The following is a 56362-nucleotide window of genomic DNA, read 5'->3' on the forward strand; positions in this document are numbered from 1 at the left end:
GTCTCCTCGGCGAGCATCAGCCGGTTGTCCGCGTAGTTCTCCTCCATCGGGCGCTCCGGGAGGAGCACCGCCATGGTGGCGTACCCCTGCCGGCCGTGGACCACCTTGAGCGCTGCCTCCGGGTCCAGGCCCTGGCGCAGCGCCCAGCGCCGCCAGCAGCGCTCCACGACGGCGTCGGAGTTCACCAGCGTTCCGTCCATGTCGAGGAGGAGTGCGTGGGCGGTGAGGACGGTGGCCGGCATGGGCGGGCTCCAGAGCGGGGGGAAGCGAACGCCGCGGAGGGGCGGGCGGCGCGGGAAAGAGAACAAGTGGCCCCCGCTCGCCGGTCAGGGTGTGCGCGCGCAGGCCACTTTGTTCCACGACGATACAAAAACGGGGCCGGGAAAGCGAATCCCGGCCCGGACGTGGCCTCCCGTGCCGGTCAGTGGCGCCCCCGCCCCGTCGTGGCGCCTTCCAGCGCGCGCCGGGTGTTCGTGCCGTAGACCCCGTCCGGGTCGCCCTCGACGTTCCACCAGATCTGGAAGTCGTGCACGGCCTTCTCGACCCGCTCCGAGTAGTCGTCGTCGATGGGCCCCTGGGCGAGTACCCAGACCTCCTGGAGCCGGCGCTGCAGCTCGTCCACCTCCGGGCCGTCGTCGCCGCGCTGCAGCGTCGGGTTGTCCTGCGACTGGGCGGGCGGCGCGATCGCTGCGGGGTCGCTGCTCTCCGCCGTGGCCGTCGGTGACGAGGCCACGGTCGACTGTGACGGGGACGCCGACGCGGAGCGGGACGCCGAGGCGGACGGGGAAGGCGACGTGGACGCGGAGGCGGAGGCCGAGGCCGTGGCGGAGGGCGAGCCGGACGCGGGGCGCGACACCGACGGGGAGGCGGACGCCGAAGCGGAGGCGGACGGCTCGACGCTGTCCTCGGGGAGGCTGGCCACCGTGGAGGGCAGCGCCTGGTCCAGGTCGGCCTCCTGGGTGTCCCCGTGGAACAGCCCGCCCACGAAGGCCGCCGTGCCGACCACCGTGACGACGGCCGCGCCCGCGACCAGCGCCGCGAAGGGCCGCCGGCGGCGCGGCTGCACGGGGTCCGGGCCGACCGTCAGGAGCGCGGTGCCGGTGAGGTCGTCCGCACCGCCCGGGCTCATCCCGTCCGGATGCGGGTCCGCCCCCGCCGGATCCAGGAACAGCGGCATCGTCGTGGCGGCGTCACCCGGCTGCCCGCCCGGTGAGTGCTCCCGGGCGGGCCCGGAGGCGGCCGCCGTCGCGTCCTCGCCGCCCAGTGTCACGTACGGCCGGATGCGCAGCGGGTCGAAGTCCTCCGCCGCCGCCATCTCCGCCGACCGCTCGGCGTGGTGCTGCTCCGTGATGCGCTGCTGCTCGGCGATCCGCCCCCGGTCGTCGAGATGCCCGGCGGCCGGCTCCGTGAAGGCGGCGTCGTGCCCGGCCCGCCCCTGCCCGGTCACGCCGTACTGCCCGGCGTGGTCCCGCGGTCCGGCGTCGCCGTGGGCCGCGCGTGGAGCGCAGGCGCAGTGCGGGCCGGTGCCCGGTCTGTTGTCCGTACCGCACTCCGGGCATATATGTCCGGTCATTGTGGGTCCCCTCCCCTTGAACTGCCTGCGATTATGCAGCCCGCCGCCGGGAAGCCCAATCATGGCGTTCCTCGGCAGGCCATAACGGTGCATAACAGACAGGATGGGGGTGTAGCGGATCCGAGGAGATGTTCTATGGCCCAGCAGTTGAGCCCACCGGCCCCGGCCCCCGGCACCGACCAGTCCAAGCGGTCGGTCCTGGTGGCCATCGGCGCACTGCTTCTCGGCATGCTCCTGGCCGCACTCGACCAGACCATCGTCTCCACCGCGCTGCCGACCATCGTCAGCGATCTCGGTGGTCTGGAGCACCTGTCATGGGTGGTCACGGCCTATCTGCTGGCGTCGACCGCCGCGACTCCGCTCTGGGGCAAGCTCGGCGACCAGTACGGGCGCAAAAGGCTCTTCCAGATCGCCATCGTCATCTTCCTGATCGGCTCGGCCCTCTGCGGCATCGCGCAGAACATGCCGCAGCTGATCGGCTTCCGCGCCCTCCAGGGGCTCGGCGGCGGCGGGCTGATGGTGCTGTCGATGGCGATCGTCGGCGACATCGTCTCCCCGCGTGAACGGGGCAAGTACCAGGGCCTGTTCGGAGCGGTCTTCGGTGCGACGAGCGTCCTCGGTCCCCTTCTCGGCGGTCTCTTCACCGAGCACCTCAGCTGGCGCTGGGTGTTCTACATCAATCTCCCCATCGGGGTCGTCGCCCTGGCCGTGATCGCCGCCGTGCTGCACATCCCGGTCCGCCGGACGAAGCACACCATCGACTACCTCGGCACCTTCCTCATCGCCTCGGTCGCCACCTGCCTGGTCCTCGTCGCCTCGCTCGGCGGCACCACCTGGGCCTGGGGATCGGCGCAGATCATCGGCCTCGCCGTCCTCGCCGTGGTGCTGCTGATCGCCTTCGTGTACGTGGAGCGGCGCGCGGCCGAGCCCGTCCTGCCGCTGAAACTGTTCCGGATCAGGACGTTCAGCCTCGTCGCGGTGATCAGTTTCGTCGTCGGCTTCGCGATGTTCGGCGCGATGACCTATCTGCCGACGTTCCTCCAGGTGGTGCACGGCATCACGCCGACGATGTCCGGCGTCCACATGCTCCCCATGGTGTTCGGTCTGCTCATCACCTCGACCGCGTCCGGCCAGATCGTCAGCCGTACGGGCCGCTGGAAGGTCTTTCCGGTCGTCGGCACCGGTCTCACCGCGATCGGCCTGCTGCTGCTGCACCGGCTGACGGAGACCAGCCCCACCTGGGAGATGAGCATCTACTTCTTCGTCTTCGGTGCGGGGCTCGGACTGGTGATGCAGGTCCTGGTCCTGGTCGTGCAGAACGCCGTCTCGTACCAGGATCTCGGCGTCGCCACCTCGGGCGCGACCTTCTTCCGCTCCATCGGGGCCTCGTTCGGCGTCGCGATCTTCGGCACCATCTTCACCAACCGGCTCACCGACAAGCTCGGCTCCGCCCTCGCCGGCCGGCCGCTGCCGCCCGGGGTCAGCGCCGAGGGACTGGCCGCCGACCCGCGCGCCATCGGCCAGCTGCCGCCCTCGCTCCAGCAGCCCGTGCTCAACGCCTATTCGACGTCGATCACCGATGTGTTCCTGTACGCAGCCCCCGTCGTCCTGATCGCGTTCGTCTTCGCATGGCTGCTCAAGGAGGACAAGCTGCGCGGCTCGGTGACCGCTCCCGATTCCACCGAGACGCTGGCCTCGAACCCGGTCGAGCGGTCCTCGTACGACGAATGCGCACGCGCCCTCTCGGTCCTCGCCACCCGGGAGGGCCGCCGCGAGGTCTACGAGAAGATCACCGAGCGGGCCGGTTACGACCTGCTGCCTGCCGCCGGCTGGATGCTGCTGCGGATCAAACGGCACGGCACCATCGAACCGGCCCGGCTCGCCGACATCGCCCCCGTACCGCTGCGGGTGATCAGCGACGCCGCCCGGCAGCTGGAGGAACGCGGTCTGGCCCGCCGGGTGGGGGTGCAGATGGTGCTCACCGAACCGGGCGCCGAGGCCGTGGTGAAGCTCGCGCATGCCCGTGAGGAGTCCCTGGCCGAGCTGCTGGGCGACTGGTGGGGTCCGGACCGGCCGACCGACCTGGTCGCGCTGGTGTCGGAACTGACGGCGGAGACCAGCGGGTCGAGCAAGGAGCGCCCGCACAGCCCGGAACCCAAGCGGGACCACTCGGCCGGGCACCCGCACCAGCGGCCCACCTGACGGGCCTCGGCCCCTACAGTTCCTTGGCGAACCAGTGCTCCGCGTACTGGCGGTGGTGGAAGGCCGGCACCTCGCGGTAGCCGTGCTTGGCGTACAGTCCGCGCGCCTCGACGAGGTCGTTGCGGGTGTCGAGCCGGATCTGGCGTACGCCCATGGCCCGCGCCAGCCTCTCGACGGTGGCGAGCAGCAGACCGCCGCCGCCCGTGCCGCGCGCCTCGGGGCGTACGTAGACCCGGGTCAGCTCGGCGATGTCCGCGTCGATCACGATCAGCCCGGCACAGGCCGCCGCACCGTCCCCGAAGCGGCCGACGACGAACGCGCCGGTCGGCGGGACGAGCCGTTCGGCGCCGTCGTCGGTGAGCCCCTCGTCGATCTCCTCCACGGTCGCGGGCCGCCCCCAGTAACGGCTGGCCACCTCGTCGTAGTAGTCCCGGCGCAGCAGGGCGGCATCCGGGGAGTCGAAGCGTTCGGGGTTCACGGTCCAGGTCATCGGAACATTCTGATGTGCGTATGGCTGTTGGGGGAAACGATTTGGGGCCGCCGGTGCACCCCTCTGGGCGCGGACGTCGCGAGGAGCGACGTCCCGCGCCTCACCCGGCGTACGCATGTCCAGGCCGCCGACCCGGGGGAGGGCCCGTTCTCACCTCAGTGGCGGCGGCACGGTGACCGGCGCCGGCGGTGTCACCGGACGCCTTCCCCGGGCCCGCACCACCAGCAGCAGGGCCCCGGCCACCAGCACCGCTCCACCGAGCAGCGACAGCAGCCAGGCCGGGATGCCGCCCACGGTCAGCATCCTGTCCCGGTAGTACGTGGTCCGGTACGGGGTGTCCGCGGCGGCCGCCCGCAACTCGTGGTCCCCGTCGATCAGCTCCGGCCGCGGGAACGACTGGTCGATCGCGGTGACGAACACCGGCTTCCCGCCCGTCAGCGCGTCCAGCGCCCCGTACGCGCCCTCCAGCCGGCCGGTGTCCACCCGGCCCGCGTACGTCACCACGGGACGCAGGCCGCCGATGGCGTCCCGCGGCTCCATGCGGTGCGCGGCGAGCACGTACAGGCCCAGGGACTGCGGTGTCGCGGCGAGCCGGGACAGGCGCATCGGGTACACCAGCCGGTCGCTGGCGAAACGCAGCCGCAGCGGGTCGAGCGCGCCGCTCAGCGGACGGCCCGACTCCTGGGGAGCGAGGCGCACGGCCACGTACTCCCACTTCTGCTCGACGTAGGGGCGCAGGGCCGTCGCGAGCCGGTCCGGCAGCTCGAAGCCGTTCCCCTTCAGCCAGCCGTCCAGCGCGGCGGGGTCGGTCGCGGCCAGCCGGGCCACGTCGAACGGCCCGAGCCGCTCCCGGCCCACCACCTCGACCGGTGCGGCGGCCGACGGAGCGGCGGCGCCGTCCCCGGACCTGTTGTCCGAACCACCGAACGGCCAGTCCTTCGCGCGAGGCCAGAAGTAGTGGCGCGTGGTGGTCACGGGGGCGGTGAGGGTCTGGAGCTCGGAGAAGAGCGAGGCGTCACCGAGCCCGACCGTGGCCCGGTGCGGCACGGGCATGATCCAGGCGGCATCGGGGGCGTTCCCGCGCACGGTGAGCCGCATCACGATCTGCTCGGTGCTGCCGTCCCAGCCGACGACGGACGTCTCCCGGTCGACCGACACCCGGGTGTCGCGGTCCACGACCATCGCCCCGCAGCCGCACGCGTACGCCGGTGCGACCAGCGAGCCCAGCTGGGCCGCGAACACGAGCACGACCAGGGACAGCGCACGGGACGCCCACCCGCGCGGCCGAAGCCGCGCCTCTCGATTTCTCCCCGCACACTGCATGTCCCGTGTTCCTCCCCGTGGTCACCGATCACGGGCTCAGACGTGCGGGCGGCCGTGCCGGTTCCGGCCGCTCCGGCCTGTCCGTAGGGCACGGCCGAGCATCCTTTCGGACAAAAGCGGGATGACAGTCAGGTGAAGAGGGGGTGATTGTGTCTACGTCATGGGGCAATGCGAAGGTTTCACAGCATGCCGGACAGAAAACCGGCACCGAACGTTGGGAGGGTCGGCGCAACGTGGCGAACGCGGAGCACAGTGTGCGCACAGACGCGGCGACGGGAGCGAGGACCGGGGCTGCCCGTGCCGTGCTCTGGCTGGTGGTCGCGGCCTTGGCCGTGCGGCAGATGGCGGTGGTGCTGCGGCAGCCGCCCGGCGAACGCCTCACCGACCTGGAGACGTGGATCGGTGAGAACGGTGTGCTTCATGTGACGGGCTCGCTGTACGACACCGACCGGTTCACCGGCACCCCCTTCGCCGGCCTGGTGCTCAAGCCTCTGACCCGCACGGCCGAACAGAGCCTCGGTGTCGCCTGGACCTTCGGTTCACTGCTGCTCGTCGCCGCACTCGGCGTCATCGCGGCGCGCGCCCTGCCCGCCCCGGTCAGCCGCCGCACGGCCCTGCTCGCCGCCCCCGTCACCATCAGCCTGCTGATGCTCTCGCTGCCGGTGCGCAACGCCCTCCACCTGGGCCAGACCAGCATCCTGCCGGTCCTGCTGGTCCTCGTCGGCTGCTTCGTGGTCCGCGGCGAACGCGCCTCCGGCGTACTGATCGGGGTCGCGGCCGCGCTCCAGCCGACCGTGCTGCTCTTCGCCGTCCTGCTCTGGCTGACCGGCAGACGCAGAGCCGCGCTGACCGGCGGCGCGGCCTTCGCCCTCTGCACGGCGCTGGCCTGGGCCGCGATGCCGCACGACTCGTGGACGTACTGGGTGCACCATGTCGCGGGGGCGGGGCTCGGCGACCAGGCCGACAGCCTCGCCAACCAGTCGCTGCACGGGGCGTTGCTCCGCCTGGGCCTGGAGGGCCCGCTGGAGATCGCCCTCTTCGTGGTGCTGGCGGCAGCCGTCTGCTTCCTCGGGCTGCGCCGCGCCGCCCGGTACGCGAGCGACGGACAACTGCTGCTCGCCGTGGCCGTCACCGGCTGTGTCTCCGTCGCCGTGGCGCCCACAGCCTGGCAGCACCAGCTGCTGTGGGTGCTGCTCGCCGTGGTCGGCCGGGTCGGCAAGCGGGCGTCCGACCGGCTGGTGTGGCCGGCCGTCGTGATCCTCGTCGTCACCCTGCCGGGCACGATGCTGCTGCCGAACATCGAGGCGATGTTCCCGGTCCGCGACAACGTGCTGCTGATCGCCGCGCTCGCGGCCGCGTGCGCCGCCCCGTTCCTGCCGCGCACCTCGCCGCACTGGCGGCAGCCGGTCCCCACCGACCACGCGTCCCCGGTCGCCGCCCGCTGGGGCAGGGTGCCGCTGCTGCCGTGGTGGCGGCGAGTGCTCAGCCGGCCGAACCTGCTGCTGGAACTCCTGCTGATCAGGGTCGTCTACTCCGCGTACCAGCAGGTCAGGCTGGCCGCGACCGCGGGCCGTGCCACCGCGGAGCACCACGGGCGGCAGGTCCACTCGATCGAGCAGTGGCTGCACATCGACATCGAGCACTGGGTCAACCACTCGGTCGTCCGGGTCGGCTGGCTGCGGGACTTCTTCGACTACTACTACTCGACGTTCCACTTCATCGTGCCGCTGACCATCCTGGGCGTGCTGTACGTACGCCGCCCCGCCGACTACCGCTGGGTCCGCAGCTCCATCGGCTTCGCCACGCTGCTCGCCCTGGTCGGCTTCTGGCTCTACCCGCTGGCCCCGCCGCGCCTGATGCCCGGGCTCGGCTTCATCGACACGGTCCACGGCGTCCAGGACTTCGCGAAGCCCGACTACGGCACGCTGACCGGGGTGACCAACCAGTACGCGGCGATGCCCTCGCTGCACTTCGGCTGGTCCCTGTGGTGCGGTGTGGTGATCGTGATGCTCGCCCCGAAGGTCTGGATGAAGGCGCTGGGGGTGCTGCACCCGCTCTTCACGGTCGCGACGATCGTCGCGACCGGCAACCACTGGGTGCTCGACGCGGTGGGCGGGGCGGCGGTGGTCGCCCTCGGCTTCGGTCTCACGTACGCGCTCAGCGGACCGCGCAGGCTACGGGCACCGGGGGACGGGCCCCCCGAGGCGGGGGCGGGACCGAGGGACGGCGCGGGGGCGAGGGCGCCGGCGGAACAGGCCGGGCGCGTCACCGAGACCGCCTGACGACAAGCGATGGCCGAAGGGGTGCCGGACGCAAAAACGTCCGGCACCCCTTCGGCATGTGGATCGTCGCTCTCCCAGCATCCGCCCGTCCGGCGGGCCCCGCCACTCCAACGGGTCAGCGGGAGGGGCCCAGGGCCCAGGCGGCGAAGGACAGCGTGAGCATCGACACGATCGTGGAGGCCACGACGGAATTGCGGGCGAGGCCGGTGTCCAGGCCGTACTGGCGGGCGTAGATGTAGGCGTTCTGTGCCGTCGGCAGGGCGGAGCAGAGCACCACGGCCAGCACCTGGTGGTCCGGCAGGTGCAGAACGGGTCCGGCGACGACGAAGGCGACCAGGGGCTGGACCAGGGTCTTGAGCGCGACCGCGACACCGAACTCCGCGCGTCCGGTGACGGGGCCGGTCCCGTCGGTCCCGAGGGCCGGGCCGCCGTGCAGGGACAGGCCCAGCGTGATCAGCGCCGTCGGCACGGCCGCGGCGCCGAGCACGTCGCAGGAGTGGGTGACGGCGGCCGGCAGCCGCAGGCCGGTGGCGGAGACGATCACGCCCAGCAGCGAGGCCATGATGACGGGATTGCGCACCGGCATGGTGAGCATCCGCCGCAGTCCGCCACCGGCGGACCCGCCGCCCCGCGTGCCCGAGTCCAGCAGCGTCAGGACCACGGGTGACACGCACAGCACCTGGAACAGGATGACCTGCGCGACGAACGAGGCGTCGCCGAGCACGTGCACCGCCACCGGGATGCCCAGGTTGGCGGAGTTGACGTAGCCGGACGCCATGCCGCTGATCGACGCCTCGGCCCTTTTACGGCCGAAGTACCGCCGGCCCACCGCGTATCCCAGGGCGGTCACGAGAGCCGTGCCCGCGGCGAACGCCACCATCGAGGCATGGGCGAAGGCGGCCGGCCGCGACCCGGACACCATGGTGAACAGGGCGGCGGGCATGGCCACATGGAAGACGAACCGGCCGAGCACCGACTCCGCCTGCTCTCCGAGGAGTCCGCCCCGGCCGGCCGCGTATCCGACGGCGGTCAGGATCCAGATGGGGGCGAAACCGGAGAGCAGCGATTGCATGGCCGCCATGATCCCCGTACCCCTGTCCGGCATACGGACGGGGGTACGGGGGCGACGCTCAGGCCGACGTGCTCACCTGGAGCTGCTTGATGCCGTTGAGCCAGGCCGACCGCAGCCGCCGCGGGTCGCTGACCAGCCGCAGGTCCGGAAGCACGTCCGCGATCGCGTTGAAGATCAGGTTGATCTCCATCACGGCCAGGGACTTGCCCAGGCAGAAGTGCGGACCGCCGCCGCCGAAGCCGAGATGCGGATTCGGGTCCCGGCAGATGTCGAACCGCTCCGGGTTCTCGAACACCTCGGGGTCGTTGTTGGCGGAGGAGTAGAACAGCCCGACCCGGTCCCCCTTCTTGATCTGCTGCCCGCCCAGTTCGAGGTCCTGGGTGGCGGTCCGCTGGAAGGAGACCACGGGCGTCGCCCAGCGGACGATCTCCTCGGCCGCCGTCTCCGGCCGCTCGCGCTTGTAGAGCTCCCACTGCTCGGGGTGGGTCAGGAAGGCGTGCATGCCGTGGCTGATGGCGTTGCGGGTGGTCTCGTTGCCGGCCACGGCGAGCAGGATCACGAAGAAGCCGAACTCGTCGGAGGAGAGGTTGCCCTCGCCCTCGGCGGCGACCAGCGTCGAGACGATGTCCTTGGCCGGGCACTCCTTGCGCGCCGCCGCGAGGTTCATCGAGTAGGAGACGATCTCCATCGCCGCCTCGGCGCCGATCTCCTCGGTGATCGCGTACTCCGGATCGTCGTACGAGGCCATCTTGTTCGACCAGTCGAAGATCCGGGCCCGGTCCTCCTGCGGTACGCCGATGAGCTCGGCGATGGCCTGGAGCGGCAGTTCCACGGCGATGTTGGTGACGAAGTCGAACGAGCCCTTCTCGTCGGCCCCGGCGAGCGCCGTCTCGACGATGGAGCGCGCCCGGTTGCGCAGCGTCTCCTCCAGGGACCGGATGGCGCGGGGGGTGAAGCCGCGCTGGACGATCTGGCGGACCCGGGTGTGCTCGGGCGGGTCCATGTTCAGCATGATCAGCTTCTGGACGTCGATCTGGTCCCGGCTGATCGACTCGTTGAAGCGGATTACCGCCGTGTTGGTGTTCGACGAGAACAGCTCGGGATGGGTCGAGACGTACTTGACGTCCGCGTGCCGGGTGACGACCCAGTAGCCCGAGTCGTCGAAGCCGGAGATACCGGTGGGCTGGGTGCACCACCAGACCGGCGCCGTCTCCCGCATGAGGGCGAACTCCGGGTGCGGTACCCGGGCGTGGAGCAGGTCGGGATCGGTGAAGTCGAACCCTTCGGGCAGATGGGGGCAGGGCATCGGCAGCTCCAGGTCAAGAACTCCAGGTCGGTCCGAGAGCCGTCCGAACAATGTCTGACGACCCATCAGAAGTTGCCCGCAAGGTAGTAACGAGTTCTACAACTGACAAGAGGCATGGCCGGATCTGTTGCGTGAAGCATCCGTGAACCGGTCGTCCCGCGGTGGGTACCGGCGGTGAAGCCTGGGCAAGGTGCGTGCAAGACCCTTGCGTACCGGGGGTAAGCCTCATAAGACTGCTTGCAGAACTAGAACGCGTACTAGTTCCTTCCGTGGGCGCCGGGACGCCTCTGCGGAAGTGCGAGGAGAGGACGAGCTCATGGCCGCGGAACCCGTCATCGTCGAAGCCGTACGCACCCCCATCGGCAAGCGTGGAGGCGCGCTCGCCAATCTGCACCCCGCCTATCTGCTGGGTGAGACCTACCGTGAACTCCTCGGCCGGACCGGCATCCATGCCGACTGCGTCGAACAGATCGTCGGCGGCACCGTTACCCACGCCGGCGAACAGTCCATGAACCCCGCACGCAACGCCTGGCTCACCGTGGGACTTCCGTACGAGACCGCCGCGACGACCGTGGACTGTCAGTGCGGCTCCTCGCAGCAGGCCTCCCACATGGTCGCCAACATGGTCGCGGCGGGGGTGATCGACGTCGGCATCAGCTGCGGCGTCGAGGCCATGTCGCGCGTACCGCTGGGCAGCGGCTCCAAGCACGGGCCGGGCAAGCCCTGGCCCGACGAGTGGAACGTCGACCTGCCCAACCAGTTCGAGGCCGCCGAGCGCATCGCCCGCAAGCGCGGCCTCACCCGGGAGAACGTGGACTCGCTCGGCCTCATCTCGCAGGAGCGGGCCGCCGCCGCCTGGGCCGAGGAGCGTTTCAAACGGGAGACGTACGCGGTCCAGGTGCCCACCACCGAGGCCGAACAGGCCGCCGGCCAGGGCATGTGGCGGCTCGTCGACCGCGACGAGGGGCTCCGCGACACCACGATGGAGGGGCTCGCCCGGCTCAAGCCCGTGATGCCCACCGCCGTCCACACGGCCGGCAACTCGTCGCAGATATCCGACGGCGCCTGCGCGATCATGTGGGCGTCCAAGCGGATGGCGCGGGCCCTCAAGCTCAAGCCGCGGGCCCGGATCGTCGCCCAGGCGCTGGTCGGCTCCGACCCGCACTTCCACCTCGACGGCCCCGTCGACGCGACCCGTGCGGTGCTCGGCAAGGCCGGGATGTCGCTCAAGGACATCGACCTCGTGGAGATCAACGAGGCCTTCGCGTCCGTGGTGCTGAGCTGGACGCAGGTCTTCGACCAGGATCTGGAGAAGGTCAACGTCAATGGCGGCGCCATCGCGCTCGGCCACCCGGTCGGCGCCACCGGCGCCCGGCTGATCACCACCGCGCTGCACGAACTGGAGCGCAGGGACAAGGAGTTCGCACTGATCACCATGTGCGCGGGCGGCGCGCTGGCGACCGGCACGATCATCCAGCGGTTGTAGCGGAACCACGGCGGGCGAGGGCCCCGGCCGGAGGCGTTCTCGTCCGCACCCATGGCGGGGGCCCACGAGGCATGACGAAGACCCCCGGCCGCGCTGCGGTCGGGGGTCTTCGTCGCTACCGGTTCCGGTCCGGGTGGACTCAGTACCAGCTGTTGGCCTGCCAGAACGACCAGGCGCCACACGGGCTGCCGTAGCGGGAGTTCATGTAGTCCATGCCCCACTTGATCTGGGTGGTGGGGTTGGTCTGCCAGTCGGAGCCGGCGGACGCCATCTTCGAACCGGGCAGGGCCTGGACCAGGCCGTAGGCGCCGGAGGAGGCGTTGGTCGCGCTCGGGTTCCAGCCGCTCTCGTGGCTGACGATGTTGCTGAAGCACTGGAACTGCGCGTCGTCACCGATCATCTGCTTCGCCGTGTCCTGGGCACTCGCGGCAGCGGACGTCGGCGCGGCGGTGGTGGCCGCCATGGCCGGGGAGACGCCCAGGGCCACACCGGAGGCACCCAGCAGCACTGCTGCACCGGCGACGGCGGACTTGCGACGGGCGAGGATGTTACGGGCGAACGACACAGGGAACCTAACGTCGGGTACGGGGGAGTCGCGTGCTCCGGTCCGAATCCTGCGTGAACCGGTGCTCGTTGACCGCGGTCCGTTCCGGTGGACGCTGCGGTGCTCGGCGATGTCTCAAGTCTTAGCGACGGCGTCCGGCGCCCGCAACGACCCCCGGTACGACCCCGCCTCGCACCCGGGGCCGAAGGTCCCGAACCCCCTCATACCGCTCGATAGCAGGCCGGAGGGGGTGGAACAGGGTCCCGCGACCGCCCTCCACGCCTCCTAAGCCGCTTCGTACGGGACCAAGGTCCTGTGGGTGCCCTCACTCCTCCGGGGCGCCGAATGTGACCTGGGCCTCGAAGGCGGCACGGCGCGTGGCCCGGCGCAGCGCCTTCAGCAGCGCGGTTCCGACGGTCAGCGTCAGGACGACGGTGAGCACGGCACGGCCCAGGTCCCAGCCGAGCGACGTGGCCGTGCAGTAGGCGAGGAAGCGCACCAGGTTGTCGGCCACCGCGTCACCGGGATGGAAGGAGATGCCCGAGCCGAGCCCCGGCACGATCGTCCACCCGTAGAGGTTCATGACCGTCCCGTACGCGAACGAGGCCACCGCCCCGTAGGCGGCGAGCATCAGCAGCTCCGCGCGCCCGCGCAGCCGGTCCGGTCCGGGCAGCATCCCGGCACCCATCGCGAACCAGCCCATGGACAGCATCTGGAACGGCATCCACGGGCCCACCCCGCCGGTCAGCAGGGCCGAGGCGAACATCGTCACCGAGCCCAGCACGAAACCGAAGCCCGGCCCGAGCACCCGCCCGCTCAGCACCATCAGGAAGAACATCGGCTCCAGACCGGCCGTACCCGCCCCCAGCGGGCGCAGCGCCGCCCCGACCGCGGCCAGCACCCCCAGCATCGCCACCGCCTTCGCGTCGAGCCCGGAGTCCGCGATCATCGCGACCACCACCCCGACCAGCAGCGGCAGCAGCGCGGCGAACAGCCACGGCGCGTCCTGGGAGTGCGCCAGCCCGGAATCCGGCCCGGCCAGCAGCGGCCAGCCGAAGGCCGCCACCCCGATCGCGCTGATCAGCACCAGCGCGGCGACCGCCCGCGGCCCGAGCCGCACCGGCCGCGTCCCCCGGCCGTTCGTGCCGCTCACGCGCCACCCCCCAGCGCCGCCCGGACCTGGGACACGGTGAGCCACTCCTGCGGAGCGAGGATCTTGGTGATCTGCGGGGCGAAGGCCGGCGAGGACACCACGACCTCCGCGGTCGGCCCGTCCGCGACGACCTCCCCGTCGGCGAGGATCACCACCCGGTGGGCGAGCTCGGCGGCCAGCTCCACATCGTGGGTGGCCAGCACGATCGCATGGCCCCCGGCCGCCAGCGTGCGCAGCACCCCGACGAGCCTGGCCTTCGCCGCGTAGTCCAGACCGCGGGTCGGTTCGTCCAGGAGCAGCAGCGGCGGCCGGGCGGTGAGCACGAGCGCCAGCGCCAGGGCGAGCCGCTGCCCCTCGGACAGATCACGGGGATGGGTCGCGTCCGCCACACCCGGCAGCAGCTCCGAGACCAGCGCCCGGCAGCTGCCCGGCGCTGCGCCCGCATCGGCGTCGGCCGCCGCGCACTCGGCGGCGACGGTGTCCGCGTACAGCAGATCGCGCGGTTCCTGCGGTACGAGACCGACGCGGCGCACCATCTCCTGCGGCGGGGTGCGGTGCGGGACGCGGCCGCCGACGAGCACGCTGCCGGAGGCCGGCTCGACCATGCCGACGAGGGCGGAGAGCAGGGTGGACTTGCCCGCGCCGTTGCGCCCCATCAGGGCGACGGTCTCGCCGGGGGCCACGGTGAGCGTCACCCGGCGCAGCGCCTCGACGCGCCCCCGCCGCACGGCGAGGCGTTCGACGCGGGTGGTGGTGTCGGTGACCGGCCCGGGGGCGGCGGTCTCCTGCGGGGTGCGGCCGAACAGCCTGGCCAGAGCGGAGCGCTGGGGCGCGGGGTGGGAGGACGGAGGCGGGAGAGGCTTTCGGGTTTCCGGGCCGCCGACCGGTCCGGGCGTCACGCCCGCCAGCCGCTCCCGCATGCCCGACGCCCGGCGCCGGGCGTCGCGGACCGAGAGCGGCAGCGGTTCCCAGCCCGCCAGCCGCCCCAGCGCCACCACCGGCGGATGCACCGGAGAGACGGCCATCACCTCGGCGGGCGTGCCCTGGACCGGGGCGGCGCCCGGCGAGGGCAGCAGGACGACCTGGTCCGCGTACTGCACCACGCGCTCCAGCCGGTGCTCCGCCATCAGGACCGTGGTCCCCAGATCGTGGACGAGCCGTTGCAGCACCGCGAGCACCTCCTCGGCCGCCGCCGGGTCCAGCGCGGACGTCGGCTCGTCCAGCACCAGGACCCGGGGGTGCGGAGTGAGGACCGACCCGATCGCGACCCGCTGCTGCTGGCCCCCCGACAGGGTGGCGATCGGCCGGTCGCGCAGCCCGGCGAGCCCCAGCAGGTCAAGGATCTCCTCGACCCGCCGCCGCATCACGTCGGGGGCGAGGCCCAGCGACTCCATGCCGTACGCCAGCTCGTCCTCGACCGTGTCCGTCACGAAGTGGGAGAGCGGGTCCTGGCCCACGGTGCCGACCAGGTCGGCCAGCTCACGGGGCTTGTGGGTGCGGGTGTCACGCCCGCCGACGGTCACCCGGCCGGTCAGCCGGCCGCCGGTGAAGTGCGGTACGAGCCCCGACACCGCACCCAGCAGAGTCGACTTACCGACCCCGGACGGCCCGACGAGGAGCACCAGCTCACCCTCCGGAACGGTCAGGTCGACCCCCGACAGCGTGGGGCTCTCAGCCCCCTCGTACTGCACCGAAACATCGTCGAACCGGATCACACCTGCTCCTCGAAGCCTGTGGGGGAAGGCGGGACGGGCGAGCCTGCGGGGGAGGGCGGGACAGGCGCGACGACCGCCGGCAGCAGGCCGACCAGCACCGCGGCGGCCGGCCACAGCGGCAGCACGGGCGCGGCCAGCGGGACGACACCGGGGTGCAGCGCCGCCGGATCCGCGCTGCCCGCCCAGATCATCGCCGCCGCGACCGCCGCACCGGACCCCGCGACCAGCCAGGCCCGCACGCCCCACCGGTCGGGCCGGTAGCGGGTCCGTACCGAGCGGGCGCCGCCGAGCCGCAGCCCGGCCATCGCGGCGACGAGACCGGCGATCAGCAGCGGCAGCCCGTACACCGCACCCTGCGCGGCGAGCAGCCCGTACGTACCGGCACAGACACCGAGCAGCCCGCCGAGCGTGAGGACGTTCGTGGTGTGCCGGACGGCCGCCGGGACCTGGGCGGTACGCCCGTACCCCCGCGCGTCCATCGACGCGGCCACCGCGACGGACCGCTCCAGCGCGCCCTCCAGCACCGGCAGCCCGATCTGGAGCACGGCCCGCACCCCACCGGTCGGCCGGCCGCGCAGCCGCCGGGCGGTACGCAGCCGCACCACGTCGGCCACCATGTTGGGCGCGAACGTCATCGCGACGACGACGGCCACCCCGGCCTCGTACAGCGCACCCGGCAGCGACTTCAGCAGCCGGGCCGGATTGGCGAGCGAGTTCGCCGCGCCGACACAGATCAGCAGCGCCGCCAGCTTCGCCCCGTCGTACAGGGCGAACAACAGCTGCTCGGCGGTGACCCGGCCCCCGATCCGGACGCCCTTCGCCCAGTCGGGCAGCGGCACCTCGGGCAGCTCGAACACGACATGCGTACCCGGGATCGGGGAGCCGAGGAAGGCGGAGAAGAGCAGGCGCACCCCGATGACGAACAGGCCGATCTTGATGAAAGCCCCGTACGACCGGGCCCACGGCGCATCCGTGCGGCGCGCCGCCACCACGTAGCCCGCCACGCCGACCAGCAGGCCGAGCAGCAGCGGATTGGTCGTCCGGGACGCGGCGGTGGCGAGCCCGAGCGCCCACAGCCACCAGGCCCCCGCGGGCAGGGCGTTGCTCCGGGTGGCCGCGGGGGCGCGCCAGGCACGGAACCGGCCCGGCGGGACGTCCGTAGGCGCGGCTGTCGTGCCGGTCATCCGCGGCGGCGGCGGGCCTGCGCGACTGCGGCGATGCCGAGGAGCAGGACGGCGCCCACTCCGGCGAGGACCCCGGCGGACGGCCCGCCGCCGTCCGAACCGCTGTCACCGGCGGCGACACCCGCCGACGTGGGCGCGGAGGCCTCGGCCGTGGCGGTCCTGCCGCCGTTGCCCTCCTCGTTTCCGGACACCTGCTCACCGCAGCCGGAGGCCGGATAGCCGGAGATCGCGCAGAGCAGCGCGTCACTGCCGTAACGCAGCGGCTTGGCCACCGCCGCGAGGGCCTCCGCACTGCTGGCGTCCGGTGCCACCCGCGCACACGCGGTACGCGGCGCGGGCGGCGTCTCCCCGTCGGGGGCGTCGGCGGGCGTACCCGGATCGATCACGAGCGCGACCCGCTTGGTGCCGTCCTCGGCGGGCGTGTCCGCGCAGATCTTCGCGAAGTCGGGGGAGCGGCGCGGCTTGGCCGCGTCCTGGGAGTCCGCACTCACTGCGAACCGGAAGCCCTGCACCGAACCGTCGTCCGGGCGGACCAGCGACGGCCCCTGGGTGGCATACGCCCAGCCTTTGCCGGAGCCCTCCCAGAACGACCAGTAGCGGTAGCCCGCGGCCTGGGCCGTGCCCGTACCGAGCACGGCCAGTACGGCGCCCAGGACCACCAGCAGCGCGGTGGCCCGTCCGGCGCCCCTCACAGCTGCTGGTTCTTGCGGCGGCCGCTGATCAGGAACCCGGCACCCGCGCCGACGGCGAGTCCGATCCCGACGAACCACCAGACACCGCCGATCCCGTCCCCGTCGCCGCTGTCCTTCTTCTCTTCTTCCTGGGTGGCGGCCGCCGTCGGCTTCTTGACGGCGGCGGGCTCGGGCCCGGTCGCGTTCAGCCGGCTGACGAGGTCCGCGCCGCCGAAGTCGTGGACGTCCGCCCCGGTGGCGTGGGCGGCCATGACCAGCTGCGCGTAGGCGGCGGGACCGTTCTCCTTCGCCCATGCCGCGGAGTTCTCCGCCAGCCACTTCGCGGACGCCTCGGCCTTGTCCTTGTGACCGGACGCGGACAGGGCGACGACCGCGTCGGCGGTGTTGCCGAAGTCGGGCTGCGGGGCGCTGTCCTCGGCGCCGGGCATCGGCGGCGAGTCGAGGTGGCCGGTCTTCGCGAGGGCGCCCGCGAGGTAGTAGGCGCCGTTCTGGGCCGCCTGCTCGGGCTTGAGCGCCTTGCCCTTGGTGCAGGTGGGGTCCTTGACCGCGGCGGTGTCCCCGATGACGAAGCCCTTGCCGAGGGAGCCGAGCACGGCGGCGGCGGTGGCGTCGCCGTTGGCGGCGAGCTTGCCGGCCTTGTCGGGCTGGTACGCGAACGCGCCGCCGTCCTTGCCGCCGCAGGGGATGGCGAAGGTGAGCAGGGCGTCGTACGGCGTCCTGCCGCCGTCCGTCGTCACGTCGCCGAGCTTCTGCCCGGCCCGCCCGAGGGTGCCGATGACGATCGAGGTGGAGTTCGCGTCACTGGGGCTGCCGGCGGTGTAACCCCAGCCGCCGTCCTCGTTCTGGACCGACTTCAGCCAGTCGACGCCGGTCGCGACGAGATCCTCGTGGCCGCGGACCTCGTGCAGCGCCTGCACGGCGGCCGCGGTCGCATTGGTGTCGATCATGGTCTTGGCGTCGCAGGGCACGGAGGCGTCGGGGCGGTACGCGGGGAAGGCGCCGCTGTCGCACTGCTGGCCGATCAGCCAGTCGACGGCCTCGGCGGCCGGCGTGACACCCACGGTCCGCTGCGCGATGAACGCCAGCGACTGCCGCCAGACCCCGTCGTACGTCGGGTCCTTCGTGCCGTACAGCCCCGAGGGCAGCGCCACGGACGGGGAGGGGGACGGCGCGGCGACTGCGGCCGGGGCTGCGGCCGCACAGAGCACGGTGGCGGTGGCGGCGAGCGCAGCTGCGCTGCGGCGTACGGTCATGGCGGGCGGGGCCTCTCCTGGGGGAACCGGGCACAGGCACACACAGGCACCAGGCTCCGGCTCCGTATACCTCGACGGTGCCGGCCACCGGGGGTCCGATGGCGCGAGCCGGTCACGACACGGACAGGGCATTCCGGCTTCCGCCACGGCGGCGGTCACGGCTGCGGGTCAGCGCCGGATTCGCACCGGCTTCCCCCTGAACGGGCATGATGACGACCCGCTCACTCTACCGGGAGGCTGCTGAGGGCCCTTGCCCCGGGCGCCGGAGGCCGGGAGGGCGCGGCGACAGGCCTTGCCCGCCCGCAACGCCCGGATAGTCCATGGCCCTTTCGGACGGTGATCGTTAAACTGCAACCCGCTCAGGAATCAGCCGGGTTGAGAGGGTGAACGGGTATGACGACAGGTGCCGGGGGATTCCCCCCGCCCCCTTCCCGGCCGCCCGGCACCCCGCCGCCCCCTCCCCCCGTACCGCCGGCGCCGCCGAGCACGGATCCGCCCCGGTGGGCGTGGTGGGTCGGTGGGATCGCGGTCCCGCTGGTCGGCATCTTGGCCACGGTGATCTTCAACAACGGTTCCGACCGCGATCCCGTCTCGGCACCCGCCCCGGCCCCGGCCCCTGCCTCCAGCAGCCCGCAGTCGGAGCCCTCCGCCCGGTCGAGCCCGGACCACGCTTCGGCGAGGACCGGGTCGCCCCCCGCGACCCCGAAGGTCTCGGCCTCCCCGAGCGCCACGGATCCCTCGGACGTCGACCTCGCGGCGCCGGCCGGGTACGCGGAGGCAGTCAAGACGATGTGGGGGCTGGCACCCGCCCCCTGCAACCAGGACGAACAGCAGCTGGTGGATCTCGACGACGGCATGAGCAAGGTGGAAGCCCTGGTCAAGGGCGACCTGATCGGCGTGGCCAAGGACCCCGGCGGGGCGGAACTCCTGTACTGGCCCGACAGCTGCAACGACAGCAACAACTACAAGCTGCGCGCACTGCCCAACACCCGCGTGGGCCTCCTGCGGGCCGGACTCCCGAAGTCCTTCGAGTCCTGCGAGGCGGCGTCGAGGACCGGCTTCGGCCCCCTGGGGCTGCTCGACAGCTACGAGCGCGAGGGGCGCGGCTTCGCCGAGGGCGCGGCGCTGTGCTCGGTCACGGACCAGGGCGCGGTCTCCATGGCGTTGATCGAGAACATCGACGACTCGTCGGACGAGGCGTCGGTGAGCGGCACGCTGTACGTGTGGCCGAAGAAGTCCTGATCCACGGCTCCGCCCGTGGTGCGGAAAGCCGGCAGGCCGCCCTCTCCGGAGCCTCGTGCCGGAAAAGGAGCTGAAGGGGGAACCCGGCCCGTGGTTGCATGAGCCTCATGGTCTCTGCCGAGCGCTTGCTTGCCTTCGCGGTTATGTCGTTCCTCCTGATTGTGATCCCCGGGCCCAGCGTCCTGTTCGTGATCGGGCGGGCGCTGGCGCAGGGGCGGCGTGCCGCGCTGACCACGGTCGTGGGGAACACCTTGGGTGCCTATGTGCTCATCGTGGCCGTGGCGCTCGGGGTCGGCTCGGTCGTCGAGCGTTCCGTCCTCGTGTTCACGGTGCTGAAACTGGCCGGTGCCGCCTACCTGGTGTACCTGGGCGTCAAGGCGTGGCGCCAACGCGGCTCACTGCAGGCCGCGTTCACCGGTGGCGGGGCCGCGCGCAGCAGTCGGCGCACCTTGTGGGAGGGGTTCGCCGTCGGGGTGGCCAACCCCAAGACCGTCGTGTTCTTCGCTGCCGTGCTGCCGCAGTTCGTCGACCGCGCGCAGGGGCATGTCGTGGTGCAGATGCTGGTGCTCGGACTGGTCTTCAACATGATCGCGGTGACGTCCGACAGCCTGTGGGGGCTGGTCGCGGCGACCGGACGGGACTGGTTCGCCCGATCGCCCCGGCGGCTCTCGATGGTCGGAGGCGTCGGCGGGCTCACGATGGTCGGGCTCGGGCTTTCCATCGCCGTGACGGGGCGCAAGGACTGATCCCGCACCGGAGGCGGGGACAGGGGCGCCTGGCCGAGGCCGCCCCGGGGGTCTCTCGTTGGGCGTTCAGCCCCGTCGGCGGAGATCCAGCATGCAGAAGACCTTGTCGTACCGGGCTTCGCCGACCGCCACGAAATCGGGCAGCCGCCCGTACTCGGTGAAGCCCAGTGACCGGTACAGGCGCAGAGCAGGGGTGTTGTCGCCCCGGGCGTCCAGAGTGAGGACCTCGATGTCCCGCTCCCGGGCGTCGGCGATCAGGGCGGCGGTGAGCGCCCGGCCGACACCGCGACCGTGGGCTGCCCCGTCCACCGCGAGCTTCTCCAGATCCGCGTGCGGCCGATGGGTCGGCCGGCTGTAGCGGAGCCAGTACCCGAACCCGGCGAGAGCCCGGCCCAGGTAGGCCGCCCGCAGGGACGCGTCCCCCGCCCGCACCGCGGACACGACATCGCCGAGCAGTTCCGCCACCTCGTCGCGCGAAGGCGGCTCGACCCAGCCCAGCGCGGCACCACCGGCGACCAGGTCGGCCAGGATCCGGTGGGCCTCCTGCACGAACCGGCCTTCCAGCCGGGGATCGGCCGCCAGTTCCGCGGCGTCCAGGACGACGGGCTCATCGCGGGGCTCTGTGATCATCACGGGGACAACTGTGCCACCGCCCCACGCGAGCCCGGACAGCCGCTCCATGCGAGCTCCGCGTGAGATCCGGCGGCCGCTCCGCGCGGGCTCCGACGGCCGCTCCGCGCGAGCTCCTCGTTCGGGTGAATAGTCGTTCCGGTTTGTCCTCTGTCGTCCGGTACGCATAGATTCCCGTCCATGCTGGCCGCGAACTGTTTTCTCTCAGCTCGCAGTTGAGCGACCACGCGACCCGTCATCATCGGCTGGGAGGGCCCCGCCCTATGTCCGGAACCGTCGACCGGTGGACCACCGCACTGCGCAGAGCCTGGAAGGACGGCACGGCGTGGCCGTGGTGTCTGGCGGTCCTCGCGGCGGCGTGCGGTTACGCCGTGGCCACCGTCTTCCACCCCGGGTACCTCAGCGCGGACAGCAACACCCAGCTGGGCCAGGCACTCGGAGACGAGCCGGTGAACGACTGGCACCCGCCGGTGATGGCGCTCGCCTGGCGGATCCTCATCGCCATCACGGGGGACTTCTCCACCATGGCCGCCCTGCAGGCCGCCGTGCTGTGGGGGACGCTGTGGGTCCTCGCCCGGCTGGTGTGGCGGAGGACCGGCAGCCGCGGGCTCTCCCTCGTGGTGCTGGCGGTCGGCCTCGCGCCGCACATCATGAACCTCACGGGAGTGGTGTGGAAGGACGTGCACCTGGCGTACGCGCTCCTCGCGGTCTTCGCCATCGCGCTGACCGTGCGCGACCTGCCCGAGGGGCGGGTGAGGACCCGCTGGGCCCTGCTCGTGCTGGGCCTGCTGTTCCTCACCTACGCCGCCCTCGTACGCAAGAACGGCATCCCCGCAGCGATCCCGGTCTTCGTCCTGCTGGTCCTCGCCGCGTGGCCCGCCCCCGGCCGGCGTCGCTGGCTGGCCGCCACCGGTGTCTTCGTCGCCGTGGTGACGGGCGGCAGTGCCGCGGTGAACGCGGCCACCGCCCCGTTGGCCACACGCGTGTACGCGGTGATCCCGGTGGACGACCTCGTCCACGTACTCACCCCGGAACAGGTGCGCACCGCCGCCGAACGGGCGGGAGCGGAAACGGACCTGCGGGACCGGATGGTCGCCGCCGCCGTCACCTGCCGGGACCGGAACATCACCTCGGACGGGTACCTCCAGTGCTTCCCGCAGCGCCGGCCGTTCGACGTGACGTATCTGGACCGGCACGCGGACGTCGTCGTGCGGATGTGGACACAGCAGATGCCGAAGCACTGGAAGGGCTACGCCGAGTACCGGGGCCGGGTGTTCACCAAGCTGCTCTTCCGGAGCAACCAGATCTTCTGGAACGGCACCCGCGTCAACGCCGGCGCCCGGCTGCACCCCGAGGTGCGCGCACAGCCGTTGAACGACACCCTGCGGTTCGCGCTGCAGAACTACGTGACCGGATTCGCCCGCGACCTGCCGATGCTCTTCCAGGGCTGGTTCTGGCTGGGCGTCTCCCTGGTGCTGGTGCTGCGACGCCGGTGGGCCGGCCCGTACACCCGGGAGCTCCGGCTCCTCGGGGCGAGCTCCCTCCTCTACGTCCTGGCCTATCTGCCCACGGCGCCGGAGTCCAACTACCGTTACGTGTACTGGCCCGCACTCTCCGGGACCGTCGCGCTCGTCCTCGTCGCGACCGCCTTCGCGGCGCGCCGCCGTACGGCGGCCGCGGGTGCGCCGGACACCCGCCCGGCCGCACTGCCGGCGGGCCGCACCCCCGGGACCGCTCCCGAACCGGCCGCCCCGGCGGGACCGCGCGAGGACACGGGCGCCGCCGTGTGACCGGGGCGGGTGTCCCCGTCACACCGCCACGTACGTCACCGGCTCGCTTCCCGTCACCGCTTCCGCGCGCCCCAGCTTCACCAGGCGGCGCAGGTGCGATTCGGCCTCCGAGACGGCGATGTTCCTCGACCCGTAAGGGATCTGCTCCCAGGGCCGGTTCCACTCCATCCGTTCGGCCAGCTGCCACGGCGTGAGCGGGTCGGCGAGCAGGGAGAGCAGGCCCGTCAGGCGTTCCTCGTGGTGGTCCAGGAGCTCCTGCACGCGGCCTGCCGCGTCCGCGAACGCGTACTGGTGGGCGGGCAGGACCTCGGCGACGCCCAGGCGGCCGATGCGTTCCAGGGAGTCGAGGTAGTCGCCCAGCGGGTCGGTGGCCGTGGCGTCGTCCGGGTCCTCGTACAGGCCGACGTGCGGGCTGATGCCGGGGAGCAGGTGGTCGCCGGAGAAGAGGCGGCCGCGGCCGGGGAGGTTGGCCGGGTGGTCCTCCTCCAGGTGCAGGCAGACGTGGCCCGGGGTGTGGCCGGGGGTCCAGATCGCGCGCAGGGTGCGGCCTGCCAGGTCGAGGAGTTCGCCCGGAACGATCTCGCGGTCCGGGATCGCGGCCCGCAGGCCGGGCAGGGTGCGCATGCGGCCGCCCTTCTCGCGGGCGGCCAGCAGCGGGGCGATGTGGTCGTCGGGTGCGCCGACCGTCGCCAGTTTCGTCGCGAGGTACGTCAGCCAGGTGCCGGGCTCCGACGCGCGGGTGCGGCGGACGATCGCGGTGTCGGCGGCGTGCATCGCGATCCAGGCCCCGGACGCCTCGCGGACCTGCCCGGAAAGGCCGTGGTGGTCGGGGTGGTGGTGGGTGATGACCACGCCGTGGATGTCGGCGATGTCCACGCCGACGGTGGTGAGCCCGGCTGTGAGCGTGTCCCAGGCCTCCGGGTCGTCCCAGCCGGTGTCGATCAGGACCGGTCCCCGGTCCGTGTCGAGGAGGTGGACCAGGGTGTGGCCCAAGGGGTTGTCGGGGATGGGGACTTCGATGCTGTGGACGCCGCCACCGTGGTTGATCACCTGCGTCATGGACTCCCCATCTCCGAGCGGCCTGGGCGGCGTGCGGGGTACGGCCACGACGCGCCGCGTCCACTGTAACGAGAACTTGTTCCAGTGGTAGCCCCGGTCGACCATCCGTATCGGTGGAACGGTCCCGTCATCCGGTCAGGGTGGCCTTCGGCCGCACGACGCAGAACTCGTTCCCCTCCGGGTCCGCGAGCACGGTCCATGACTCGTCCCCGGTCTGGCCGACGTCCGCACGGCGCGCTCCGAGCGCGAGGATGCGCTCGATCTCCGCCTCCCGTTCGTCCGGTCCCGTCGTCAGGTCGAGGTGCAGGCGGTTCTTCGCGGTCTTCGTCCCGGGTGCCGGCATGAAACAGATGCCGACCGGAGAGCCGGCGTCCGGCCCGATCACCACCTCGCGCTCCCGCTCGGACAGGATGCGCCACTTGAGTACCGCGGCCCAGAAGCGGGCCAGTGCCGGCAGGTCGTGGGTGTCGATGACGATGTGGTGCAGGGATGCGGTCATGGGCGCCAGTCTGCAGCGCGAGCCGTGCCGCGGGTGCTGTCCGGGCCGTGGACTCCTGGAACTGGAACTGGTATCAGTTCTGACACGAAGTCAGATGTGAAGCCGGGCAATCGCAGAACAAGTCATCGAGCCAGTCATCGAGCCGGTCATCGGGTCGGTCGGGTCACGTGCCGCGTCGCGGGAGGCAGCAGCCATGAGCGAGCTTGTCGAACACGGAAAACTGTTCATCGGCGGGGAGTTGGTCGATCCGCTCGGGCGGGATGTCATCGAGGTCATCTCCCCGCACACCGAGCAGGTCATCGGCCGTGTGCCGCATGCCGCCGAGGGGGACGTGGACCGGGCCGTCGCCGCAGCCCGGCAGGCGTTCGACCACGGGCCCTGGCCACGGATGCCGCTGGACGAGCGCATCGCCGTCGTCACACGGATCAAGGACGCGTTCGCCGTACGGTACGAGGAGATCGCCCGGGTCATCAGCTCGGAGAACGGCACCCCGTACACCTCCAGCGTCATGGTGCAGGCCCTCGCCGCGATGATGGTGTGGGACGCGGCGATCACCGTCGCCCGCACCTTCCCGTACGAGGAGCGACGCGACGGGGCGCTCGGCCCGCTGCTCGTGCGGCGGGAGCCGGTCGGGGTCGTCGCGGCCGTCGTGCCGTGGAACGTGCCCCAGTTCACCGCCGCCGCCAAGCTCGCGCCCGCGCTGCTCGCCGGGTGCTCGGCCGTCCTCAAGGTGTCGCCCGAATCGCCGCTCGACGCCTACATCCTGGCCGAGATCGCCGCCGAGGCCGGGCTGCCCGAGGGGGTGCTGTCGATCCTGCCCGCCGACCGCGAGGTGAGCGAGTACCTCGTGGGGCACCCGGGCGTCGACAAGGTCTCCTTCACCGGCTCCGTCACCGCGGGACGGCGGGTCATGGAGGTCGCCTCGCGCAACCTCACCCGCGTCACCCTGGAGCTCGGCGGGAAGTCCGCCGCCGTGATCCTCCCCGACGCCGACCTGGACGCCGCCGTCGCCGGCATCGTGCCCTTCGCCTGGATGATCAACGGGCAGGCGTGCGTGGCCCAGACCCGCATCCTGGTCCCGCGTTCCCGGTACGAGGAGACCGCCGAGGCCTTCGCCGCCGCCGCCGGGGCCCTCAAGGTCGGCGACCCGCTCGACCCCGCCACCGAACTCGGACCGCTGGTCGCGCAGCGCCAGCAGCAACGCTCCCTCGACTACATCCGGATCGGGCAGGATGAGGGCGCCAAGGTCCTCACCGGGGGCGGGCGTCCGGCATCCCAGGAGCGCGGCTGGTACGTCGAGCCGACGCTCTTCGGTGACGTCGACAACTCCATGCGCGTCGCCCGCGAGGAGATCTTCGGGCCGGTCATCTGCCTGTTGCCGTACGGGGACGAGGACGAGGCGGTGAAGATCGCCAACGACTCCGAGTACGGACTCAGCGGCAGCGTCTGGACCGGCGACACCGAGCGCGGCATCGACATCGCCCGCCGGGTCAGGACCGGCACGTACAGCGTGAACACCTTCAGCCTCGACATGCTCGGCCCGTTCGGCGGCTACAAGAACTCCGGTCTGGGACGCGAGTTCGGGCCCGAGGGGTACGGCGAGTACTTCGAGCACAAGATGATCCACCTGCCCGCCGGCTACGGGGGCGAGGCCTGATGGGCGACCGCTGGAGCATCGAGGTCGACCGGGCCGTCTGCATCGGGTCCGGGATGTGCGTGAACCACGCGCCGGACGGGTTCCGGCTGGACACGGCCCGGCAGTCCCGCCCCGTCGACCCGGAGACCGACGCCAACGAACGCGTCCTCGCCGCCGCCGAGGGATGCCCGGTCGAGGCCATCACCCTCAAGCTGGCCGACTCGGGCGAGGTGGTGTTCCCACCGGAGGACTGAAGCGCGCGGGCGGCGGACCGCCCGGGGGACGCCGCCGCGTCCCCGCCCCGCTCGTCAGGCGGGCGGGGCCACCAGCGCTGCTGACCGGTGCGAGCGGCGCAGCGCATCGGCCACGAAACCGTCGGCCTTCAGCTCCTCGACCAGGTCCCGCAGGAACCGCACCGTCTCCGGCGTCCGGCTCCGGGTCGTGCCCACCGCCTGCCGGATCTCCATGAACCGGTCCTCGATCAGCCGTACCTCGCCCGGATGTTCCGCGACGAACCCGGTCATCGGCTGCCGGATGCCCGCCGCGGCCTCCAGGCCCTGCTCGCGGAAGACACCGACGCCCTCCGCGCCGCGCACCACGGTCGCGTGCCGGAGGGTGCGGGTCAGGAACAGGTCGTACGCGGAACCCTGCTTCACCCCGATCCGGACGCCTTCCCGGTCGACGTCGGCCACGGAGGTGAGGCCCGAGCCGGCCGGTACGGCGTAGACGCCCTCGATCAGCACATAAGGGGCGGTGAAGGCGACCTCGGCCTCCCGTGCCGGGTCGATCGCCAGGAAGCAGATGTCGGCCATGCCGGAGGCCATCGCCTCGTACGACTTGCGTGCCGCGTCGAAGCACAGGAGCTCCACCGGCACGCCCAGCCGTGCGCCGATCTCCCGCGCGAGGTCGACCGTGACCCCGGCCGGGTCGGCGGATGTGCCCTGCGCCAGGACCGGGTTGCCCAGGTTGACCGAAGCCCTCAGTACGCCGGCCGGAGCCAGGTCCGCGGTGACGGAAGCAGTCGCGATCTTCATGGGGCGGAGTGTAGGACACCGCCCGGGCGGACGGCCCTCAGCGGGTGTCCGCGGGCCGGCTGCCCGACAGCAGATGCAGCCGCAGCGCCAGTTGCAACTCCAGTGCCCGGCCGGGCTCGTTCCAGTCCCGGCCCAGCAGCACCTGGATCCGGTCGAGGCGCTGCACCACCGTGTTCACGTGCACGTGCAGTTCGTCCTTGGCCCGGATCAGACTGCCGCCCGCGCCGAAGTACGCGCTGAGCGTCCGCACCAGGTGGGTGCCGCGCTGTGCGTCGTACTCCAGCAGCGGCCCCAGCGCCGCCGTCACGAAGCCGTCGACGTCCTGGGCATTGCCCAGGACCACGCCCAGGAAGCCGAGTTCCGCCACGCAGGCGCCCTCGCCCGTGCGGCCCAGCACCCGCATCGCCCGCAGACAGCGAGCCGCCTCGCCGTAGGCCGCCGTCAGCTCGCGGGGGCCCCGGGCGGGCCCGGCGGCGGCCACGGTGACGGGGGCCTGCGTCAGCTGGCCCAGCTGGGCTGCCGCCGAACGCGCTGCCGGGCCCGCGGCCGTCTCCTCGCCCTCGATCAACAGCACCACCGCACCCGCGTGTTCGGCACTCACCCCGTGGATGTCCCCGCCGAACAGATAGCGCATGGCGGCCGGGGCCAGCCGCTCCCGCGCCCCGGTCTCCGCCACCAGCAGCAGATGCGGGCGGTCCAGGTCGATGCCCAGGCGGCGGCCCCGTTCGGCCAGTCCCGCCGGATCGCGGCCGCTGTCCGTCAGCAGGTCGGCGATCAGCTCGCCCCGTATCCGGTTCTCCGTCTCGGCCACCGTGCGGCGCAGGAGCAGGAGGAGTCCGGTGACCACGGCCGACCGCTCGAACAGCCGCCGGTCGGAGTCGTCCAGCCCGCGGCTCCGGTGCAGCACGAGACCGGCCAGCAGCTCCTGTCCGGCGAGCACCGCGCAGACCACCCGCCCGTCGCGGTGCACGGCACGCGCCCCCGTACGGGACTCCTCGGCCGCGTCCGCCAGCCACCCGGCATCCATGCTGTCGGCGGCGAAGTCCGTACCGTCCGGACGCACGGCGGCCAGCGGGCGGCCGCCCGGGTCGTGAATGGTCAGCGGGGAGTCGAGCAGCCCGGCGACGGCCGCCGCCACGTCCTTCACGTCCCGGCCCCGCAGCACCAGATCCGTCAGCCGGTCGTGCGACTCCTCGGCCCGCTGCATGGCCGCCGAGTGCGCCCGTACGGAGGCGTTGGCCTCGGCCAGCTCCGCGTTCGCCTCCGCCAGCTCGGCCAGCGCCGCGGTGGTGTCGGCGAGTGCGCGGGCCGTGTCGATGGCGATGGCGGCGTGCGCGGCCAGCGAGCAGAGCAGGGCGACCTCGTCGGGGCTGAAGACCCTGGGGGCCCGGTCGGCCGCGAAGAGGACGCCGATCACCTTCCCCGTACCGCCGCGGCTGGAACCGAGCAGCAGGGGCACGCCCAGGATGGCCACCAGGCCCTCGTCCAGGACGCCGGCGTTGATGTTGCGGGTGTGGCGGAAGCGGTCGTCGGTACGGTAGTCCGGCGTCGCGTACGGGCTCGCCGTCTGCGCCACCAGTCCGCCGAGCCCCTCGCCGAGCTCCAGCCGCAGCCGCTGGAAGAGCACCGACACCGACCCGTCGGTCACCCGCATGTAGGTGTCGCCCGCCTCCTCGTCCGGGAGCGTGAGGTAGGCCGTGTCCGTGCCCAGCAGCATCCTGGCCCGCCGCACGATCGCCTTCAGCACGTCGTCCAGGTCACGGGAGGCGGCCAGGTCGCCCGCCGTGTCGAAGAGCGCCGTGAGCTGGAGCTCCCGGCGCCGGTGCTGCCGCAGGGCACCCCTGATCCGCAGCGCGGTGGCCGTGGCCCGCTCCACCTCGGCGAGCTCCTCGGCGGGCACACCGTCCCCCCGCGCCTGCGAGGAGACCGCCCCCAGCGCCTCGGCGGGCGCGTCGTCGGCCAGCAGGTCGAACAGGCGCCGGAGATGGGAAGCGGCGGAGGGGAGCGGTTCAGGCATGGCGTCCAGCGTTCGTAGGAAGAAGGGGGGCGGGTTCGGTCAGTTCGCGGTCCAGCCGCCGTCCATGGAGAGCGAGGTGCCGGTGATGTGCCCGGTGCGCGGCCCGCACAGCCACAGGACCGCCTCGGCGACGTCCGCGGGCTCGATCAGCCGCTTGATCGCGCTGCGCTCCAGCATCACCCGCCCCACCACGTCCGCCTCCGAGATGCCGTGCGTCCGTGCCTGGTCGGCGATCTGGTTCTCGACCAGGGGCGTGCGTACGTAACCGGGGCTGACGCAGTTGCTCGTCACCCCGTGCTCCGCCGCTTCGAGCGCGACCACCTTGCTCAGCCCCTCCAGTGCGTGCTTGGCCGTCACATAGGCCGACTTGTAGGGACTCGCGCGCAGCCCGTGCACCGACGAGATGTTGACCACGCGCCCCCAGCCGCGTTCGTACATGCCCGGCAGGGTCCGGCGCAAGATGCGGAACGGGGTCTCCACCATGACGCGCTGGATCAGCGCGAAGCGGTCCGGCGGGAACTCGTGGACGGGGGCGACGTGCTGGAGCCCCGCGTTGTTGACCACGACGTCCGCATCGGCCGGCAGCGTGTCGACGACCTCCGGGTCGGACAGGTCCACCACCCAGGCCGTGCCGCCGAGCTCCTCCGCCAGAGCCTTCGCGGCCTCGCCGGACCTGTCCACGACGTGCACATGGGCGCCCGCGGCGGCCAGCGCCTGGGCACAGGCCCGCCCGATGCCGCTCGCCGCACCGGTCACCAGAGCGGTGCGCCCGGCCAGCAGCGGTTCTGCGGGTGCCTGCGGTGAGCCGCCGCCGGGGGAAGAGGCGGCGGGCTCGTGATCCGGTCTGCGGGAAGTCTCCATGGCCGTCACCGTAGGTACGCGGCGGCCCGTGTCACACGGCGCCGGTGCACACACCCTCCCGCCCGGGCATGGTGGCGGCGTACATGGTGCCGCCCGGCGCCGGGACGGCCCGCCGCGGAGCCCCCGGACCGCACAAGGGACCGGCGGCACACACCCGCGACGTGCCGGTGTCCGTCTGCCACATGGGCGCGGGGAGCCCCCGCTCGTAGGTTCCGGCAGCAACCCCATCCCCCCGCACGCACCGACCAGGGAGGCACCCGTGCGCCCACCGATCCTGAGACGTCTGTTCCGCCGCGTCGCGTCCGCGGCCGCCCTCGGCCTGCTCGCGGCCACGCTGAGCACCACCGCCGCCGCGACACCGGCCGCGGCGGCCGGCGGGCTCCAGCAGGTCACCGGCTTCGGCTCCAACCCGGGCAATCTGCAGATGTACGCCTACACACCCGCCGGCCTCCCCGCGAACGCACCCCTGGTCGTCGCCCTGCACGGCTGTACGCAGACGGCCTCCGCCTACTACACCAACTCCGGCTGGCCGAAGTTCGCCGACACCTGGGGCTTCTCCGTCGTCTTCCCGCAGACCACGTCCGCGAACAACTCGCTCTCCTGCTTCGGCTGGTTCGACCCGGCCGAGGACACCCGCGGCAAGGGCGAGGCGGCTTCCATCGTGCAGATGGTCGAGTACGCCAAGCAGCAGTACGGCTCCGACGGCCGCCGGGTGTACGTCACCGGCCTCTCGGCGGGCGGCGGCATGACCGCCGACCTGCTGGCCGCCTACCCGGACGTGTTCGCCGGCGGGTCCGTGGCCTCCGGACTGCCCGCCCAGTGCGCGACGAGCCAGGCGGCCGCTTCGGGCTGCCAGACGGGCCCGCAGAAGCTCAGCCCTGCCCAGTGGGGCGACAAGGTGCGCGCCGCCAACCCCGGCTACTCCGGCCCCTGGCCCCGGGTGGCGATCTGGCAGGGCACCTCGGACTACACGGTGTACCCGGCCAACGCCACGGCCCTGCGCGACCAGTGGACGGACGTATGGGGCATCGGCCAGACACCGTCGTCCACCGACACCCTGCCCGGAAACACCACCCGCAGCGTCTACGACGACGCCTCCGGGAACCCGGCCGTGGAGACGTACTCCGTCTCCGGCATGGGCCACGGCCTGCCCGTCAGCCCCGGAACGGGCGACCAGCAGTGCGGGACGACAGCCGCGTACTTCCTGAGCGTGATCTGCTCGACGTACTACACGGGCGTCTTCTGGGGCCTGGACGGCGGCACTCCCGGGGGCGGGGGCGACCAGCTCCCGGCGCCCGGGGGCGTGCGTGCCACCGGCACGACGGACACCACCGTGTCCCTGTCCTGGAACGCGGTGCAGGGCGCGGCCTCGTACGCGGTCTACCGCAACGGCTCGAAGATCGCCTCGCCCACCGCCACCACGTACACGGACACCGGACTCACCGCCGGGACCGCCTACCGCTACACCGTGGCGGCGGTCGACTCGGCGGGCACGGCCGGCACCGCCTCCACTCAGGTGACGGCGACCACCACCGGCGGCGGCAGCACCCCCGCCACGTGCTACACGGCCACGAACTACGCGCAGGTGACCGCGGGCAGGGCCCACACGTCCGGCGGGTACGTGTACGCCAACGGCTCCAACCAGAACATGGGCCTGTACAACGTCTTCGTCACCCACACCCTGAGGGAGTCCCCCGCGGGCTACTTCGTGATCGCCGACAGCGGCTGCGCCACCGGCTGACGCGTGCGGTGGGCCGGGCCCGGCGGACGGCCGGCCCGGCCCACCGCCGTCGTCCGGGACGGCGGCCCCGGATCCCGGCGCCGGTGAGCCGTCACCAGGGCAGCGGGCCCGCGGCGTCGAAGTAGCCGCCGGTCGGGCTGCCGGGCCCCGACTGCGCCATCCGCACGATGATCTCGGCGCCCTGCTCGACGGTCTGTGTGCCCGCGCGTCCGTTCAGGTCCGTCGCGGTGTAGCCGGGCTCCACGGCGTTGATCCGCATCTTCGGGAACGCCTTGGCGAACTGCACGGTGAGCATGTTGACCGCCGTCTTGGAGGTGGGGTAGGCGACCCCCGGATAGCCCTTGCCTGCCTGGTCCAGCGAGGCGAGGCTGCTGCTGACATTGACCACGACCGGGGAGGAGGAGCGTTCCAGCAGGGGCAGGAAGGCATGGGTCACCCGGACCAGACCGAAGACGTTGGTCTCGAACACCTCCCGCATCACGTCGGCGGTCAGCTCGGCGGCACCGATGATCTCGCCTCCCGGTGACCGGACCTCGATCCCGGCGTTGTTGACCAGGACGTCCAGGCCGCCGTCGGCCTCGACGGCGGCCGCCGCGGCCGCGACGGAGGCATCGTCGGTGACGTCGAGTCGGACGAACCGGGCGCCGAGCGCCGACGCGGCCGCCGCGCCCCGCTCGACGTCGCGCGCTCCGACGTAGACGGTGTGGCCCGCGGCGACGAGGCGGCGGGCGGTCTCGTGGCCGAGGCCCTTGTTGGCCCCGGTGATCAAGGTTGTCGTCATGGGGGCCAGTCTCCCTCCGGGCCGCTGCGATCGACCAGCGGATCGACGACGCGCTGCCGAGGCCCGTCGCGCGGCCGCCCCGCCGGTTTCGGCCGCTCAACACCCGGAGACCGCACCGCCCTTCGGCCGGTCCGCCGGCGGGCGGGCGGAGTGCAGGTCCTCGCCCGGCCGGCTGCCTGCCGCTCACCCACCGACCGCCGGACCGGCACGTCCTGACTCAGTCGCGGACCATTCCGGCGGCGCCGGATCCGCTCCGGTGTTCCTCGTCCCCGGCGGACGCGAGCGCCACCAGCCGCTCGGCGACCTCGCGGCTGCCCCTCTCGCCGGTGAGCACCGTGTAGTGGTTCACGTCCTTCACCGCCACCGGCGCCAACCGGGTCCCGCCCAGGTCCGCCGCCGCGAGCCGGGCCTCGTCGTAGAGGCCCTGCTCCTCGTCCATCAGGCCCCGCGCCGCCCACAGCAGCGTCGCCCCGACGGGCAGCTTCCGTACGGCCGTGAGCACCTCCGCGTCGAACAGCCCGACGCCGTCCGCGCGGATCGCCTCGATCCGGCACGTCGAGTGCAGGGCGGGCTCCTCGCCCGTCAGGTCGCGCTGGATGTACGCGTCCACCTCGTCCGACCAGGCGTCCGCGAACGCCGGGTGCGCCTGCCAGAAGGCGCGGTAGGCGGCCCGGTCCGGGAACGTCATCGACAGCCGGTCCATCGCCGGGCCGATCACCGCCGTCAGCAGCTCGTCGGGCGTCAGATGCGTGGGCGCGGGGAAGCCGACGCCGCCGTCGACGAGCAGCAGCGGGCCGAACCGGTCCGGGTGGCGCACCGCGGTCAGTGCCGCCACGAACGCGCCCATCGAGTGGCCCGCCAGCACCACCCGGTCCAGGCCCAGGGCCTCGGCCAGAGCGGCGATGTCGTCCGCGTGCGCGGCGATGCCGTACGGGCCCGGAAGACCCGAACTCCCCGCCCTGCCCCGCAGATCCGGAGCGATCAGCGTGACACGTCCGGCCAGCTGCCGGGCCACCGTGCCCCAGGAGAGCGCGTTGGCGGTGATGCCGTGCAATGCCAGCACGGCCGGCGCCCGCGGATCGGTGGCCGGCCAGCGCAGTACGGCCAGCTCGCCCCCGTGCACGGGAACGTTGATTTCCTCGCATGCGATCACTGGTCTCCGGTCTCCTTCCGGTACGAGACGGCCCTCAGTCTGGACGGCAGCCGGGCCAGTCCGCCGGGCAGCAGATGTACCACGGCCACGAACAGCACGCCCAGCAGGAACAGCGGCTGGGAGAGCGGGACGCGGAGCACCGCGGGAAGACCGGCGACCGCGCCCGAACCGGCCAGATCGCCGAGCCGGTGGTCGGCCCAGGTGTAGAGGATGCCGCCGACCATCGGACCCCAGCGGGTTCCCGAGCCGCCCAGCACCACCATCACCAGCAGCGACAGGGTGAAGTCGGATGTGGTGGTCTGCGGTGTGGAGCCGCCGGTCAGGAGCAGGTGCACGATGCCGCCGAGTGCGGCGAGCGCGCCCGCGACGACGAAGGCCGTCAGCTTGAATCCGTACGGTTTCAAGCCCAGTACCTCCACCCGGCGCTCGTTCTCCTTGATGCCCTCCCAGACGCGCCCGGTGGGGGAGTGGACCGCCCAGTGGACGACGGCCAGGGTGAGGACGAGGTAGGCGAGGGCGATCCAGTAGAGGTTCGCGGTGTGGTCGATGCCGACGAGCCAGGTGGGGAGCAGGTCGGCCGGGGCCGCCCGGCCCTCCTCGCCGCCCGTGACGCCGCCGGGATTGCGGGACACCAGGATCGAACCCGCCTGGGCGAAGGCCAGGGTCACCATCGAGAAGCCGATACCGGTGACGCGCAGGCTCACCGACCCCAGGACCAGCGCCAGCGCGATCCCGAAGAGCAGACCGAGGACCGCGGCGAGGGCGAAGGGGAGCCCGGCCTCCAGAAGGAACATGTTCGTGGCGTAGCTGCCGGCCGCGAAGTAGAGGGCGTGGCCGAACGAGAGCAGTCCGGTGCGCCCGAGCAGCAGGTCGTAGCCCGTGGCCAGGGCGCCGAACAGCAGGCAGGTGGCCAGGAGTTGAAGGCTGCCCGCGCTGCCGAGCGGACCGTCCAGCAGTCCCGGTACGGGGACGGCGCTGAACGGTGCGACGACCAGGACCAGCAGGATCGCGACGGGCCACCAGCGCAGCGGCCGGGGGGCGCCGGCCCGTGGCGCGGGGGCCACCGGGCCTTCGGTGCGGTCGTGTGTCTCGGTGGCGGTGCTCACGCGAGCCTCCCCGTCAGTCCGCGCGGGCGGATCAGCAGCAGCGCGGCGAGCAGGACGACGACCGCGAGATCGCCGAGGCCCGCCGCGGTGTAGTAGTTGGCGAACTGCTGGACCAGGCCGATGACGACGGACGCCGCGGCGGCGCCGGTCACCGAACCCATGCCGCCGGTGACCACGACGACGAACGCGAAGATCAGCAGTGAGGTGCCCTGCCGGGGGTCGACCGAGCCGAAGTACAGCCCGCCGAGCGCCCCGCCGAGTGCGGCGGCGCAGCCCCCGATGGCGAAGACGAGCGTGAACGCCTTGCGGACGTCGACGCCGAGCGCGGTGACCATCGCCCGGTCCTCGACGCCGGCCCGTACGACGAGACCGTGCCGGGTCCGGCCGAGGAACAGCCGCAGCGCCACCAGCACCACGACCGCCGCCGCGACCAGGACGAGACGGTTGACCGGGACCTGCGCGCCCAGCAGCCCGAAGGTGCCCGACAGCGCCTCGGGCCCCGGGAAGGTCCGGGCGTCCGAGCCCCAGATGCCCGACAGCAGTGCAGGGACGGCGAGCCCGACCCCGACCGTGGCGAGCACCTGCTCGCGCGGCCGGGTGTAGAGCGGGCGGACGACGGCGAGTTCCAGGAGCACGGCGGCCGCGGTGCCCACCGCCGTACCGAACAGGACCGCGAGGACGAAGCCGGCGCCGCCGGGTCCCGCGCCGGGCAGATTCCCGGACGCCGCCCACCAGGTGCCGTAGGCGCCGATGGACAGCAGCGCCCCGTGCGCGAAGTTGAGGACGTCCATCAGGCCGAAGATCAGCGAGAGTCCGGACGCGACGAGGAAGTAGAGGGCTCCCAGACCGAGTCCGGTCATGGTGAGCAGCACGACGGTGGACATCAGGAATCCGCCTCCGCGGTGTGAGGGGTCAGCGGGCCGTGGCCCACACCGAGCAGCCGGCGGGCGGCCTCCGCGTCGCCGAGCAGTCCGGCCGCCGGGCCCCGGTGCGCGGTCCGGCCGTCGGCCAGCACCACGCAGTGCGCGGCCAGGCGGCGTACGACGGCGAGGTTCTGCTCGACGAGCAGCACCGGCACCGCCTCGGCGGCCCGCTCCAGCACCTGGGCGACCTCGGTGACCACCTTCGGTGCGAGGCCCTTGGTGGGTTCGTCCGCGATGATCAGCCGGTTGGTGTTGAGCAGGGTCCGGCCGATGGCGACCATCTGCTGCTGGCCGCCGGAGAGTGTTCCGGCCAACTGTCGCGCCCGTTGTCTGAGTTCGGGAAAGAGTTCATGGACCAGCGCATAGGCGGGCTCGCCCGCCCCGCGCCGTTCGGCCAGCCGCAGGTTCTCCGCGACGGTCAGTCCGGCGAAGATGCCGCGGTCCTCGGGGGCGTAACCGATCCCGCGCCGGACCAGGGCGTGGGTGGGCAGGGCCACGGTCTCCTCGCCGTCGAGGCGGACGCTGCCGCTGCGCGGGACGAGGCCGAGGACGCCGCGTACGGTCGTGGTCTTCCCGGCGCCGTTGCGGCCGAGCAGCGCGGTCACGCCGTGGCCGGCGACGTCCAGGTCGACGCCGTGCAGGATGTGGCGGCCGCCGATCAGGACCCTCAAGTCCCGCACGGAAAGCAGGGGTTGTTCCGTCGTCACAGCCCCTCCCCGAGGTAGGCCTGCTGCACGGTCGGGTCGGCGGTGACGGCCTCGGGGGTGTCCAGGGCGAGCAGCCGGCCGTGGTGCATCACCGCGAGCCGGTCCGCGAGGCCCAGCAGGACGTCCATGTGGTGCTCGACCATGAGGACGGTGCGCCCCTCCTCCCGGTGCAGGGTGCGGATGAGTTCGGTGAGCGCGGGGACCTCCTCGGCGCTCACCCCGGCCATCGGCTCGTCGAGCAGCATCAGCCGGGGCTCGCCCACCAGCAGCACGGCGAGCTCCAGCTTCCGCTTCTCGCCGTGCGACAGCTCGGCGGCCGTGGCCCCGGCCCGGTGGCCGAGACCGGTGCGCTCCAGGACGCCGGCCACCTCGGCGGTGTACGGGTCGGCGCGCCGCCACAGGCGGTACGAACCGCCCCGGGCGGCCTGCGCGGCCAGCCGGACGTGATCGGCCACCGTCATCGCGGGCCAGAGGCTGGACGTCTGGAACGTCCGGCCGATGCCGCGCCGGGCGCGGATGTGCGCGGGCCGGTCCGTCAGGTCCGCGCCGTCCAGCGCGATCGTGCCGGCGGTGGGCAGGGTCAGTCCGCTGATCAGGTTGAACAGGGATGTCTTGCCTGCCCCGTTGGGGCCGATGAAGGCGAGGAACTCGCCCTCGCGGACGCTCAGGGAGATGTCCTGGACGATGGTCGCGCCGCCGACGCTCCAGCCGATCCCGTCCAGCCGGAGCACCGGGGCCGCCGGCTCCGCCGGGCCGCCGTCCCGGCGCCCGAGGGTGTGGGGTGCGGTCACGGTTCAGCCCGCCGAGGGCTTCACGGGCGGTGCCACGGTTTCCATCGCCTCGGCGTCCAGCAGCTCCGGCTCGGCGGCGGCGCCCTTGCCGGTCAGCCGGGCCACGAACATCGGCTGCACCAGCGCGTGGTCCTCGGCCCGGACCTGCTGCTTGCCCTTGGCCCCGTCGAAGGTCCAGCCCTCCAGGGCCTTCACCATCGCGGCCGGGTCGGTGGCGCTGCCCTCGGCGACGGCGTGCACGATCATCTGGGCCGCGGTGAAGCCGTCCGGGGTGAACAGGTCGGGCGTGCCGCCCGCCTTCTTCACCGAGTCGAGCATCGCCTTCTCCACGGTGTTGCCGCCGCCCGCGCCCGGGAAGTAGTGCGCCAGGAACGACACCTTGGACCCGGCGGCACCGAAGACCGGGTACGAGGCGGTCCCGGCGAGCCCGGTGACGACCTTGCCCGCGCCCAGCACACCCTGCTGGTCCAGTGCGGTCCACAGGGCCGGGGCGGTGGACCCGGCCCAGGCGACGAAGACCAGATCGGGCCCGCCGGCCTTGACCTGCCGGGCGAACGGCGTCAGGTCCGTCGCGCTGGGCGGCGCCAGCACGGAGCCGACCTTCGCGCCCTTCCCGCCGAGCACCGCCTGCACCGCGGCGACGTTGGCCTGGCCGAACGTGGAGTCCTGGGCGAGGACCGTGACCTTCTTGCCCTTGGCGTCGCCGAGCATCGCGCCCGCCGTCAGGATGTCCTGGTAGGACTGGCGGCCCGAGCGGAAGGTGTAGTCGTTGATGCCGGTCACCGCGTCGGTGGCCGCCGGGCCGCTGACGTACAGGACCTTGTTCTGGGCGGCGAGCGGGGCCATCTGGAGGGCGACGCCGGAGTCGGTGGTGCCGGCCAGCACCTTGTACCCCTTGCCGATGAGGTTCTTCGCCGCGGAGACCGCCTTGCCGGGGTCGCCCGCGTCGTCCTGCTCGGTGACCTCGATGCGGTGGCCGGCGACCTTGCCGGTGCCCTTCGTCGCGTAGTCCAGGCCCGCCATGAAGCCGTCGCGGTACTGCTTGCCGTAGTCCGCGAGCAGTCCGGTCCGGGAGTAGACGAGGCCGACCTTCACGGTCGCGTCCCCGGCGGACTTCCCGGACCCGTCGGACCCGGAGCCGCCCGCCGTGCCGGCGGCGGTGCACCCGGTCAGCAGCAGACCGGCGGCGGCCAGGACGGCGGCGGCGGTCAGGGACCTGTGCTGGACGGTGCTGCGGATGCCTCTACGGGATCTGCTGGCTCTGCGACGCATGGTGACCGGCTCCTCGGCGTGTTCCTGTGATGTCGCCGAACCGTATGAACACCGTGCCGTCGTCGATATGGTGCAGGGCGCCCCACCTGACCCGGGGGCCATGTGGGCGCGCTCCATAGGCAGGCCGGGAACGGGTGCCCGGAGGAGTCAGCCGACGGGCTTCTCCGCGGTCAGGTCGATCAGCCGGCACACCGTCTCGATGTCGATCTTCACCTGCGCGATCGAGGCCCGGCCCGACAGCCAGGTGATCAGCGCGGAGTGCCAGGTGTGCTCGATCACCCGGACGGCCGAGAGCTGCTCGGGCGTCGGGTGGTCGAGCCCCATCGCGTCCAGGATGATCGCCGTCGTGAGACGCGAGACCGTGTCCACCTCGGGGCTCACGCTGCGGTCGGCGAAGGTCAGGGCGCGCACCATCGCGTCCGCCAGATGCGGCTCGCGCTGCATCGCGCGGAACGCGCGCATGAGGGTGTCGGCGACCCGCTCCGCCGCGTCGTTCCCGGCCGGGGGCCGTTTGCGGAGCGTCCCGTGCATGTGCTGGAGCTGGTCCTGCATGGTGGCGACCAGCAGATGGACCTTGGAGGGGAAGTAGCGGTACAGGGTGCCCAGGGCCACCCCGGCGGCCTCCGCCACCTCGCGCATCTGGACGGCCTCGAAACCGCCCCGGCTGGCGAGCTGGGCGCTGGCGTGCAGGATGCGGCGGCGGCGGGCCTCCTGGCGTTCCGTCAGGGGCGGCGATGCCGGTCTGGCTTCCGCTGTCATGTGTTCCATCCCGAGGCTTCTCTCCGCGACCGCGAGGCTGCGACGGCCGGTCCGGCGGCGCACAGCATGCCAGGGTGCGTGCCGTGGCGCGAATCACCTGATCCGGCCGTTGCACCCTTGCTACCTGCCGGTAGATTCATAGCTCGTCGAACGATCCGGTCCGGGACCGACGCCGCCCTCCGTTCACCGGTCGGTCTGTAACTTGTTCTAGATTAGCGTCAGCGGTTACGCTCCGGCGAACACGCAGTGAGAAGGGGGCCGAGTGTGACCGCTGAGGCCATAGAGTCGGGCCCCCGTGCGGGCGCGGACGCATCGGACACGGGAGACGCCGGCGACCGGCCTCTGCGCATCGCCCTCCTCACCTACAAGGGCAATCCCTACTGCGGCGGCCAGGGCGTCTACGTGCGCCACCTCGCCCGGGAACTCGCCCGCCTCGGCCACAGCGTCGAGGTGATCGGCGCCCAGCCCTACCCCGTGCTCGACGAGGGCGTCCCGCTCACCGAGCTGCCGAGCCTGGACCTGTACCGGCAGCCCGACCCGTTCCGCACCCCGAAGCGCGGCGAGTACCGGGACTGGATCGACGCCGCCGAGGTCGCCACCATGTGGACCGGCGGATTCCCCGAGCCGCTCACCTTCAGCCTCCGCGCCCGGCGCCATCTGGCGGCCCGGCGAGGCGAGTTCGACGTCATCCACGACAACCAGACGCTGGGCTACGGGCTCCTCGCCGACCTCGGCGCCCCGCTCGTCACCACGATCCACCACCCCATCACGGTCGATCGAAAGCTCGACCTGGACGCCGCCCCGACCCGCCGTCGCCGCGCCTCCGTACGCCGCTGGTACGCCTTCACCCGCATGCAGAAGCGGGTCGCGCGCAAGCTGCCGACCGTGCTCACCGTCTCCGGCTCCTCCAAGCAGGAGATCGTCGACCACCTGGGCGTACGACCGAACCGGGTGCGGGTCGTGCACATCGGCGCCGACACGGACCTGTGGTCGCCGGACCCCTCGGTCGCCGAGGTGCCGGGCCGGATCGTCACCACCTCCAGCGCCGACGTCCCGCTCAAGGGCCTCGTCCACCTCGTGGAGGCGCTCGCCAAGCTCCGTACCGGCAACCCCGCCGCCCACCTCGTCGTCGTCGGCAAGCGCGCCGAGGACGGGCCGGTCGCCCGCGCCATCGAGCGGCACGGGCTCGCGGACGCCGTCGAGTTCGTCAAGGGCATCAGCGACACCGAACTCGTCGACCTGGTGCGCGGCGCCCAGATCGCCTGCGTCCCCTCGCTGTACGAGGGTTTCTCGCTGCCCGCCGCCGAGGCCATGGCCACCGGCACCCCGCTCGTCGCCACCACCGGCGGCGCGATCCCCGAGGTCGCGGGCGAGGACGGCGAGACCTGTCTGGCCGTCCCGCCCGCCGACGCCGGGGCGCTGGCCGACGCGCTCGGACGGCTGCTCGGCGACCCGGAACTGCGCGCGCGGCTCGGGGCCGCGGGACGTGAACGAGTCCTCGCCCGGTTCACCTGGAAGCAGGCGGCGATCGGCACCGCCGCGCTCTACCGGGAGGCGATCGCGGCCCGCGCCGCCACCGGCCCCGGCGGCCGACGGTGACCCCCCGCTTCCCGATCCCCTGACCTCCGTACTCCCTGTCCCGAACCCTCGACCGCGAAAGCAGGCATTCGTGCTGACCGTGGACTTCACCCGCTTCCCGCTCGCCGCAGGCGACCGAGTGCTCGACCTCGGCTGCGGCGCCGGACGCCACGCCTTCGAGTGCTACCGGCGCGGCGCCCAGGTCGTGGCTCTCGACCAGAACGGCGAGGAGATCCGCGAGGTCGCGAAGTGGTTCGCCGCGATGAAGGAGGCCGGAGAGGCGCCCGAGGGGGCCACGGCCACCGCGATGGAGGGCGACGCGCTCAATCTGCCGTTCCCCGACGAGTCCTTCGACGTCGTGATCATCTCCGAGGTCATGGAGCACATCCCGGACGACAAGGGCGTGCTCGCCGAGATGGTCCGGGTCCTCAAGCCCGGCGGCCGGATCGCGATCACCGTGCCGCGCTACGGCCCCGAGAAGGTCTGCTGGACGCTCTCCGACGCGTACCACGAGGTCGAGGGCGGCCACATCCGCATCTACAAGGCCGACGAGCTGCTGGGCAAGATCCGCGGCGCCGGCCTCAAGCCGTACGGCAGCCATCACGCGCACGCCCTGCACTCGCCCTACTGGTGGCTCAAGTGTGCTTTCGGGGTGGACAACGACAAGGCGCTGCCGGTGCGGGCGTACCACAAGCTGCTCGTCTGGGACATCATGAAGAAGCCGATGGCCACCCGGGTCGCCGAGCAGCTGCTGAACCCGGTCGTCGGCAAGAGCTTCGTGGCCTACGCGACCAAGCCGCACCTGCCCGCCGTCCGCGCCGCCGAGGCACCCACGCAGGCCGACGACTCCGCCAGGGCCGAGGCGTGAGTCTTCCCGAGCGGACCGAACACCTCGTCCTGCCCGGAGTGCTGACCGCCGGGGAGGCCGCGGAGACCGTCGCCGCCGTGCTCGCCGTGCAGCGCGACGACGGCGCCATCCCGTGGTTCCGCGGCCACCACCTCGACCCGTGGGACCACACCGAGGCCGCCATGGCCCTGGACGCGTCCGGTGAGCACGCCGCCGCGGAACGCGCCTACGAGTGGCTCGCCCGCAACCAGAACGACGACGGCTCCTGGTACGCGGCCTACCACGACGGGGACCCGCAGCAGCCGACCGACCGCGGCCTGGAGACCAACTTCTGCGCCTACGTGGCCGTCGGCGTCTGGCACCACTACCTCGCCACCGGCGACGACGCGTTCGTCGACCGGATGTGGCCGACGGTCTTCGCCGCCGTCGAGTTCGTCCTGCGGCTCCAGCAGCCCGGCGGGCAGATCGGCTGGAAGCAGGAGAGCGACGGCACCCCGGTGGCGGACGCGCTGCTGACCGGCTCCTCCTCCGTCTACCAGGCCCTGCGCTGTGCGCTCGCCCTCGCCGAGAGCCGCGAAGAGCCGCAGCCCGACTGGGAACTGGCGACCGGGGCGCTGGGGCACGCGATCCGCAGCCACCCGGAGCGCTTCCTCGACAAGAGCCACTACTCGATGGACTGGTACTACCCGGTCCTCGGCGGTGCGGTCGGCGGACCGGCCGCCCAGCGCCGGATCGAGGAGGGCTGGGACCGCTTCGTCGTCCCCGGCCTCGGGGTGCGCTGCGTGCTGCCCAACCCGTGGGTGACCGGCGGCGAGAGCTGTGAACTCGCCCTGGCCCTCTGGGTGATGGGCGAGTCCGACCGGGCCCTGGAGATCCTCCAGTCCATCCAGCACCTGCGGGCCGAGGGCGGGATGTACTGGACGGGGTACGTCTTCGAGGGCAACCGGGCGTTCTGGCCCGAGGAGCACACGGCGTGGACCGCCGGATCGCTGCTGCTCGCGGTGGCCGCGCTCGGGGGGGACGAGGCGACCACCGCGGTCTTCGGCGGGGAAAGGCTGCCGAAGGGGCTGGAGCCGGACTGCTGCGGCTGAGACCGCTGGTCCTCCGGCGTCCTCAGTGGCGGATGCGGCCGGCCACCGCGTGGCCGACGAAGAGGTAGACCACGGCTGCCAGGCCGTATCCGCAGACGACCCGGGCCCATGCGGCGTCGAAGGTGAACAGGTCGTACGACCAGCCTGCGAGCCACCGGGCCGTGTGCTGCACGAACTCGACCAGGTCGTTGGCCCGGTTGGCGTCGAGCAGGTACATCAGAATCCACAGGCCGATGATGAAAGCCATGATGTCGGCCACCACGGCTATGACACGTGCTGCGGTGCTGCTTCCCTTGCCTCTGCTGTAGGACATGGAGTGCGGGTTGCCGCTTTCGGGCCGGTGAAACCCGGACGGCGGTCCCGGGGTGGCGGGGCCCGGCCCCCGGAGCCAGCCTGGCGGAGGAGTGCCGGGCCCCGGCACCTACCGTGACGTCCCCGGTCAGGGAGGCCCGCCGTGACCCGTTCCATGCCGCTCCGCCGACTGCTCGTGGCACTGCTGCTGTCCTGCTCCGTGCTGACGGGCGCCACCGCGTGCGGGAGCGACGACGACAGCGGTGCGAGCAGCACGGCCTCGCCCACCGGTACGTCGTCGGCCGAGGCGCAGAAGTTCGCCAAGACACGGTTTGTCGCCAACGCGGGGCTCGCGGCAGGCGCGGCGTACCAGTGGATCGTCAAGCCGTACCGCGCCGGGAAGTTCAAGAAGGGCGCGGACGGGCGGACCTTCACGCTCGTCAAGGCCGGGCTCGCGGGCGGCTTCGCCTACAACCGGCTCAAGGCCGCGTCTGACAACGCCAAGGGCGACCCGTTGCTGTCGAAGGCCGTCGCCCCGCTGACCGCGGGCATCGAGTCGCTCAAGGGCATGGCCACCAAGCTCGGGAAGGGGGAGGCGGGGGCGGGGGACGTCGGTGCGTTCGAGAGCGTCATCAACAGCATCAAGGAAGCGGGGAAGAGCGCGGGCGCCGAGGTCAAGGACAAGGTGCCGTCCACCTCGCAGCTCGGCGGATAACCGCATGTGAGGGGTGCCATGCCCGCACTACAGTGCGGGCATGGCACCCCTCGCGCATGAGCGCTACTGCGACGAAATCGTCCTGCTGACCGAGACGTTGAGGTCGGTGATCAGCGGCGCCGACCTCGACGCGAACGTCCCGACCTGCCCGGAGTGGACGCTGCGCGAGCTCGCCGTCCACGTCGGCGGTGCCCACCGCTGGGCCGGCGAGATCGTCCGCACCCGGGCCACCGAGGAGCTCCCGGAAGAGCGGGTGCCGGCGTTCACGCCCGACGGCGAGGACCCCGCCGTCCTCGACGCCTGGCTGGCCGACGGGGCGGCCCGGACCGCCGGGGCGCTGAGGGAGGCGGGACCCGGGGCGGAGGTCTGGTCCTGGTACCGGGACCGGAGCGCGGGATTCTGGGGGCGGCGCATGGCGATCGAGACGGTCGTCCACCTGGCGGACGCGGCCCTGGCCGCGAAGGTGCCGTACGCGATGTCCCCGGACCTCGCCGCCGACACGATCGACGAGTGGCTGGAGATCGTGTCCTTCGCCCAGGCCGAGGGCGACCCCGAGGCCGCGGAGCTGCGCGGGGAAGGCCGCTCCCTCCACCTGCACGCCACGGACGTGCCGGACGCCGAGTGGCTCATCGAGTTCGGTGAGGACGGCTTCACGTGGCGCCGCGCGCACGGCAGGGCGACCGTGGCGCTGCGCGGGCCGCTCACCGACCTGATGCTGGTCTTCAACCGCCGCCTGGCCCCGGACAGCGACCGCGTCGAGCTGCTGGGCGACGCGGAGCTGCTGGACTTCTGGCTGGCCCGGTCCTCCTTCGGCTGACCGTCGTCGCGGCGCTTCCGGTGTGCGGGCGGGGCGGGCCTGGGCCAAGCTGGACAGGATGCCCGTCCTTTCGCCCCCAGGAGGTGCCGATGGATCCGGTCCGGGCCCTGGAGCGGATCGCCTTCCTGCTGGAGCGCGGCGGCGGCGGGACGTACCGTGTCCAGGCCTTCCGCACCGCCGCCCGCACGGTGGCGGCGATGGCCGACGGCGAGGCCGTGGAACGGGTCACGAACGGCTCCCTGGAACGGGTCAAGGGCATCGGCCCCCGCACCGCCCAGGTGATCCGCGAGGCGGTCGCCGGGCAGACGCCCGCCTACCTGGAGCGGCTGGAGACGGAGACCGCGCAGAGCGGCCCGCTCGCCGAGGGCGGTGAACGGCTGCTCGCTCTGCTGCGCGGCGACTGCCATCTGCACTCCGACTGGTCGGACGGCGGCAGCCCGATCGAGGAGATGGGCCGCACGGCGGCGGAGCTCGGCCACGACTGGGCGGTGCTCACCGACCACTCGCCCCGGCTGACGGTGGCCCACGGACTCTCGCCCGAGCGGCTGCGGCGGCAGCTCGACGTGGTGGCCGGACTCAACGAGCGCTGGGCGCCGTTCCGGCTGCTGACCGGCATCGAGTGCGACATCCACATCGACGGCTCCCTCGACCAGGAGGAGGAGCTGCTGGAACGGCTGGACCTGGTGGTGGTGTCCGTCCACTCCAAACTGCGGATGGACCCCGGTCCGATGACCCGGCGACTGGTCGCCGCCGTACGCCACCCGCAGGCGAACGTCCTCGGCCACTGCACCGGGCGCCTCGTCACCGGCCGGGGCCGCCCGGAGTCGCGGTTCGACGCGGACGAGGTCTTCGCCGCCTGCGCCGAGGCCGGCACGGCGGTGGAGATCAACAGCAGGCCCGAGCGGCTGGACCCGCCCCGGCGGCTGCTGCGCCGGGCCGTGGACGCGGGCACGCTGTTCGCCGTCGACACCGACGCACACGCGCCCGGACAGCTCGACTGGCAGATCCACGGGTGCGCCCGCGCCGAGGAGTGCGGCGTCCCGGCTGAGCGCGTCGTCACGACGTGGACGGCGGACGAGCTTCTCGCCTGGACCCGCGAGGGCCGGCTGCCCGCCTCCGTGTGAACGCGTGGCCCTGGCGGAAGACCGGTGCACGTGATGCGGGGCCGGACACCGCGAGCGCGCACGCTCGGCCCACCGGGGCGGCCCGCGGGCTCAGGCCCGGCTTTGAGCCGCCGGCTGCTGCTGCTCGGACGCCGATGAGACGGAGCGGGAGACCGCCTCGTCCAGCAGACCGTTGAGCCAGGAGAAGCCGCTGAACTCGGTGAGGAGCCGGTCGATCCCCTCCTGGCGGACCAGCAGTTTCTCCTCGTCCAGACGGGAGTTGAACACCCCGCTGTGGGTCATGGCTCTGCTGCCGAGATTCCGCTCCCCCCACAGGCGGACGTCGTCGAGGATGTCCGCGCGTCGCTGCTTGAGCGCCGAGGCGACACGAGCGAGCCGGTCGAAGCTGTCCACCCCGTCGAGTTCCAGCGGCTCGCTCGCCATGGCGATCTCAAGCGGCTTGAACACCGATTTCTCCAGGGCGTCGAGATGGGCTTTCGCCCCGGCGGCCTTGCGGGCCTGCTGAAGCAGACGCGTCAGCCTCTTGAACTGATCGCGGGCGAGGCCGCCGTAGATACGCGCGGTGTAGGCGGGCCCCTGCCCGGGGTCCAGGTGCAGCTCGCGGCTCCGGACTCCGGCGATCTTGGCGTCGCCCATGTCGAAGGCGTTGACGTGCGTCTCCTGACTGAGGACCTGCCAGCCGGCCGGGCTGTTCCACAGCATGTTCGTCGTCTCGAACAGGCCGCTCTGGTGGGCGCTTTCGTACTCCTCGGTGCCGAACCAGTCGGTGGGCGACCGGTCCTGGCGGAACTCCCTGGCGGGGCCGCTGTTGGAGGCGGCGCTGGGGGACTGGTAGTGCCAGGCGGTGAAGTGGTCCTCGTTCACCCCCGTCACGGCGAAGGCGCAGCCGTTCATCGTCGCGGTGAACACGAACTCCGAACCGGGCCCCTGGTTCCCGGCGTCCCGCGGAACACGGGCGTGTCCGACCGATGTGTCGGGGTTCGATGTGATGCCGGTCAGATAGGGGATGTACGAAGACGCCAGATACTGCTGATCCGGCAGGACCGGAAGCAGCGCCGCGTGTCCGACGAGGGGGGCGAGGAGGGGGTCGTCATGGCCGTACGCCGCGACGTACTTCTCGACGGCGGGGGTGAGCAGGTAGGCCGGCATGCCCTCCCGGGAGCGCCTGCTGTCCGGGACCAGGACGAACCAGTGCCGGTCCCATCCGGCTGTGCTCATGCGGTGCACGAACTGTGCCTGATCCAGGGGCAGTTCCGGCATGCGGCTCTTGATGCCCAACGTGAAGTCCAGGGCGAGAGCGGATCGTGAGAGGAAGGCCTGCGGGTCGTCCACGAGTTCGTCCGCGGGGGCCCGCTGCACCACCTGGCCGGGCGCCTGCCCCGACTGCGCCGCTCGCCCGGCGCCGGAGCGCGGGGACTCGGCCCGGCGGAGCATCATCTGGACGACGGCGGCGTTCCCGGCCGTGCTCTGCAGGGAGCGCAGCCTCTGGGGCTCCGCCTCGCGTACGGGCCTGCGTACGGGCGAGGGGCCGGTGGACCGGGCGTCTTCGTGACCGTGCAAGGGGCCTCTTCCGGCGCAGTTTTCCCAACCTGCCCTGTCTACCGAACGGGGGTGGACCGGCGCGAGGTACGCCGGGGCAGGGTGTGCCGTCCGGAAGGGCAGACCCGGCGGCCCTCCGTGCCCGTGAGGAGAGGGCGCCAAGGGCTGCCCCGGCCCTCAGTGGTTGAGGTCCGCCAGCACCCGCAGGGTGTGCGGGTCCGGCGCGGTCACCAGGAGATCGGTCACCGGGCCCTTGCGCCACAACTCCAGGCGTTCCGCGATGCGTTCCCTCGGTCCGACGAGCGAGATCTCGTCGGCGAACGCGTCCGGCACGGCCAGCACCGCCTCTTCCTTGCGCCCCTCCAGGAACAGCTGCTGGATCCGCCGCGCCTCCTCCTCGAACCCCATCCGCGCCATCAGGTCGGCATGGAAGTTGCGGGCCGCGGCACCCATGCCGCCGATGTAGAAACCGAGCATCGCCTTCACCGGCAGCAGCCCCTCCGCGACATCGTCACAGACCTGTGCACGGGCCATCGGCGCGATCATGAACCCCTCGGGGAGGCCGCTCAGCGAGGCCTCGTACACATCGGTGCGCAGCGGCGACCAGTACAGCGGCAGCCAGCCGTCCGCGATCCGGGTGGTCTGGGCGATGTTCTTCGGTCCCTCGGCGCCCAGCAGCAACGGGAGCCCGGCGCGCAGCGGATGGGTGATCGGCTTCAGCGGCTTGCCGAGGCCCGTGGCGTCCGGGCCGTTGTACGGGTGCGCATGGAACCGGCCGTCCAGGGCGACGGGCGCCTCGCGGCGGAGCACCTGGCGCACCACGTCGACGTACTCGCGGGTCGCGGTGAGGGGGCTGCCGGGGAACGGGCGCCCGTACCAGCCCTCCACGACCTGTGGGCCGGAGAGCCCGAGGCCGAGCATCATCCGGCCGCCGGAGAGGTGGTCCAGGGTGAGGGCGTGCATCGCGGTCGCGGTCGGGGTGCGGGCCGCCATCTGCGCGATGGCGGTGCCCAGCCGGATACGGGAGGTGTGGGCGGCGATCCAGGTCAGCGGGGTGAAGGCGTCCGAACCCCAGGCCTCCGCCGTCCACACCGACGCATAGCCCAGCTCTTCCGCCTCGCGGGCGAGGTCCAGATGGGCCGGGTTCGGGCCGCGGCCCCAGTATCCGAGAGCGAGTCCGAGCCGCATTCCGCTGCCTCCCACTATTTCTGACGTTCCATCAGATATAGCCGGAGGGTACGACAGCGGCCCCCCGCCCGGAAGGGGCGGGGGGCCGCTGTCGGTGGTGCGTGCGCCGCTGCGTCAGCCGCGCTGGATGCCCGTGGTGTCCTGGAGCACGCCACGACGGCCGTCCTGCGTCTGGGCGATGAGGCCCTGACCGCTCTGCTCGACCGCGAGGTACCAGGTGCCCGGCGCCAGTTCGGCGATCGGGGACGGCGAGCCGTCCTCGCCGTACAGCGGACGGGCGACCGGCACCGCGAACCAGAACGGGGTGAAGTCACCGGCGGGCGCGGCCTGCTGGGCAGGCGCGGCCTGACCCTGCTGCGGGTCGGGCTGCGGCTGGCCGCCGTAGGACGGCGCCTGGCCCTGGCCCTGGGGCTGACCGGCGTAGGGCGGCTGCTGCTGACCGCCCGGGTACCCGTAGCCCTGGCCCGGCTGGCCACCGTACGGCGACTGCACGGCCTGCGGCTTCGGAGCGCCCGCCAGCGGGGCCTTGAGTGCGGGGAGCATCGGCGAGGCGACCGCACCGGCGGCCAGCGCCAGCGAGGCGATCAGGCCGAGGATCAGGCCGGCACCGGCGTCGATCTGGCCGAGGTCGATGATGGTCCAGAAGAGGTTCCACGCGGTGAACACCGTGGCGGCCACGCCGAATGCGGCGAGGTCGAGGCCGAGGACCTTGCGCGGCTGGGGCTGAGAGCGGGACAGCACGATCAGTGCGGCACCGGCCACGCCGACCATGTAGACACCGATCGCGTTGCCCAGGGAATCCCAGGAGTTCGGCGCGTCGACGCTGGTGCTTCCGTAGTCGAAGTAGTCGAGGAAAGAGGCGATGAACAGCACGACCGCTGCTCCGATCACCACGCCATCGCCTCGAGTGAGGGAGCGGATATTCACGTGAAGGTCCTTAGTCGGTCGTCTCGTCGGGGCGGTCGTCGCTGCCACCGGTACGGCGGGTACGGCGCGAAGCTCGGGAGCGGCCCCCCATCGTACGGATGAATCTATCGTCTGCCCGGGCGGGTTGTGTCCCTGCCCGGTCCTTGGGCAGGCATCCTCCCGAATTCATCGCAGAACCACCTCTTCACTACCCCTTGAGGTAGCTGCTGATGCCGTCCGCGATGCCCTGGGCCGCCTTCTGACGCCAGCCCGCGCTGGTGAGCAGGGCGGCATCCTTGGGATCACGCATATTGCCGCATTCGATGAAGACTTTGGGCACGGTCGACAAATTCAGTCCGCCGAGATCCTTGCGGGTGTCCAGACCGGTATTGCCGCCGATGTAATTGGAAGGCGCACTTCCGGTAGCGCGGACGAAGAGTCCGGCAATCCGGGTACCCAGATCACGCGAAGGACCCACGATCTTCGAGGTGTCCGCGCCGCCGCCGCGCACGGATGCGGGAAGAATCACATGGAAGCCGCGGTTCCCCACCGCCGAACCGTCCGCGTGGACCGAGACGACCGCGTCGGCCCCGGCCCTGTTGCCGATCCGGGCCCGCTCGTCGACGCAGGGCCCGAACGCCCGGTCGCCGTCGTAGGTCAGGATCACCTTCGCGCCCTGCGCCCGGAGCAGCGTCCGCAGCCGGTGCGAGACATCCAGCGTGAACCGGGCTTCCGCGTAACCGGAGTTGGTGGAGGTGCCGGTGGTGTCGCACTCCTTGTGCGTGGTCCCGATGTCCACCTGCCGGTTGATCTCGGCGGTGTGCAGGTGGTTGTCCGGGTTGTGGCCCGGGTCGATGACGACCGTCTTCCCGGACAGCGGCCCGGAGGGGAGGTCCGCTGCGCGCGGCGAGGGCGTGGCGGGCTTCCTCGGCGCCGGGGACGCGCTCGTGCGCACGGGGGACGGCGAGGCGGGAGCGGACGCGGCCGGCGAGGACGGGGCGGCGTCGCCCCCCTTCCCGGGCCGCGCCTGCGCGGCGCCACCGCCACCGCAGCCGGCGACGCCCAGGGACAGCACGGCCAGCGCGGCGGCGGCGGACAGGACGGGGCGGCGGGGGGTGGGGGGAACACTCTCGTCGTGACGCACCCGGCGATGCTATCCGGGAGCCCGCGCGGTGTCCGGAGCGCTCGGATTCCCGCCCCGGTCCGTCCCGCCGGACCCGGTGCACCGCACTGAAGCGGAGTGCCCGGGTCCCGCTCCGGTACGCCGCACCGGCCCGGCGCGGCGGCGGGCCGGAGCGGTCAGATCCCCGTCCCGGTGCGCCGCAGCACGCGCAGCGAATCCGTGACGGAGATCTCGGTGAACGCCCCCGAAGCCAGCGCGCGCAGATACACCCGGTACGGGGCCTGGCCGCCGTGGGCCGGGTCAGGGAACACGTCGTGGATCACGAGCAGCCCGCCCTCCGCGACATGCGGTGCCCAGCCCTCGTAGTCGCCGTTGGCGTGCTCGTCGGTGTGACCGCCGTCGATGAAGACGAGGCCGAGCCGCCCGCCCCAGACGGCGGCCACCTGCGGCGACCGGCCCACGAGCGCCACCACGTGCTCCTCCAGACCGGCGGCGTGCAGCGTCCGGCGGAACGTGGGCAGCGTGTCCATCCGTCCCACCTCGGGGTCCACCACCGTCGGGTCGTGGTACTCCCAGCCGGGCTGCTGCTCCTCGCTGCCCCGGTGGTGGTCGACGGTGAGAGCCGTCACACCGGCCGCGCGCGCCGCGTCGGCGAGCAGGATGGCCGAGCGCCCGCAGTACGTGCCCACCTCCAGCAGCGGCAGCCCGAGCGCGGCCGCCTCGGTGGCGGCGGCGTACAGCGCGAGTCCCTCGGCCACCGGCATGAAGCCCTTGGCGGCCTGGAACGCGGCGAGAATCTCCGGCTTGGGCTCGGCGGCCACGGGTTCCTCCTGGTGGGACGGGATGTACGGCATGCGGTTCGACGGCGCCATCGTGCCGTACGCCCCCGCCGGAAGAACCGGCGGGGGCGTACGGGTGGGGTGAGCCCGGGTCGGGGCGGGCCCCTGGCGGAGTGCTGACGGAGGGATCAGCAGCTCTGCCAGAGTCGGGTCATGACGCGGACGCCGAAACGCAGTCCCTCCAGCGGGACGCGCTCGTCCACGCCGTGGAAGAGCCGGCCGTAGTCCAGGTCGTGCGGGAGCTTCAGGCCCTTGAACCCGAAGCAGCGGATGCCGAGGTGGGTGAAGGCCTTGGCGTCCGTACCGCCGGGGTTGCAGTACGGCACCGGGTGGCCGTCCGGGTCCTCGGCCCGCACCGCTTCGCACATCGCGTCGACGAGCGGGCCGTCGAACGTGGTCTCCATCGCGATGTCGTGGTTGACCCACTCGCGGGTGACCGAGGGCAGCAGCAGCTTGTCGATGGTGTCGATCAGCTCCTGCTCGTGGCCGGGCAGGAAGCGGCCGTCGACACGGGCGGTCGCCTTCCCGGGGATCACGTTGGTCTGGTAGCCGGCGTTGAACATGGTGGGGTTCGCGGAGTTGCGGAGCACCACCTGCATGAAGTCGGAGACCGGGCCGAGCTTCGCGAGGCTGCCCTCGATGTCGTTCTCGTCGAACTCGACACCGTAGAGACCGGCAGCCTCCTCCAGCAGGGCGCGGACCGGTTCGATCAGCCGTATCGGGAAGGTCTCGCGGCCGATCCGGGTCAGCGACTCGGCGAGGTCGGTGACCGCGTTCTCGTCGTTGGGGGAGGAGCCGTGGCCGGCCCGGCCGGTCGCGGTGAGCTCCATCCAGGCCATGCCGCGCTGGGCGTTCTCGATCGGGTAGAGGCGACGGGTGTCGTCGATCGCGAAGGAGAACCCGCCGCCCTCGCCGATCGCCTCGGTGACCCCGGCGAACAGCTCCGGGCGGTGCTCGACCAGCCAGTGGGCGCCGAACTTGCCGCCCGCCTCCTCGTCGGCGAGGAAGGCGAGGACCAGGTCCCGGGAGGGCTGCGTACCGGTGCGGGCGAAGTGCCGGGCGGTGGCCAGCATGACGGCGACCGTGTCCTTCATGTCGATCGCGCCGCGGCCCCACAGGTAGCCGTCCCGGATCTCGCCGGAGAACGGCGGCACCTGCCACTCGGAGGCGTCCGCGGGGACCACGTCCAGGTGGCCGTGGACCATCAGGGCGCCGCGCCCGGGATCGCGGCCCGCGATCCGGGCGATGACGCTGGCCCGGCCCGGGGCGGACTCGATGAGCTCGGAGACGATGCCCACCTCGGCGAGGCGGCCGACGACCCACTCGGCGCTCGCGCGCTCGTTGCTCGTGGGGTTGGAGGTGTCGAACCTGATCAGTTCGGCGCAGAGGTCGACGACTTCGGCCTGGGCCTCGTCGGAGGCCGGGACCAGGGGTGCGTCGGGGGTGGTGCTCATGCTGCTCCCACGGAGGTGGTGGCGGGGGCGGCGGGGGCCGCGTGGTCCGCGGATCCCTCGTCGTCGAGGGCGGAGGTGCCGTACGGCCTCACCCAGCCCAGCAGGCCGAGGACGCTGTACAGGACGAAGGCGGTGGCCAGCGAGTTCAGGGCCGGGATGCCGCCGTCGTAGAACTTGCCGACGCAGAAGGCCGCGATCCAGATGGCGATCGACATCGGGACCCAGGTCGGCGACGACGTCGGCAGCGTCTCGGACTCCCGGGTGTCGTCCAGCGGCTTGCGCATCTTCTTCACGACCCAGTACTCGGCCACGATGATCCCGCCGATCGGCGGGATGGCGACGCCGAGGATCGTGAGGAACTCGGTGAAGTGGGTCATGATCCCGACCGCGGACAGGAGCGTGCCCGCGATGCCGAGGACGATCGTGACCGCGCCGCGGTGGACGCGCTTGCCGAAGACGACCTGGAAGAAGTTGACGACGCCGAGCGAGGAGCCGTACAGGTTCCAGTCGTTGATCTTCGCCGTGGACATCAGGACCACGATCACGCCGAAGGCACCGGACGTGGAGAGCACGATGTGCGAGACCTCGTTGCTCTTCACCAGGTGGCCGAGCAGTACACCGGTCAGTCCGACGATGTACTCGGAAAGGATCATCGACGAGGCGCTCTGCAGGAAGACGTGCGAGCCCCTCTTGTTGTAGCGGGTCATCTCCGGGGAGACGATCGCTCCGGTCATGTAGCCGCCCGCGATGGCGGTGGCGGCAACGGCCAGCGGGATCGTTTCGCCGGGCGGCGGCGAGTGGATCAGGTCGCTGAACGAGTGGTCGTTGAGCGTGGTGATGACGGACCAGGCGACCATCGCGAAGAAGAGCGGGGTGACGATCTTCGCGAAGTTCGCCATGTACTTGAAGCCGAAGATCACCAGGGCGGTGATGGCGATCCCGGCGAACACGCACCACATCCAGGACGGTCCGCCGACCAGCTCCGAGACGCTGTTGCCGAAGATCGTGTTCTGTACGCCGAACCAGCCGACCAGGCTGACCGCGATGACGAAGCTGACCAGCGCGGAGCCGTTGCGGCCGAAGCCCACCCAGCGGGTCAGCATCGGGGTCGCGAGGCCTTCGCGCATGCCGGCCAGGCCGATCGCGAAGATCACGATCTCCAGGATCACCGCGCCGAGCGTGAAGGCGAGGAAGGCGTCGCCGAAGGTCATGCCGACGCCGATGGTGGCGCCCAGCGTGAACTGCGAGATCGAACCGGACTGGGCCAGCCACTGAAGCAGCATGGACCAGAAGCCGAACCGCTTGTCGCGCGGGACGCGCGAGAGCGAGTAGTCGTCGCTGCCGATGCTCTTGGTCTCCTGGACCACGGCGTCGGCCTGCGGGGCGGCTGCCATCAGGACTCCTGGGGTGTACGGCCGAAGGTCTGCAGGTGAGCCAGCGACCCGTAGCGGTTGACGAGGTTGTCGAACTCCACCGCGTCGTGGAAGTCCAGGTGGCCGCCGCCGTAGGCCTTGGCGACCTCCACGGCGTAGCGGGCGGCGGATGCGATGTCGCTCTCGTGACTCGCGCCGGTGCCGCAGCCCGGCACCGCGGCGGCCGAGGTGATGGCCAGACCGATGACGGGGGCGGCCGTCGCGGTGGAGGGCTGGAGGATCGAATTGATGTGGTGTGCCCCATTACCGTACGGGGTGATGTCCTGCGTGGTCACGGGGTACGTGACCAACGGCTCACCGGTCACCACGGCCAGCAGCTCACCGAGCTGCTCGTTGACGCGGAGCACCCAGCCCTCCTTGACGGTGGGCGACAGGGCGAGGCCCTTGTGGTTGATGATCCGGTTGCCCTTGGTGGTGTCGATGGAGAGCACGGCCTCCATCTCGCCGGTCACCTCGTGCCGGTTCATGGTGGCGATGTCCACGGGCGATCCCATGAACGGCACCGGGTCGTGCGGCTCGGTCGGCGCGTTCGGGCAGATGTGGGTGGCGACGATCACATCGCCGGGCAGCACATCGCCGCGGCGGCGCATGTCGAGCAGCTTGGCGGCGGTGGCGACGGCCGAGACCGCTCCGTCGGCGTCGGAGACCATGCCGGTCACCTCGGGCCGGGCCCCGATGCCGCCGAGCCGGCCGACGACGCCCAGGGTGCGGGCCCCGCCTCCGGCCGTACGTCCCCGGGAGCCGGGGATGCGGACCATCACGAAGTCCGTCGAACCCCGCTCACCGGCGACCGTGGTGACCTCCGCGGACGAGCCCTCGGCCCCAGCCACGGAGTCGAGGTACTCGACGACCGTCTTGCCGTTGACCTGGGGGTCGTCGAGGAGATCGACGATGTCCAGTACGTACTTCAACATGGGGGGCCTTTCTCGCGTATCCATCACACCCGTCCGGCGCCCGGCAGGGAGTGGGACGCCGGACGGGGTGCTGAGAGCAGATTCGGGATCGGATAGCGTTGAGCGCAACTGTTTCCCGTTATTTGCAATTCAGGTCTGAATGGCGAGATGGGTGAGATCACGATGGCGGACTTCGATCTGGACCGGCGCACGCCCGCCGGAGCCCTGCAAACCGTCGACCGGGCGCTCCTCGTGCTGCTCGCGTTCGAGCGGACCCGACCCGACTGGGGCGTCACCGAGGTCGCCGAGGAGTTCGGCTGGGACACCTCGGTGGCCCAGCGGCTGCTCGCCACCCTCGCGGGGCGCGGCTTCCTGGTCTCCGACCCGGCCACCCGCCGCTACCGCATCGGTCCCGCCGTGCTGCGCCTGGGCAGGCTCTGGGAGCGCTCCGGTTCACTGGAGCTGCTGGCCGGGCCGGTCCTGGAGGAGCTGCGCCGCGTCACCGGCGACACCGTGCTGTTCTGTTTGCCGGACAGCTTCCACATGCGGTGCGTGGCGGCCGAGGAGGGCGAGGCCGGGCCGCTGCGTTACTACCCGCTGGTCGGTGAGCTCTACCCGGCGCACGCCGGGGCTACAGCCAAGTCGTTCTACGCCTACCTGCCGGACGAGCAGCGCCACCGGCTCTTCCGGGGGCGCCCGATGGCCCGCTTCACCGACCGGACCGTCACCGATCCTGACCTGCTGGAGCAGGAGCTCCTGAAGGTCCGCGCCCAGGGCTACGCCTGGACGGTCGGTGAGTACGACACCGGCATCGCCACCGTCGCCGTGCCGGTCTTCCTGGGGCGTGAACCGTACGGAAGCCTCAGCCTGGGCGGGGCGAAGGAACGGTTCGACGGGGCGCCGGAGAACCGCCTCGACGCGCTGCGGCAGGCCGCCGAACTGCTGGAGAAACGCCTCACCCACCCGCCGCAGCGCCCGAAGCCCAAGGCCCGCAGGACCCGGGCCGCCTGACCCGGGAACACCCGCCCCGCACCCGCACGAACCGACCCGAAGAGAACCTCAAGAGGAATCCCGTGAATCTTCTCCTGCTCTCCAACTCCACCCAGCACGGCTGCGGTTACCTGGAACACGCCCTCGACACGGTGACCGCCTTCCTGCCCTCCGGCGCCCGGCTGGCCTTCGTGCCGTACGCGCTCGCCGACTACGCCACGTACACCACGCGCGTCCGCGACGCCCTGGAGCCGGCCGGCATCAGCGTCCGCGGTGTCCACGAGAACGCCGACCCGGTCGCCGAACTCGCCGCGTCCGACGCCGTGTTCATCGGGGGCGGCAACTCCTTCCGGCTGCTGAGCGCCCTCTACCGGACCGGTCTGCGGGATGCCGTGACCGCGTCGGTGCGCGAGGGCCTCCCCTACATGGGGGCCAGCGCCGGGACCAACATGGCGGCGCCCACCCTCCGTACGACCAACGACATGCCCATCGTGCAGCCGCCCTCCTTCGAG

52 protein-coding genes and 1 riboswitch (2 of these 53 cut by a window edge) are annotated in these 56362 nt (G+C 72.2%); of the genes, 17 read left to right on the forward strand and 35 right to left on the reverse strand.

What is annotated here, in order from left to right; all coding sequences use genetic code 11:
- A protein-coding gene (locus ACGFZA_RS18105) for an HAD-IA family hydrolase (protein ID WP_385287405.1) crosses the window boundary here: on the reverse strand, window positions 1-242 show its 5' end (the start). The gene continues 418 nt to the left of window position 1, outside the view; the window shows 242 of its 660 coding nt (coding positions 1-242); the start codon lies at window positions 240-242; the stop codon falls past the left edge of the window.
- Window positions 243-421: 179 nt separating this feature from the next.
- Window positions 422-1573, reverse strand: a complete 1152-nt coding sequence (locus ACGFZA_RS18110) for a peptidoglycan-binding protein (protein WP_393680150.1) — start codon at window positions 1571-1573, stop codon at window positions 422-424.
- A 135-nt stretch (window positions 1574-1708) separates the two neighbouring features.
- Here ACGFZA_RS18110 and ACGFZA_RS18115 point away from each other — a divergent pair, with 135 nt between their 5' ends.
- Window positions 1709-3775, forward strand: a complete 2067-nt coding sequence (locus tag ACGFZA_RS18115) for a DHA2 family efflux MFS transporter permease subunit (RefSeq protein WP_393680152.1) — start codon at window positions 1709-1711, stop codon at window positions 3773-3775.
- Window positions 3776-3788: 13 nt separating this feature from the next.
- Here ACGFZA_RS18115 and ACGFZA_RS18120 read toward each other — a convergent pair whose 3' ends face one another.
- Both ACGFZA_RS18120 and ACGFZA_RS18125 read right to left on the reverse strand, forming a co-directional pair.
- A complete protein-coding gene (locus ACGFZA_RS18120) occupies window positions 3789-4265 on the reverse strand; it encodes a GNAT family N-acetyltransferase (protein WP_385287400.1) in 477 nt (158 codons plus the stop codon).
- Window positions 4266-4415: 150 nt separating this feature from the next.
- Entirely contained in the window at window positions 4416-5588 is a 1173-nt protein-coding gene (locus ACGFZA_RS18125) for a DUF2330 domain-containing protein (RefSeq protein WP_393680155.1), read from the reverse strand.
- 254 nt (window positions 5589-5842) lie between these two features.
- Between ACGFZA_RS18125 and ACGFZA_RS18130 the strand changes: the two genes are divergently transcribed.
- Window positions 5843-7870, forward strand: coding sequence for a bifunctional glycosyltransferase 87/phosphatase PAP2 family protein (locus ACGFZA_RS18130; protein ID WP_393680157.1), 2028 nt, complete (start codon window positions 5843-5845; stop codon window positions 7868-7870).
- A gap of 115 nt (window positions 7871-7985) precedes the next feature.
- Here the strand turns inward: ACGFZA_RS18130 and ACGFZA_RS18135 are convergent, their stop codons facing one another.
- Window positions 7986-8951, reverse strand: a complete 966-nt coding sequence (locus ACGFZA_RS18135) for an AEC family transporter (RefSeq protein WP_393680159.1) — start codon at window positions 8949-8951, stop codon at window positions 7986-7988.
- Between the two features lie 49 nt (window positions 8952-9000).
- Window positions 9001-10248: a cytochrome P450 gene (locus tag ACGFZA_RS18140; protein ID WP_385287392.1), complete on the reverse strand. Its 1248-nt coding sequence runs from the start codon at window positions 10246-10248 to the stop codon at window positions 9001-9003.
- A gap of 316 nt (window positions 10249-10564) precedes the next feature.
- Between ACGFZA_RS18140 and ACGFZA_RS18145 the strand changes: the two genes are divergently transcribed.
- Entirely contained in the window at window positions 10565-11734 is a 1170-nt protein-coding gene (locus ACGFZA_RS18145; RefSeq protein ID WP_393680162.1) for a steroid 3-ketoacyl-CoA thiolase, read from the forward strand.
- 139 nt (window positions 11735-11873) lie between these two features.
- Here the strand turns inward: ACGFZA_RS18145 and ACGFZA_RS18150 are convergent, their stop codons facing one another.
- From ACGFZA_RS18150 to ACGFZA_RS18175, 6 genes are all read right to left on the reverse strand, one after another.
- The gene (locus tag ACGFZA_RS18150) at window positions 11874-12299 is read right to left on the reverse strand and encodes a transglycosylase SLT domain-containing protein (protein WP_385287387.1); all 426 of its coding nucleotides are present in this window, start codon (window positions 12297-12299) and stop codon (window positions 11874-11876) included.
- Window positions 12300-12603: 304 nt separating this feature from the next.
- Window positions 12604-13431 carry an ECF transporter S component gene (locus ACGFZA_RS18155; protein WP_393680165.1) on the reverse strand — a complete coding sequence of 276 codons (828 nt, stop codon included), beginning with the start codon at window positions 13429-13431 and terminating at the stop codon, window positions 12604-12606.
- Window positions 13428-15146, reverse strand: a complete 1719-nt coding sequence (locus ACGFZA_RS18160) for an ATP-binding cassette domain-containing protein (protein WP_393680167.1) — start codon at window positions 15144-15146, stop codon at window positions 13428-13430. The genes ACGFZA_RS18155 and ACGFZA_RS18160 overlap by 4 nt, the downstream gene beginning before the upstream one ends.
- Entirely contained in the window at window positions 15143-16330 is a 1188-nt protein-coding gene (locus tag ACGFZA_RS18165; protein WP_385287380.1) for an energy-coupling factor transporter transmembrane component T, read from the reverse strand. The genes ACGFZA_RS18160 and ACGFZA_RS18165 overlap by 4 nt, the downstream gene beginning before the upstream one ends.
- Window positions 16327-17022: an SCO2322 family protein gene (locus ACGFZA_RS18170; RefSeq protein WP_393680170.1), complete on the reverse strand. Its 696-nt coding sequence runs from the start codon at window positions 17020-17022 to the stop codon at window positions 16327-16329. The genes ACGFZA_RS18165 and ACGFZA_RS18170 overlap by 4 nt, the downstream gene beginning before the upstream one ends.
- On the reverse strand, window positions 17019-18275 hold the full coding sequence (locus ACGFZA_RS18175; RefSeq protein WP_393680172.1) for a prenyltransferase/squalene oxidase repeat-containing protein: 1257 nt from the start codon (window positions 18273-18275) through the stop codon (window positions 17019-17021). The genes ACGFZA_RS18170 and ACGFZA_RS18175 overlap by 4 nt, the downstream gene beginning before the upstream one ends.
- 104 nt (window positions 18276-18379) lie before the next feature.
- A riboswitch (cobalamin riboswitch) is annotated at window positions 18380-18511 on the reverse strand.
- A gap of 319 nt (window positions 18512-18830) precedes the next feature.
- On the opposite strand from ACGFZA_RS18175, the gene ACGFZA_RS18180 reads away from it, so the two are divergent.
- Entirely contained in the window at window positions 18831-19517 is a 687-nt protein-coding gene (locus tag ACGFZA_RS18180) for a hypothetical protein (RefSeq protein WP_393680174.1), read from the forward strand.
- A gap of 107 nt (window positions 19518-19624) precedes the next feature.
- Window positions 19625-20263, forward strand: coding sequence for a LysE family translocator (locus tag ACGFZA_RS18185; RefSeq protein WP_393680176.1), 639 nt, complete (start codon window positions 19625-19627; stop codon window positions 20261-20263).
- Window positions 20264-20329: 66 nt separating this feature from the next.
- On the opposite strand, the gene ACGFZA_RS18190 is transcribed toward ACGFZA_RS18185, so the two are convergent.
- Window positions 20330-20893 (reverse strand): GNAT family N-acetyltransferase, encoded by a 564-nt coding sequence (locus tag ACGFZA_RS18190; RefSeq protein WP_393680511.1) that lies wholly within the window; start codon window positions 20891-20893, stop codon window positions 20330-20332.
- Window positions 20894-21156: 263 nt separating this feature from the next.
- Here ACGFZA_RS18190 and ACGFZA_RS18195 point away from each other — a divergent pair, with 263 nt between their 5' ends.
- Complete coding sequence (locus ACGFZA_RS18195) at window positions 21157-22683, forward strand: hypothetical protein (protein WP_393680178.1); 1527 nt, start codon at window positions 21157-21159, stop codon at window positions 22681-22683.
- A gap of 18 nt (window positions 22684-22701) precedes the next feature.
- Here the strand turns inward: ACGFZA_RS18195 and ACGFZA_RS18200 are convergent, their stop codons facing one another.
- Both ACGFZA_RS18200 and ACGFZA_RS18205 read right to left on the reverse strand, forming a co-directional pair.
- Window positions 22702-23742, reverse strand: coding sequence for an MBL fold metallo-hydrolase (locus ACGFZA_RS18200; RefSeq protein ID WP_393680180.1), 1041 nt, complete (start codon window positions 23740-23742; stop codon window positions 22702-22704).
- A gap of 127 nt (window positions 23743-23869) precedes the next feature.
- Window positions 23870-24241, reverse strand: a complete 372-nt coding sequence (locus ACGFZA_RS18205) for a VOC family protein (RefSeq protein ID WP_385287363.1) — start codon at window positions 24239-24241, stop codon at window positions 23870-23872.
- A gap of 193 nt (window positions 24242-24434) precedes the next feature.
- Between ACGFZA_RS18205 and ACGFZA_RS18210 the strand changes: the two genes are divergently transcribed.
- Both ACGFZA_RS18210 and ACGFZA_RS18215 read left to right on the forward strand, forming a co-directional pair.
- Complete coding sequence (locus tag ACGFZA_RS18210) at window positions 24435-25898, forward strand: aldehyde dehydrogenase (protein ID WP_393680182.1); 1464 nt, start codon at window positions 24435-24437, stop codon at window positions 25896-25898.
- Entirely contained in the window at window positions 25898-26131 is a 234-nt protein-coding gene (locus ACGFZA_RS18215) for a ferredoxin (protein ID WP_385287358.1), read from the forward strand. Before ACGFZA_RS18210 ends, ACGFZA_RS18215 begins: the two co-directional genes overlap by 1 nt.
- A 54-nt stretch (window positions 26132-26185) precedes the next feature.
- On the opposite strand, the gene ACGFZA_RS18220 is transcribed toward ACGFZA_RS18215, so the two are convergent.
- From ACGFZA_RS18220 to ACGFZA_RS18230, 3 genes are read right to left on the reverse strand one after another with little or no spacing between them, the layout of a single operon-like run.
- A complete protein-coding gene (locus ACGFZA_RS18220) occupies window positions 26186-26911 on the reverse strand; it encodes a transporter substrate-binding domain-containing protein (RefSeq protein ID WP_385287355.1) in 726 nt (241 codons plus the stop codon).
- 37 nt (window positions 26912-26948) lie between these two features.
- On the reverse strand, window positions 26949-28928 hold the full coding sequence (locus tag ACGFZA_RS18225; protein WP_385287352.1) for a helix-turn-helix domain-containing protein: 1980 nt from the start codon (window positions 28926-28928) through the stop codon (window positions 26949-26951).
- A gap of 39 nt (window positions 28929-28967) precedes the next feature.
- Window positions 28968-29789 carry a 3-hydroxybutyrate dehydrogenase gene (locus ACGFZA_RS18230; RefSeq protein WP_385287350.1) on the reverse strand — a complete coding sequence of 274 codons (822 nt, stop codon included), beginning with the start codon at window positions 29787-29789 and terminating at the stop codon, window positions 28968-28970.
- A gap of 259 nt (window positions 29790-30048) precedes the next feature.
- Here ACGFZA_RS18230 and ACGFZA_RS18235 point away from each other — a divergent pair, with 259 nt between their 5' ends.
- Window positions 30049-31530, forward strand: a complete 1482-nt coding sequence (locus ACGFZA_RS18235; RefSeq protein ID WP_393680186.1) for a PHB depolymerase family esterase — start codon at window positions 30049-30051, stop codon at window positions 31528-31530.
- 91 nt (window positions 31531-31621) lie between these two features.
- On the opposite strand, the gene ACGFZA_RS18240 is transcribed toward ACGFZA_RS18235, so the two are convergent.
- From ACGFZA_RS18240 to ACGFZA_RS18275, 8 genes are all read right to left on the reverse strand, one after another.
- Window positions 31622-32311 carry an SDR family NAD(P)-dependent oxidoreductase gene (locus ACGFZA_RS18240; RefSeq protein WP_393680188.1) on the reverse strand — a complete coding sequence of 230 codons (690 nt, stop codon included), beginning with the start codon at window positions 32309-32311 and terminating at the stop codon, window positions 31622-31624.
- 217 nt (window positions 32312-32528) lie between these two features.
- The gene (locus tag ACGFZA_RS18245; protein ID WP_393680190.1) at window positions 32529-33464 is read right to left on the reverse strand and encodes an alpha/beta fold hydrolase; all 936 of its coding nucleotides are present in this window, start codon (window positions 33462-33464) and stop codon (window positions 32529-32531) included.
- Window positions 33461-34570 carry a branched-chain amino acid ABC transporter permease gene (locus tag ACGFZA_RS18250; protein ID WP_385284930.1) on the reverse strand — a complete coding sequence of 370 codons (1110 nt, stop codon included), beginning with the start codon at window positions 34568-34570 and terminating at the stop codon, window positions 33461-33463. The genes ACGFZA_RS18245 and ACGFZA_RS18250 overlap by 4 nt, the downstream gene beginning before the upstream one ends.
- Window positions 34567-35454 (reverse strand): branched-chain amino acid ABC transporter permease, encoded by an 888-nt coding sequence (locus tag ACGFZA_RS18255; protein ID WP_393680193.1) that lies wholly within the window; start codon window positions 35452-35454, stop codon window positions 34567-34569. The genes ACGFZA_RS18250 and ACGFZA_RS18255 overlap by 4 nt, the downstream gene beginning before the upstream one ends.
- Window positions 35454-36200, reverse strand: coding sequence for an ABC transporter ATP-binding protein (locus ACGFZA_RS18260; protein WP_393680195.1), 747 nt, complete (start codon window positions 36198-36200; stop codon window positions 35454-35456). The genes ACGFZA_RS18255 and ACGFZA_RS18260 overlap by 1 nt, the downstream gene beginning before the upstream one ends.
- Window positions 36197-36991, reverse strand: a complete 795-nt coding sequence (locus tag ACGFZA_RS18265; RefSeq protein WP_393680197.1) for an ABC transporter ATP-binding protein — start codon at window positions 36989-36991, stop codon at window positions 36197-36199. Before ACGFZA_RS18265 ends, ACGFZA_RS18260 begins: the two co-directional genes overlap by 4 nt.
- A 3-nt stretch (window positions 36992-36994) precedes the next feature.
- On the reverse strand, window positions 36995-38263 hold the full coding sequence (locus tag ACGFZA_RS18270; protein WP_393680199.1) for a substrate-binding domain-containing protein: 1269 nt from the start codon (window positions 38261-38263) through the stop codon (window positions 36995-36997).
- A gap of 147 nt (window positions 38264-38410) precedes the next feature.
- Window positions 38411-39022, reverse strand: a complete 612-nt coding sequence (locus ACGFZA_RS18275; RefSeq protein WP_393680513.1) for a TetR family transcriptional regulator — start codon at window positions 39020-39022, stop codon at window positions 38411-38413.
- Window positions 39023-39286: 264 nt separating this feature from the next.
- Here ACGFZA_RS18275 and ACGFZA_RS18280 point away from each other — a divergent pair, with 264 nt between their 5' ends.
- From ACGFZA_RS18280 to ACGFZA_RS18290, 3 genes are all read left to right on the forward strand, one after another.
- Window positions 39287-40621 (forward strand): glycosyltransferase family 4 protein, encoded by a 1335-nt coding sequence (locus tag ACGFZA_RS18280; RefSeq protein WP_385284940.1) that lies wholly within the window; start codon window positions 39287-39289, stop codon window positions 40619-40621.
- A gap of 70 nt (window positions 40622-40691) precedes the next feature.
- The gene (locus ACGFZA_RS18285; RefSeq protein ID WP_385284942.1) at window positions 40692-41468 is read left to right on the forward strand and encodes a class I SAM-dependent methyltransferase; all 777 of its coding nucleotides are present in this window, start codon (window positions 40692-40694) and stop codon (window positions 41466-41468) included.
- Window positions 41465-42538: a prenyltransferase gene (locus ACGFZA_RS18290; RefSeq protein ID WP_393680202.1), complete on the forward strand. Its 1074-nt coding sequence runs from the start codon at window positions 41465-41467 to the stop codon at window positions 42536-42538. Before ACGFZA_RS18285 ends, ACGFZA_RS18290 begins: the two co-directional genes overlap by 4 nt.
- A gap of 22 nt (window positions 42539-42560) precedes the next feature.
- Here ACGFZA_RS18290 and ACGFZA_RS18295 read toward each other — a convergent pair whose 3' ends face one another.
- Window positions 42561-42851: a hypothetical protein gene (locus ACGFZA_RS18295; RefSeq protein ID WP_327711370.1), complete on the reverse strand. Its 291-nt coding sequence runs from the start codon at window positions 42849-42851 to the stop codon at window positions 42561-42563.
- A gap of 141 nt (window positions 42852-42992) precedes the next feature.
- On the opposite strand from ACGFZA_RS18295, the gene ACGFZA_RS18300 reads away from it, so the two are divergent.
- The 3 genes from ACGFZA_RS18300 to ACGFZA_RS18310 all read left to right on the forward strand — a co-directional run bounded on the left by ACGFZA_RS18300 (window position 42993) and on the right by ACGFZA_RS18310 (window position 45485).
- Window positions 42993-43544: a hypothetical protein gene (locus ACGFZA_RS18300; RefSeq protein WP_393680204.1), complete on the forward strand. Its 552-nt coding sequence runs from the start codon at window positions 42993-42995 to the stop codon at window positions 43542-43544.
- A 40-nt stretch (window positions 43545-43584) separates the two neighbouring features.
- A complete protein-coding gene (locus ACGFZA_RS18305; RefSeq protein ID WP_393680206.1) occupies window positions 43585-44361 on the forward strand; it encodes a maleylpyruvate isomerase family mycothiol-dependent enzyme in 777 nt (258 codons plus the stop codon).
- 89 nt (window positions 44362-44450) lie between these two features.
- Window positions 44451-45485, forward strand: coding sequence for a PHP domain-containing protein (locus ACGFZA_RS18310; RefSeq protein ID WP_393680208.1), 1035 nt, complete (start codon window positions 44451-44453; stop codon window positions 45483-45485).
- A 90-nt stretch (window positions 45486-45575) separates the two neighbouring features.
- On the opposite strand, the gene ACGFZA_RS18315 is transcribed toward ACGFZA_RS18310, so the two are convergent.
- The 8 genes from ACGFZA_RS18315 to ACGFZA_RS18350 form a co-directional block, all read right to left on the reverse strand.
- Window positions 45576-47045, reverse strand: a complete 1470-nt coding sequence (locus ACGFZA_RS18315) for a hypothetical protein (RefSeq protein WP_393680210.1) — start codon at window positions 47043-47045, stop codon at window positions 45576-45578.
- A gap of 156 nt (window positions 47046-47201) precedes the next feature.
- Window positions 47202-48212, reverse strand: coding sequence for an LLM class F420-dependent oxidoreductase (locus ACGFZA_RS18320; RefSeq protein WP_385284952.1), 1011 nt, complete (start codon window positions 48210-48212; stop codon window positions 47202-47204).
- Between the two features lie 114 nt (window positions 48213-48326).
- Window positions 48327-49106, reverse strand: coding sequence for a hypothetical protein (locus tag ACGFZA_RS18325; protein ID WP_385284953.1), 780 nt, complete (start codon window positions 49104-49106; stop codon window positions 48327-48329).
- 220 nt (window positions 49107-49326) lie between these two features.
- Window positions 49327-50262 (reverse strand): N-acetylmuramoyl-L-alanine amidase, encoded by a 936-nt coding sequence (locus ACGFZA_RS18330; protein WP_393680213.1) that lies wholly within the window; start codon window positions 50260-50262, stop codon window positions 49327-49329.
- 155 nt (window positions 50263-50417) lie between these two features.
- A complete protein-coding gene (locus ACGFZA_RS18335) occupies window positions 50418-51005 on the reverse strand; it encodes a class I SAM-dependent methyltransferase (protein ID WP_393680515.1) in 588 nt (195 codons plus the stop codon).
- A 203-nt stretch (window positions 51006-51208) separates the two neighbouring features.
- Window positions 51209-52534 carry a M20/M25/M40 family metallo-hydrolase gene (locus ACGFZA_RS18340; RefSeq protein ID WP_393680215.1) on the reverse strand — a complete coding sequence of 442 codons (1326 nt, stop codon included), beginning with the start codon at window positions 52532-52534 and terminating at the stop codon, window positions 51209-51211.
- A complete protein-coding gene (locus ACGFZA_RS18345) occupies window positions 52531-53928 on the reverse strand; it encodes a cytosine permease (protein ID WP_393680217.1) in 1398 nt (465 codons plus the stop codon). Before ACGFZA_RS18345 ends, ACGFZA_RS18340 begins: the two co-directional genes overlap by 4 nt.
- The gene (locus ACGFZA_RS18350) at window positions 53928-54881 is read right to left on the reverse strand and encodes a DUF1177 domain-containing protein (RefSeq protein WP_385284958.1); all 954 of its coding nucleotides are present in this window, start codon (window positions 54879-54881) and stop codon (window positions 53928-53930) included. The genes ACGFZA_RS18345 and ACGFZA_RS18350 overlap by 1 nt, the downstream gene beginning before the upstream one ends.
- Window positions 54882-55037: 156 nt before the next feature.
- Here ACGFZA_RS18350 and ACGFZA_RS18355 point away from each other — a divergent pair, with 156 nt between their 5' ends.
- Window positions 55038-55871 (forward strand): IclR family transcriptional regulator, encoded by an 834-nt coding sequence (locus ACGFZA_RS18355; RefSeq protein WP_385284989.1) that lies wholly within the window; start codon window positions 55038-55040, stop codon window positions 55869-55871.
- Between the two features lie 62 nt (window positions 55872-55933).
- Window positions 55934-56362 carry the 5' portion of a dipeptidase PepE gene (pepE, locus tag ACGFZA_RS18360; RefSeq protein WP_385284959.1) on the forward strand. 300 nt of this gene lie beyond the right edge of the window, so 429 of the gene's 729 nt are visible here — the first part of the coding sequence; the start codon lies at window positions 55934-55936; the stop codon falls past the right edge of the window.

This window comes from Streptomyces sp. NPDC048211 (assembly GCF_043202315.1).
GTDB lineage: Bacteria > Actinomycetota > Actinomycetes > Streptomycetales > Streptomycetaceae > Streptomyces.

Bases quoted from the DNA above. Each gene is read 5' to 3' on its own strand.
- ACGFZA_RS18310 (WP_393680208.1), top strand. From the start codon at position 44,451: ATGGATCCGGTCCGGGCCCTGGAGCGGATCGCCTTCCTGCTGGAGCGC.
- ACGFZA_RS18270 (WP_393680199.1), bottom strand. From the start codon at position 38,263: ATGCGTCGCAGAGCCAGCAGATCCCGTAGAGGCATCCGCAGCACCGTC.
- ACGFZA_RS18190 (WP_393680511.1), bottom strand. From the start codon at position 20,893: ATGATCACAGAGCCCCGCGATGAGCCCGTCGTCCTGGACGCCGCGGAA.
- ACGFZA_RS18335 (WP_393680515.1), bottom strand. From the start codon at position 51,005: ATGCCGGTGGCCGAGGGACTCGCGCTGTACGCCGCCGCCACCGAGGCG.
- ACGFZA_RS18340 (WP_393680215.1), bottom strand. From the start codon at position 52,534: ATGAGCACCACCCCCGACGCACCCCTGGTCCCGGCCTCCGACGAGGCC.
- ACGFZA_RS18120 (WP_385287400.1), bottom strand. From the start codon at position 4,265: ATGACCTGGACCGTGAACCCCGAACGCTTCGACTCCCCGGATGCCGCC.
- ACGFZA_RS18295 (WP_327711370.1), bottom strand. From the start codon at position 42,851: ATGTCCTACAGCAGAGGCAAGGGAAGCAGCACCGCAGCACGTGTCATA.
- ACGFZA_RS18140 (WP_385287392.1), bottom strand. From the start codon at position 10,248: ATGCCCTGCCCCCATCTGCCCGAAGGGTTCGACTTCACCGATCCCGAC.
- ACGFZA_RS18215 (WP_385287358.1), top strand. From the start codon at position 25,898: ATGGGCGACCGCTGGAGCATCGAGGTCGACCGGGCCGTCTGCATCGGG.
- ACGFZA_RS18165 (WP_385287380.1), bottom strand. From the start codon at position 16,330: ATGACCGGCACGACAGCCGCGCCTACGGACGTCCCGCCGGGCCGGTTC.
- ACGFZA_RS18275 (WP_393680513.1), bottom strand. From the start codon at position 39,022: ATGACAGCGGAAGCCAGACCGGCATCGCCGCCCCTGACGGAACGCCAG.
- ACGFZA_RS18225 (WP_385287352.1), bottom strand. From the start codon at position 28,928: ATGCCTGAACCGCTCCCCTCCGCCGCTTCCCATCTCCGGCGCCTGTTC.
- ACGFZA_RS18320 (WP_385284952.1), bottom strand. From the start codon at position 48,212: ATGCGGCTCGGACTCGCTCTCGGATACTGGGGCCGCGGCCCGAACCCG.
- ACGFZA_RS18145 (WP_393680162.1), top strand. From the start codon at position 10,565: ATGGCCGCGGAACCCGTCATCGTCGAAGCCGTACGCACCCCCATCGGC.
- ACGFZA_RS18255 (WP_393680193.1), bottom strand. From the start codon at position 35,454: ATGTCCACCGTCGTGCTGCTCACCATGACCGGACTCGGTCTGGGAGCC.
- ACGFZA_RS18110 (WP_393680150.1), bottom strand. From the start codon at position 1,573: ATGACCGGACATATATGCCCGGAGTGCGGTACGGACAACAGACCGGGC.
- ACGFZA_RS18115 (WP_393680152.1), top strand. From the start codon at position 1,709: ATGGCCCAGCAGTTGAGCCCACCGGCCCCGGCCCCCGGCACCGACCAG.
- ACGFZA_RS18135 (WP_393680159.1), bottom strand. From the start codon at position 8,951: ATGGCGGCCATGCAATCGCTGCTCTCCGGTTTCGCCCCCATCTGGATC.
- ACGFZA_RS18195 (WP_393680178.1), top strand. From the start codon at position 21,157: ATGTCCGGAACCGTCGACCGGTGGACCACCGCACTGCGCAGAGCCTGG.
- ACGFZA_RS18220 (WP_385287355.1), bottom strand. From the start codon at position 26,911: ATGAAGATCGCGACTGCTTCCGTCACCGCGGACCTGGCTCCGGCCGGC.
- ACGFZA_RS18230 (WP_385287350.1), bottom strand. From the start codon at position 29,789: ATGGAGACTTCCCGCAGACCGGATCACGAGCCCGCCGCCTCTTCCCCC.
- ACGFZA_RS18345 (WP_393680217.1), bottom strand. From the start codon at position 53,928: ATGGCAGCCGCCCCGCAGGCCGACGCCGTGGTCCAGGAGACCAAGAGC.
- ACGFZA_RS18205 (WP_385287363.1), bottom strand. From the start codon at position 24,241: ATGACCGCATCCCTGCACCACATCGTCATCGACACCCACGACCTGCCG.
- ACGFZA_RS18175 (WP_393680172.1), bottom strand. From the start codon at position 18,275: ATGACCGTACGCCGCAGCGCAGCTGCGCTCGCCGCCACCGCCACCGTG.
- ACGFZA_RS18210 (WP_393680182.1), top strand. From the start codon at position 24,435: ATGAGCGAGCTTGTCGAACACGGAAAACTGTTCATCGGCGGGGAGTTG.
- ACGFZA_RS18125 (WP_393680155.1), bottom strand. From the start codon at position 5,588: ATGCAGTGTGCGGGGAGAAATCGAGAGGCGCGGCTTCGGCCGCGCGGG.
- ACGFZA_RS18185 (WP_393680176.1), top strand. From the start codon at position 19,625: ATGGTCTCTGCCGAGCGCTTGCTTGCCTTCGCGGTTATGTCGTTCCTC.
- ACGFZA_RS18305 (WP_393680206.1), top strand. From the start codon at position 43,585: ATGGCACCCCTCGCGCATGAGCGCTACTGCGACGAAATCGTCCTGCTG.
- ACGFZA_RS18200 (WP_393680180.1), bottom strand. From the start codon at position 23,742: ATGACGCAGGTGATCAACCACGGTGGCGGCGTCCACAGCATCGAAGTC.
- ACGFZA_RS18240 (WP_393680188.1), bottom strand. From the start codon at position 32,311: ATGACGACAACCTTGATCACCGGGGCCAACAAGGGCCTCGGCCACGAG.
- ACGFZA_RS18350 (WP_385284958.1), bottom strand. From the start codon at position 54,881: ATGTTGAAGTACGTACTGGACATCGTCGATCTCCTCGACGACCCCCAG.